56 protein-coding genes and 1 pseudogene (1 of these 57 running past the window's edge) are annotated in these 54,704 nt (G+C 66.2%); 30 read left to right on the top strand and 27 right to left on the bottom strand.

What is annotated here, in order from left to right:
* The 7 genes from BMW87_RS17520 to bfr form a co-directional block, all read right to left on the bottom strand.
* Window positions 1–799, bottom strand: the beginning of a protein-coding gene (locus BMW87_RS17520; protein ID WP_093051136.1) for a catecholate siderophore receptor Fiu. 1,598 nt of this gene lie to the left of the window's left edge; 799 of the gene's 2,397 nt are visible here — the first part of the coding sequence; the start codon lies at window positions 797–799; its stop codon lies off the left edge, out of view.
* 231 nt (window positions 800–1,030) lie between these two features.
* Entirely contained in the window at window positions 1,031–2,392 is a 1,362-nt protein-coding gene (locus BMW87_RS17515; RefSeq protein ID WP_093077687.1) for a sulfite reductase subunit alpha, read from the bottom strand.
* Window positions 2,389–3,393 (bottom strand): FAD:protein FMN transferase, encoded by a 1,005-nt coding sequence (locus tag BMW87_RS17510; protein ID WP_093077686.1) that lies wholly within the window; start codon window positions 3,391–3,393, stop codon window positions 2,389–2,391. Before BMW87_RS17510 ends, BMW87_RS17515 begins: the two co-directional genes overlap by 4 nt.
* Before the next feature lie 14 nt (window positions 3,394–3,407).
* Window positions 3,408–4,217: a DUF4198 domain-containing protein gene (locus BMW87_RS17505; RefSeq protein ID WP_093077684.1), complete on the bottom strand. Its 810-nt coding sequence runs from the start codon at window positions 4,215–4,217 to the stop codon at window positions 3,408–3,410.
* Window positions 4,218–4,269: 52 nt separating this feature from the next.
* On the bottom strand, window positions 4,270–4,770 hold the full coding sequence (locus tag BMW87_RS17500) for a DUF2271 domain-containing protein (protein ID WP_371127353.1): 501 nt from the start codon (window positions 4,768–4,770) through the stop codon (window positions 4,270–4,272).
* A 72-nt stretch (window positions 4,771–4,842) separates the two neighbouring features.
* Window positions 4,843–5,487 (bottom strand): PepSY-associated TM helix domain-containing protein, encoded by a 645-nt coding sequence (locus BMW87_RS17495; RefSeq protein ID WP_093051127.1) that lies wholly within the window; start codon window positions 5,485–5,487, stop codon window positions 4,843–4,845.
* Between the two features lie 121 nt (window positions 5,488–5,608).
* Complete coding sequence (gene bfr, locus BMW87_RS17490) at window positions 5,609–6,085, bottom strand: bacterioferritin (RefSeq protein WP_007830763.1); 477 nt, start codon at window positions 6,083–6,085, stop codon at window positions 5,609–5,611.
* Window positions 6,086–6,346: 261 nt separating this feature from the next.
* Here bfr and ahpC point away from each other — a divergent pair, with 261 nt between their 5' ends.
* The 7 genes and pseudogenes from ahpC to BMW87_RS17455 all read left to right on the top strand — a co-directional run bounded on the left by ahpC (window position 6,347) and on the right by BMW87_RS17455 (window position 14,783).
* Window positions 6,347–6,910, top strand: a complete 564-nt coding sequence (gene ahpC / locus BMW87_RS17485) for an alkyl hydroperoxide reductase subunit C (RefSeq protein ID WP_007830764.1) — start codon at window positions 6,347–6,349, stop codon at window positions 6,908–6,910.
* A 91-nt stretch (window positions 6,911–7,001) separates the two neighbouring features.
* Window positions 7,002–8,558, top strand: a complete 1,557-nt coding sequence (ahpF, locus tag BMW87_RS17480) for an alkyl hydroperoxide reductase subunit F (RefSeq protein WP_093051121.1) — start codon at window positions 7,002–7,004, stop codon at window positions 8,556–8,558.
* 148 nt (window positions 8,559–8,706) lie between these two features.
* Complete coding sequence (locus BMW87_RS17475; protein ID WP_256216810.1) at window positions 8,707–10,833, top strand: TonB-dependent hemoglobin/transferrin/lactoferrin family receptor; 2,127 nt, start codon at window positions 8,707–8,709, stop codon at window positions 10,831–10,833.
* Window positions 10,834–10,947: 114 nt separating this feature from the next.
* Window positions 10,948–12,051 (top strand): hemin-degrading factor, encoded by a 1,104-nt coding sequence (locus BMW87_RS17470; protein WP_093077682.1) that lies wholly within the window; start codon window positions 10,948–10,950, stop codon window positions 12,049–12,051.
* Between the two features lie 14 nt (window positions 12,052–12,065).
* Window positions 12,066–12,949: pseudogene (locus tag BMW87_RS17465) on the top strand (hemin ABC transporter substrate-binding protein).
* The gene (locus BMW87_RS17460; RefSeq protein ID WP_093077681.1) at window positions 12,946–13,980 is read left to right on the top strand and encodes a FecCD family ABC transporter permease; all 1,035 of its coding nucleotides are present in this window, start codon (window positions 12,946–12,948) and stop codon (window positions 13,978–13,980) included. The pseudogene BMW87_RS17465 and the gene BMW87_RS17460 overlap by 4 nt, the downstream one beginning before the upstream one ends.
* A complete protein-coding gene (locus tag BMW87_RS17455) occupies window positions 13,977–14,783 on the top strand; it encodes a heme ABC transporter ATP-binding protein (protein WP_256216809.1) in 807 nt (268 codons plus the stop codon). Before BMW87_RS17460 ends, BMW87_RS17455 begins: the two co-directional genes overlap by 4 nt.
* Before the next feature lie 46 nt (window positions 14,784–14,829).
* Here the strand turns inward: BMW87_RS17455 and BMW87_RS17450 are convergent, their stop codons facing one another.
* Window positions 14,830–15,657: a posphoenolpyruvate synthetase regulatory kinase/phosphorylase PpsR gene (locus BMW87_RS17450; RefSeq protein WP_093051109.1), complete on the bottom strand. Its 828-nt coding sequence runs from the start codon at window positions 15,655–15,657 to the stop codon at window positions 14,830–14,832.
* A 177-nt stretch (window positions 15,658–15,834) separates the two neighbouring features.
* On the opposite strand from BMW87_RS17450, the gene ppsA reads away from it, so the two are divergent.
* From ppsA to dnaB, 7 genes are all read left to right on the top strand, one after another.
* Window positions 15,835–18,228 (top strand): phosphoenolpyruvate synthase, encoded by a 2,394-nt coding sequence (gene ppsA / locus BMW87_RS17445; protein ID WP_093077679.1) that lies wholly within the window; start codon window positions 15,835–15,837, stop codon window positions 18,226–18,228.
* Window positions 18,229–18,351: 123 nt separating this feature from the next.
* Entirely contained in the window at window positions 18,352–18,849 is a 498-nt protein-coding gene (locus BMW87_RS17440) for a hypothetical protein (protein WP_093077678.1), read from the top strand.
* Window positions 18,850–18,965: 116 nt separating this feature from the next.
* On the top strand, window positions 18,966–19,340 hold the full coding sequence (gene rpsF / locus BMW87_RS17435; RefSeq protein ID WP_093051100.1) for a 30S ribosomal protein S6: 375 nt from the start codon (window positions 18,966–18,968) through the stop codon (window positions 19,338–19,340).
* Between the two features lie 4 nt (window positions 19,341–19,344).
* Entirely contained in the window at window positions 19,345–19,659 is a 315-nt protein-coding gene (gene priB / locus BMW87_RS17430) for a primosomal replication protein N (protein ID WP_093051097.1), read from the top strand.
* Window positions 19,660–19,680: 21 nt separating this feature from the next.
* The gene (gene rpsR, locus BMW87_RS17425) at window positions 19,681–19,962 is read left to right on the top strand and encodes a 30S ribosomal protein S18 (protein WP_007830781.1); all 282 of its coding nucleotides are present in this window, start codon (window positions 19,681–19,683) and stop codon (window positions 19,960–19,962) included.
* 12 nt (window positions 19,963–19,974) lie between these two features.
* Window positions 19,975–20,427 (top strand): 50S ribosomal protein L9, encoded by a 453-nt coding sequence (gene rplI, locus BMW87_RS17420; RefSeq protein ID WP_093051094.1) that lies wholly within the window; start codon window positions 19,975–19,977, stop codon window positions 20,425–20,427.
* Between the two features lie 169 nt (window positions 20,428–20,596).
* Entirely contained in the window at window positions 20,597–22,003 is a 1,407-nt protein-coding gene (gene dnaB / locus BMW87_RS17415) for a replicative DNA helicase (RefSeq protein ID WP_093051090.1), read from the top strand.
* Between the two features lie 17 nt (window positions 22,004–22,020).
* Here the strand turns inward: dnaB and BMW87_RS17410 are convergent, their stop codons facing one another.
* The 8 genes from BMW87_RS17410 to BMW87_RS17375 all read right to left on the bottom strand — a co-directional run bounded on the left by BMW87_RS17410 (window position 22,021) and on the right by BMW87_RS17375 (window position 27,687).
* A complete protein-coding gene (locus BMW87_RS17410) occupies window positions 22,021–22,770 on the bottom strand; it encodes a helix-turn-helix transcriptional regulator (protein WP_093077676.1) in 750 nt (249 codons plus the stop codon).
* The gene (locus BMW87_RS17405) at window positions 22,770–23,237 is read right to left on the bottom strand and encodes an MGMT family protein (protein WP_093077675.1); all 468 of its coding nucleotides are present in this window, start codon (window positions 23,235–23,237) and stop codon (window positions 22,770–22,772) included. Before BMW87_RS17405 ends, BMW87_RS17410 begins: the two co-directional genes overlap by 1 nt.
* Window positions 23,234–23,683: a GyrI-like domain-containing protein gene (locus BMW87_RS17400; RefSeq protein WP_093077673.1), complete on the bottom strand. Its 450-nt coding sequence runs from the start codon at window positions 23,681–23,683 to the stop codon at window positions 23,234–23,236. Before BMW87_RS17400 ends, BMW87_RS17405 begins: the two co-directional genes overlap by 4 nt.
* Before the next feature lie 13 nt (window positions 23,684–23,696).
* Window positions 23,697–24,146: an EVE domain-containing protein gene (locus tag BMW87_RS17395; protein ID WP_093077671.1), complete on the bottom strand. Its 450-nt coding sequence runs from the start codon at window positions 24,144–24,146 to the stop codon at window positions 23,697–23,699.
* A gap of 7 nt (window positions 24,147–24,153) precedes the next feature.
* Window positions 24,154–24,531, bottom strand: a complete 378-nt coding sequence (locus BMW87_RS17390) for a VOC family protein (protein ID WP_093077669.1) — start codon at window positions 24,529–24,531, stop codon at window positions 24,154–24,156.
* Between the two features lie 153 nt (window positions 24,532–24,684).
* Complete coding sequence (locus tag BMW87_RS17385) at window positions 24,685–26,466, bottom strand: PhoH family protein (RefSeq protein ID WP_093077668.1); 1,782 nt, start codon at window positions 26,464–26,466, stop codon at window positions 24,685–24,687.
* A gap of 211 nt (window positions 26,467–26,677) precedes the next feature.
* Window positions 26,678–27,154, bottom strand: a complete 477-nt coding sequence (locus tag BMW87_RS17380; protein ID WP_007830801.1) for a peroxiredoxin — start codon at window positions 27,152–27,154, stop codon at window positions 26,678–26,680.
* Window positions 27,155–27,303: 149 nt separating this feature from the next.
* The gene (locus BMW87_RS17375) at window positions 27,304–27,687 is read right to left on the bottom strand and encodes an Mth938-like domain-containing protein (protein ID WP_093077666.1); all 384 of its coding nucleotides are present in this window, start codon (window positions 27,685–27,687) and stop codon (window positions 27,304–27,306) included.
* A 133-nt stretch (window positions 27,688–27,820) separates the two neighbouring features.
* Here BMW87_RS17375 and BMW87_RS17370 point away from each other — a divergent pair, with 133 nt between their 5' ends.
* The 7 genes from BMW87_RS17370 to moaD are packed head-to-tail and all read left to right on the top strand — an operon-like array spanning window position 27,821 to window position 34,936.
* Window positions 27,821–29,053, top strand: a complete 1,233-nt coding sequence (locus BMW87_RS17370; protein ID WP_093077663.1) for a pyridoxal phosphate-dependent aminotransferase — start codon at window positions 27,821–27,823, stop codon at window positions 29,051–29,053.
* Complete coding sequence (locus tag BMW87_RS17365) at window positions 29,050–30,084, top strand: DUF1176 domain-containing protein (RefSeq protein WP_093077662.1); 1,035 nt, start codon at window positions 29,050–29,052, stop codon at window positions 30,082–30,084. The genes BMW87_RS17370 and BMW87_RS17365 overlap by 4 nt, the downstream gene beginning before the upstream one ends.
* Before the next feature lie 14 nt (window positions 30,085–30,098).
* Window positions 30,099–31,421: a homoserine dehydrogenase gene (locus BMW87_RS17360; protein ID WP_093077660.1), complete on the top strand. Its 1,323-nt coding sequence runs from the start codon at window positions 30,099–30,101 to the stop codon at window positions 31,419–31,421.
* Window positions 31,418–32,833, top strand: coding sequence for a threonine synthase (thrC, locus tag BMW87_RS17355; protein WP_093077659.1), 1,416 nt, complete (start codon window positions 31,418–31,420; stop codon window positions 32,831–32,833). The genes BMW87_RS17360 and thrC overlap by 4 nt, the downstream gene beginning before the upstream one ends.
* 18 nt (window positions 32,834–32,851) lie before the next feature.
* Window positions 32,852–33,397, top strand: coding sequence for a molybdopterin-guanine dinucleotide biosynthesis protein B (mobB, locus tag BMW87_RS17350; RefSeq protein WP_093051054.1), 546 nt, complete (start codon window positions 32,852–32,854; stop codon window positions 33,395–33,397).
* Window positions 33,390–34,676, top strand: a complete 1,287-nt coding sequence (gene glp / locus BMW87_RS17345) for a molybdopterin molybdotransferase MoeA (RefSeq protein WP_093077657.1) — start codon at window positions 33,390–33,392, stop codon at window positions 34,674–34,676. Before mobB ends, glp begins: the two co-directional genes overlap by 8 nt.
* Window positions 34,677–34,684: 8 nt before the next feature.
* Window positions 34,685–34,936: a molybdopterin converting factor subunit 1 gene (moaD, locus tag BMW87_RS17340; RefSeq protein WP_093077656.1), complete on the top strand. Its 252-nt coding sequence runs from the start codon at window positions 34,685–34,687 to the stop codon at window positions 34,934–34,936.
* On the opposite strand, the gene dapA is transcribed toward moaD, so the two are convergent.
* On the bottom strand, window positions 34,923–35,819 hold the full coding sequence (gene dapA / locus BMW87_RS17335; protein ID WP_093077654.1) for a 4-hydroxy-tetrahydrodipicolinate synthase: 897 nt from the start codon (window positions 35,817–35,819) through the stop codon (window positions 34,923–34,925). The two genes, moaD and dapA, sit on opposite strands and share 14 nt — an antisense overlap.
* A gap of 258 nt (window positions 35,820–36,077) precedes the next feature.
* On the opposite strand from dapA, the gene BMW87_RS17330 reads away from it, so the two are divergent.
* Window positions 36,078–36,554 (top strand): molybdenum cofactor biosynthesis protein MoaE, encoded by a 477-nt coding sequence (locus BMW87_RS17330; protein ID WP_093077652.1) that lies wholly within the window; start codon window positions 36,078–36,080, stop codon window positions 36,552–36,554.
* Window positions 36,555–36,560: 6 nt separating this feature from the next.
* Here BMW87_RS17330 and BMW87_RS17325 read toward each other — a convergent pair whose 3' ends face one another.
* The gene (locus BMW87_RS17325) at window positions 36,561–37,556 is read right to left on the bottom strand and encodes a Bug family tripartite tricarboxylate transporter substrate binding protein (RefSeq protein ID WP_093077650.1); all 996 of its coding nucleotides are present in this window, start codon (window positions 37,554–37,556) and stop codon (window positions 36,561–36,563) included.
* 140 nt (window positions 37,557–37,696) lie between these two features.
* On the opposite strand from BMW87_RS17325, the gene clpB reads away from it, so the two are divergent.
* The 4 genes from clpB (at window position 37,697) to arfB (ending at window position 42,363) form a co-directional block, all read left to right on the top strand.
* Complete coding sequence (clpB, locus tag BMW87_RS17320) at window positions 37,697–40,318, top strand: ATP-dependent chaperone ClpB (RefSeq protein ID WP_093077649.1); 2,622 nt, start codon at window positions 37,697–37,699, stop codon at window positions 40,316–40,318.
* A 9-nt stretch (window positions 40,319–40,327) separates the two neighbouring features.
* On the top strand, window positions 40,328–40,657 hold the full coding sequence (locus BMW87_RS17315) for a hypothetical protein (protein WP_256216808.1): 330 nt from the start codon (window positions 40,328–40,330) through the stop codon (window positions 40,655–40,657).
* A gap of 108 nt (window positions 40,658–40,765) precedes the next feature.
* Window positions 40,766–41,950 (top strand): acetyl-CoA C-acyltransferase family protein, encoded by a 1,185-nt coding sequence (locus BMW87_RS17310; RefSeq protein ID WP_093077647.1) that lies wholly within the window; start codon window positions 40,766–40,768, stop codon window positions 41,948–41,950.
* A gap of 5 nt (window positions 41,951–41,955) precedes the next feature.
* A complete protein-coding gene (gene arfB, locus BMW87_RS17305) occupies window positions 41,956–42,363 on the top strand; it encodes an alternative ribosome rescue aminoacyl-tRNA hydrolase ArfB (protein WP_093077646.1) in 408 nt (135 codons plus the stop codon).
* On the opposite strand, the gene BMW87_RS17300 is transcribed toward arfB, so the two are convergent.
* Window positions 42,332–42,865 (bottom strand): DUF2306 domain-containing protein, encoded by a 534-nt coding sequence (locus tag BMW87_RS17300; RefSeq protein WP_093051025.1) that lies wholly within the window; start codon window positions 42,863–42,865, stop codon window positions 42,332–42,334. The two genes, arfB and BMW87_RS17300, sit on opposite strands and share 32 nt — an antisense overlap.
* Window positions 42,866–42,994: 129 nt before the next feature.
* Here BMW87_RS17300 and BMW87_RS17295 point away from each other — a divergent pair, with 129 nt between their 5' ends.
* Window positions 42,995–43,576, top strand: coding sequence for a DUF3299 domain-containing protein (locus BMW87_RS17295; protein ID WP_177192797.1), 582 nt, complete (start codon window positions 42,995–42,997; stop codon window positions 43,574–43,576).
* 19 nt (window positions 43,577–43,595) lie between these two features.
* Here the strand turns inward: BMW87_RS17295 and BMW87_RS17290 are convergent, their stop codons facing one another.
* The 4 genes from BMW87_RS17290 to BMW87_RS17275 form a co-directional block, all read right to left on the bottom strand.
* Window positions 43,596–44,480 carry a LysR substrate-binding domain-containing protein gene (locus tag BMW87_RS17290; protein WP_093051019.1) on the bottom strand — a complete coding sequence of 295 codons (885 nt, stop codon included), beginning with the start codon at window positions 44,478–44,480 and terminating at the stop codon, window positions 43,596–43,598.
* A gap of 13 nt (window positions 44,481–44,493) precedes the next feature.
* A complete protein-coding gene (locus tag BMW87_RS17285) occupies window positions 44,494–46,215 on the bottom strand; it encodes a SulP family inorganic anion transporter (RefSeq protein ID WP_093077643.1) in 1,722 nt (573 codons plus the stop codon).
* A gap of 82 nt (window positions 46,216–46,297) precedes the next feature.
* Window positions 46,298–46,750 carry a DUF2501 domain-containing protein gene (locus BMW87_RS17280; protein WP_256216807.1) on the bottom strand — a complete coding sequence of 151 codons (453 nt, stop codon included), beginning with the start codon at window positions 46,748–46,750 and terminating at the stop codon, window positions 46,298–46,300.
* Window positions 46,751–46,845: 95 nt separating this feature from the next.
* Entirely contained in the window at window positions 46,846–48,201 is a 1,356-nt protein-coding gene (locus BMW87_RS17275; RefSeq protein WP_093077641.1) for a M20/M25/M40 family metallo-hydrolase, read from the bottom strand.
* A 124-nt stretch (window positions 48,202–48,325) separates the two neighbouring features.
* Between BMW87_RS17275 and BMW87_RS17270 the strand changes: the two genes are divergently transcribed.
* The gene (locus tag BMW87_RS17270; protein ID WP_093077940.1) at window positions 48,326–49,234 is read left to right on the top strand and encodes a LysR substrate-binding domain-containing protein; all 909 of its coding nucleotides are present in this window, start codon (window positions 48,326–48,328) and stop codon (window positions 49,232–49,234) included.
* On the opposite strand, the gene BMW87_RS17265 is transcribed toward BMW87_RS17270, so the two are convergent.
* From BMW87_RS17265 to BMW87_RS17250, 4 genes are all read right to left on the bottom strand, one after another.
* Complete coding sequence (locus BMW87_RS17265; protein WP_093077640.1) at window positions 49,231–50,439, bottom strand: beta-ketoacyl-[acyl-carrier-protein] synthase family protein; 1,209 nt, start codon at window positions 50,437–50,439, stop codon at window positions 49,231–49,233. The genes BMW87_RS17270 and BMW87_RS17265 overlap by 4 nt on opposite strands.
* On the bottom strand, window positions 50,436–50,678 hold the full coding sequence (locus tag BMW87_RS17260; protein ID WP_093050999.1) for an acyl carrier protein: 243 nt from the start codon (window positions 50,676–50,678) through the stop codon (window positions 50,436–50,438). The genes BMW87_RS17265 and BMW87_RS17260 overlap by 4 nt, the downstream gene beginning before the upstream one ends.
* A gap of 145 nt (window positions 50,679–50,823) precedes the next feature.
* Complete coding sequence (locus tag BMW87_RS17255; RefSeq protein ID WP_371258816.1) at window positions 50,824–51,510, bottom strand: phosphatase PAP2 family protein; 687 nt, start codon at window positions 51,508–51,510, stop codon at window positions 50,824–50,826.
* A 63-nt stretch (window positions 51,511–51,573) separates the two neighbouring features.
* Window positions 51,574–52,455, bottom strand: a complete 882-nt coding sequence (locus tag BMW87_RS17250; RefSeq protein WP_093077636.1) for an AraC family transcriptional regulator — start codon at window positions 52,453–52,455, stop codon at window positions 51,574–51,576.
* A gap of 89 nt (window positions 52,456–52,544) precedes the next feature.
* Between BMW87_RS17250 and BMW87_RS17245 the strand changes: the two genes are divergently transcribed.
* Window positions 52,545–53,807 (top strand): MFS transporter, encoded by a 1,263-nt coding sequence (locus BMW87_RS17245; protein WP_093077635.1) that lies wholly within the window; start codon window positions 52,545–52,547, stop codon window positions 53,805–53,807.
* A gap of 43 nt (window positions 53,808–53,850) precedes the next feature.
* Window positions 53,851–54,600, top strand: coding sequence for a sulfite exporter TauE/SafE family protein (locus BMW87_RS17240; protein WP_093077633.1), 750 nt, complete (start codon window positions 53,851–53,853; stop codon window positions 54,598–54,600).
* Window positions 54,601–54,704 lie beyond the last annotated feature (104 nt).

Genomic DNA, 54,704 nt, shown 5'->3' with positions numbered 1-54,704 from the left:
GAATGTTGTTCTGCTTGACGTGCAGGTAGTCGAGGAAGATACGCGTCGGGCTGTTCAGGCCGAGGGCCAGCGACGGGGCGATCGCCGTGCGCTTGTTCTTGACGAAATCGCGGCCGGCCACGCCGCCGTCTTCGGTTACTGCATTGAGGCGGAACGCCGCGCCGATGCCGTTGGCGCTGCTGAGCGACTTGTTCCAGTCGACGCTGCCGCGCTTGAAGTCGGCGCTGCCGAAGCTGAGCGAACCAAGGAAGCTGTCTTCGAGCTTCGGCTTCTTGGTGACGAGGTTGATGTAGCCGGTGGGCGAGGTGCGGCCCACGTCGGTGCCCGACGGGCCCTTCACGACCTCGATCTGTTCGATGTTGAACACGTCGCGCGACACCGAGCCCAGGTCGCGGATGCCGTCGACGAAGATCGCGCTCGAGCTGTCGAAGCCGCGCATGAAGACGGCGTCGCCTGTGTTGGTGTTGCCGTTTTCCCCGAGGAAGAAGGTGCCCACGCCGGGTGTGTTGCGCAGCGCCTCGGTCAGGGTGGTCGCGCCCTGGTCGCGAATGATCTGTTCCTTGATGACCTGGATGGTTTGGGGCGTGTTCACCAGAGGAGCCGTGAACTTGGGGTTCGACGAGTTGTCGGTCTTGTAGTCGGCGGCGGTGGAGTCCTGCACGCGGACTTCAGGCAGCGCGCCACCCGATTGGGCGAGAGCGGCTGGGGCCGCAATGGCCATCAGCGTGGCGGCGGCAGCGCCTGAGAGGTGTGGAACGGCGCGCGAAACGGTGTGTTTGCGGCTCTTGATGTAGGCCATGAAGTTCTTCTCCGAAAAGGGCGGCAGCAGGACTCGACTGGCGATGTCCTGGCGGCCTGCGTTTTCTGGAGAAGCGAGGGCGGACTGGCTGGGTGAGTCGACTTACAAAGCGTTTGTAAATCGCTGAGAATGATATTGCTTCTCAATACGACGAAACGCAGATGGAGCACTTTCTAATCCGAAAGTTTTGCTTTCTGTTGCTATCGCGCAACTGAAGCAGGCGTGCGGGCCTCAATAGACGTCGCGGCGATAGCGCCCGCTGGCTGTCAGCTCATTCACCAGCGCCTCACCCGCAACCTGCCGCAACGCGGCGTCCACGCCCGACGCCATGCCTTGCAAGCTTCCGCAGACATAGACGGCCGCGCCGTCGTGCAGCCACCGCAGCAAGGCGTCGGCCGACTGCAGCAGCCGGTGCTGGACATAGAAGCGCTCCGCCTGATCGCGCGAGAACACCATGTCGAGCCGCTGCAGCACGCCGTTGGCCTGCCAGGTTTCGATTTCTTCGCGATAAAGGAAGTCGTGGGCCGCCTGGCGTTCGCCGAACACCAGCCAGTTGTCGTGCCTGCCCGCGGCGGCACGGGCCCGCAGGTGCGCGCGCAGACCAGCCAGGCCGGTGCCATTGCCGATGAGGATCAGCGGCCGCGTTTCGTTGCCATCCAGGCGGAATCCCCGATGAGGCCGCAGCCGCAAGGCCACCGTGTCGCCGATGCTGAGGGTGGACGTGAGCAGCCCTGACGCAGCACCAAGCGTCCCGTCGGGATGTTGCTCCTGCCGGACGAGCAATTGCAGTTCGCCGTCGGCATGCACGGATGAGATCGAATAGTCGCGCGGGCGCGCCGGATCGCTCGCCACCGCCACCTGCGCCAGGTCGCCCGAAACCCAATGCGGCATCGCACCGGCCTGCGGCACAAGTCCGAGGTGGAAGACAGGTGCGCCCGCACTGCCTTGATTGAGCCGCTCGCGTGCAACGAGCCGCCACTGCGTGAAGCTGGTAGTCGCGCTGTCGTCGGCCGCTGGCATATCGCCCCATTGCGCCTGCCATGCGGCCAGTGCCGCAGGGTCGCTGGTGTCGACCTCGATGCGATCGAACTCGCGCTTGGCGCCCGTCGCAAGCAGCCACTCGTCGAGCGCGCGGCCGAAGCCGCAGAAGTTGGCGTACTGGCGGTCGCCCAGCGCCAGAACGGCATAGCGCAGCGAAGGCAGCTTGGGTGGCGAATTCATCATCACGCGTTCGGCGAACACGCTGGCGCCATCAGGTGCGTCGCCTTCGCCGTAGGTGCTTGCGATGAAGAGTGCACGCCGCGCGGCGGCAAGCGTCGGGGCATCGAGCGTGTTCAGCTCCATCACGCGAGCCGGCATGCCTGCGGCGCTCAGCTGCCGCGCGGTCTGCCAGGCGATGGCTTCGGCCTGGCCGGTCTGGCTGGCGAACAGCACGAGAATGGGGGGCTCGTCGCCGCTCCCCGAGAGCGCCACGGCGTCGCGTGCGGCAGCGGCTTGACGCCTGCGCTCGCGCATGTAGATCGACGCACAAAGCGCCGCATACGCCACCACGGTGGAACCCGCACCCAGCGCGCGCAAGGTGAGGTCGTTCATGCCCCGGCCAGTGCGGGCCACGCGCGCGTGGCCTTTGCCGCAGGCGATGCGTCGCCATGGCTCACGAACAGCGCGGCAACGTCGTGCTGCTGCGCAAAGTCGAATCCTTCGTCCGGGCCCAGCACCGTCAGCACGGTGGCCAGCGCGTCGGCCTGCATGCATTCCACGTGCAGCACGGTGACGCTGGCCAGCGCATGAGCGACAGGCTCGCCCGTGCGCGGATCGATGGTGTGCGACCAGTGGCGCCCTTCGTGCGAGCGCCGATGCCAGCGGTCGCCCGAAGTGGCGATGGTCATGTCGGCGAGCGCAACGCGCCGCGCCTTGGTCGGGTCGCCGTCGACGAGCACTTGCCAGGGCTGCCCACCGGGACGTTGCCCGGTGCCTCGCAACTCTCCGCCGACTTCAAAGAGAAGGTCGACAAGGCCAAGTGCGCGCAGCGCCTCGACGCCGTGGTCGACCGCGAAGCCCTTGGCAATGCCCGAAAGGTCGAGCGCGACGCCGCCCGGTTGCAGCAGCGAGCCATCGACCGAATCGAAGGCCAGCCGCGACCAGCCGACGCGCGCACGCGCATCGGCCAGGGCCTTTGCAGCAGGTAGGCCGCCTTCACGCGCTTCGGGGCCGAAGCCCCAGCAAGCGACGAGCGGACCGACCGTCGGATCGATCGCACCACCGCTGGCTGCTGCCCATCGCGCAGCACAGCGCATCACCTCGGCGAACTCCGCGGGCAGCACGTGCAGCGACCCGGCTGGCGCCCGGTTGAACCGGCTGATGTCCGAGTCCGGCTCCCAGTGGCTCATCTGCGCGATCACACGGCCAAGCGCCGATTCGACGGCCGCGCGCACCTGCGCCAGCGGCAGCATCCGCGGATTGTCGAAGCGCAGCGACCAGGTCGTGCCCATGGTCTGCCCGCCAAGCTGCTGCAGGGTCGCGGGATCGGCGGGACGCGGTACGGCCGCGTTGGCGTAGCCGCCAGCGCGCCATGTGCTGAACGAAATGCCCAAGGTGGCTTGCTGCGTCAGGGCATCACTTCAAGGGTGGCCGCGTAGTTCAGGCGGCGTTCCTTGGCTTGCGGCACCGTGGTCTTGTTGTCCTTGGTGCTGGCGTCGAGCCAGTACATGCCGGCGGCCGGCCAGGTCACGCTGAACTGGCCCTTGTCGTCGGTCTTGAGCTTGATTTCTTCGAGCTTGTCGCGGTACTGGGTGTTGCCTGCCGTCACCGTCACTTCGAGGCCTTTGGCGGGTTGGCCGTCGAGGTTCAGCGTGAAGGTGGCCTTCTCGCCCTTGACCAGGTCGGTCGGGCTGCCGGTGGCGATCAGCTCCAGCCCCTGGCCGGTCGGCTTGAGCGCCGAAGGCTTGCCGACCGTCACGAAGGTCTCGATGCGGCCGGACGACTGGGTGACCGTCACGTCCTGCGCATCGGCCGGGATTTCCTTGCCGATGGTCTCAGCCGTGCCGCGCGCGCGCTTGGTCTGGCCCGTGGCCTTGTCCTTCCAGCTCGCGAAGGCGCCGGCATTGATCACGGCGATGCGATAGGTGCCCGATTGCGCCACGTTCACGTCGAACACGTTGCGCAGCTTGAGCTTGGCTTCGGTCTCGGGCTTGATGGTGCTGCCATCAGGCGCGGTGATCTGCAGGCCGTCGAGTCGCAGCGGTGCGTGGTTGGCAACGAACAAGTCGTTCGACACCGCGGCATCGACGGTGACGGTGTCGGCCTTGGAGAACACGGTGGAAGAGGGCAGCAGCCAGGCGTTGTGCGCCTGGGCGAGCGAAGCGGCGGCTGACAGGGCAATGGCGATGGAGGCAGCGCGCAGGTTGAAATGGGTCATGGCAGTTCCTTGATGTGACGGGCTGGCGGTGAAAGGGGCTGTGCGGCGCAAGTCAGGGCTTGAGTTCGAGCTTGATCTCGCCGAGCTCTTCCTTGCCCGTGGCAGTTGGCTGCGCGGCTGCCGTCGGCGGCCACTGGAAGGGAATGCTCACGACCTCGCGGCCACCGACTTCGCGCGCGGCTTCCACCACGAGCTTGTAGGCGCCCGGTGCGAGCTTGGGCATGGGCGCCGTGCCTTCGGTGAAGCTCAGCTGGTGCTTGCCGGCGGGCTTGGTGGCGCCCGTCACGCCGTCGACCGGCACCGCGAGTTCGCGGCCGCCGCGGCGCCACCACTGGCGCATGTCCTTCAACCATTTCGTGCCTTCGCCTTCGGGGTTGTTGGTCTTGGTGCGCACGTCGTACCAGACGGCCAGCGTGCCGGCGACGGTGTTGTCGGCGCGCTCGATCCAGGTTGCCACGTAGGGGCGGTGGTACTCGGAGACGTTCAGCCGGGGTATCTCGATGTTGACGGCCAGTCCCGACGCAAAGGCCGGGGCTGCGAACAGCGCCGACATGGCCAGCGGCGCGAGTGAATAGCGAACGTGCACGGGAAACCTCTTTTCCTGGATCGACGATTGATGAATGAATCAGTGAATGAACATAAGCGCGAGCAGCACCGGCACGACGAGCCCCATGCCTACCATCGGCCAGGTGAACGGCCGGTTGCCTGCATGCATCTTGAGAATGAACAGGCCGGTGATCGAGAAGACCAGGGCGGCGCCCGCGAAGATGTCTATGAACCAGCTCCACGCGGCGCCGGTGTTGCGGCCCTTGTGGAGGTCGTTGAAGTAGGAGAGCCAGCCGCGGTCGGTGCGCTCGTATTCGATTTCGCCGTCGGCCAGGCTCAGGCGCAGCCAGGCGTCGCCACCGGGGCGGGGGAGCGAGAGATAGATTTCGTCGTCCGACCACTCGGCCTCGCGGCCGGCGGTGCCGACGTCCCAGTGCGTCTGCACCCAGGTCTGGAGTTCGGTGGGCAAGGGCGCTTTCCCCTTGCTGGCCTTGGCGGCGGGCAACTGCTTTTCGAGTTGCGCGCGAAGGGCTTCGTCGATCGAACCGCTCAATTTCGTGACGGCCGGCTTGGCCTCGATCTGTCCCGCGTGGTTGAGCGTGAAGCCCGTGACGCTGAACAGGATCATGCCGATGAGGCAGATGGCCGAACTCACCCAATGCCATTCGTGCAGGGTCTTGAGCCAGTAGGCACGGCGGCGGTTGTCGGGGCGGGTGGCAGTCATCGAAGGCGCGGATTTTATCCGTGCAAATGAGAATGACTGTTATTCGTGCAGAGTTAAGTTACGTAAAGCAATAAAAAACGGGACCGAAGTCCCGTTGATTGGCTGGTGCGAGAGCTTTGCCTTACTCAAGTTCGCCCATCTGCGATTGCAGATAGTTCTGCACCCCGACCTTGTCGATCAGGTCGATCTGGGTTTCGAGAAAGTCGATGTGCTCTTCGGTGTCGTCCAGGATCTCTTGCAGCAGATCGCGCGAGACATAGTCGCGCACCGATTCGCAATGCGCGATGCCGTCCTTGATGGTGGCCTGCGCGCCGGTTTCTGCGCCGAGGTCGCAGCGCAGCAGTTCGGGCACGTCTTCGCCGATGTTCAGCTTGCCCAGGTCCTGCAGGTTCGGCAGGCCGTCGAGCATGAAGATGCGGTCCATCAGCTTGTCGGCGTGCTTCATTTCGCCGATCGATTCCTCGTATTCCTTCTTCGCCAGCTTGTCCAGACCCCAGTGCTTGAGCATGCGGTAGTGGAGGAAGTACTGGTTGATCGCGGTGAGCTCGTTCTTGAGCTGCGCCTGCAGATGTTCGATGACCTTGGGGTCGCCCTTCATGGTTTTTTCCTTGTTCTGAAAGCAGCGATTGTCAGAGGGGCGCAGTGGCACTTGCAAGCAATCCCATGCTGCGCCGGTCTGCATGCGTGTGATGGTGATACACGTTCGTATTGATGTATCGCCAAACGCGTTTCGCGGTCATCGTAAACATAGCAAGTCCTAATACTTTTAATAGATACTGACTATCAAATGTATTGAATTGGTAGTTATACTCATGGCTCGCACTTATCTTTGTCCAACCGCAGCATCTAAGGAATTTCAATGTCCCTGATCAACACCCAAGTCCAGCCCTTCAAGACCCAGGCCTACCTCAACGGCAAGTTCATCGATGTGTCCGACGAGACGCTCAAGGGCAAGTGGTCCGTGCTGATCTTCATGCCGGCGGCGTTCACCTTCAACTGCCCGACCGAAGTCGAAGACGCGGCCGACAATTACCCCGAGTTCCAGAAGCTGGGTGCCGAGGTCTACATCGTGACCACCGACACGCACTTCTCGCACAAGGTCTGGCACGACACCTCGCCGGCCGTCGGCAAGGCCAAGTTCCCCCTGGTGGGCGACCCGACCCACACGCTGACCAACGCTTTCGGCGTGCACATCCCCGAAGAAGGCCTGGCACTGCGCGGCACCTTCGTGATCAACCCTGAAGGCATCATCAAGACCGCCGAAGTGCACTCCAACGAAATCGCCCGCGACGTCAAGGAAACCCTGCGCAAGCTCAAGGCCGCGGTCTACACCGCTGCTCACCCGAACGAAGTCTGCCCGGCCAAGTGGAATGAAGGCGACAAGACGATCGCGCCGTCGTTCGACCTCGTCGGCAAGATCTAAGCGTCTCCCGCGCGAAAGCCCGGGCGCTCACGAGGCCCCGGGCTTTTTTGCCCCCAGTTGATAGTTTTCAGTTATCGAAAGAGAGTCCCTCATGCTCGACGCAAGCACCAAAGCCCAATTGAAGAGTTACCTCGAACGCGCCACGCAGCCGATCGAGATCGTCGCCTCGCTCGACGACAGCAAGGCCTCGGGCGAAATGCTGTCGCTGCTGAAGGACGTTGCCGAATCGTCCCCGCTGGTCAAGCTGACCGAAAGCCGCGACGACAACCATCGCAAGCCCTCGTTCTCGGTCAACCGCCCGAGCGAAAACCACGGCCCGCGCTTTGCCGGCCTGCCGATGGGCCATGAGTTCACGTCGCTGATCCTTGCGTTGCTGCAGATCGGCGGCTATCCCCCCAAGGTCGAGCAGGCAGTGCTCGACCAGATCAAGGCGCTCGACGGCGACTTCGAGTTCGAGATCTACGTCTCGCTCACCTGCCACAACTGCCCCGACGTGGTCCAGGCGCTGAACCTGATGGCGGTGCAGAACCCGCGCATCCGCACCACGATGATCGAAGGCGGCACCTTCCAGGAAGAAGTGAAGGAACGCCAGATCATGGCCGTGCCCACCGTGTTCCTGAACGGCACCGAGTTCGGCCAGGGCCGCATGAGCTTGGAAGAGATTCTCGCCAAGATCGACACCAGCGGCGTCGAGCGCGAAGCGAAGAAGATCGCCGCCAAAGACCCGTTCGACGTGCTGATCGTCGGCGGCGGCCCTGCCGGCGCGGCAGCAGCGGTGTACGCAGCGCGCAAGGGCATCCGCACCGGCGTTGCCTCCGAGCGTTTCGGCGGCCAGGTGCTCGACACCATGGGCATCGAGAACTTCATCTCGATCAAGGAAACCGAAGGACCGAAGTTCGCGCACGCGCTCGAAGAGCATGTGCGCGACTACGAGGTCGACATCATGAATCTGCAGCGCGCAAAAGCGCTGGTGCCCGGCAGCGACCTCATCGAGGTGAAGCTGGAAAGCGGCGCGTCGCTCAAGAGCAAGTCGGTCATCATTTCGACCGGCGCACGCTGGCGCAACATCAACGTGCCCGGCGAGCACGAGTTCAAGAACAAGGGCGTGGCCTACTGCCCGCACTGCGACGGCCCACTGTTCAAGGGCAAGCGCGTCGCGGTGATCGGTGGCGGCAACTCGGGCGTCGAAGCGGCGATCGACCTGGCCGGCATCGTGGGCCACGTCACGCTGATCGAGTTCGACACGCAATTGCGCGCCGACGCCGTGCTGCAGCGCAAGCTCAGGAGCCTGAAGAACGTCGACGTGTTCACCAACGCGCAGACCACCGAGATCACCGGCGACCAGAAGGTCAACGGCCTGGTCTACAAGGACCGCGCCACGGGCGAGCTGAAGAAGGTCGAGCTCGAAGGCGTGTTCATCCAGATCGGCCTCGTGCCCAACACCGACTGGCTCAAGGGCACGGTCGAGCTGTCGAAGCACGGCGAAATCATCGTCGACGCACGCGGCCAGACCTCCGTGCCCGGTGTGTTCGCAGCCGGTGATGCCACCACGGTGCCGTTCAAGCAGATCATCATCGCGGCCGGCGACGGCGCGAAGGCGGCGCTCGGTGCGTTCGACCATCTGATCCGCACATCGGCCCCTGCTTGAGTAAGCCTTAAGTTGTTTCAATGAGAATTGTTCTCATACAATAAAAGGCTTGGGCGACAGCCCTTCATTGCCAGCCAGGTCGTTCGCGCAGTCTTCTGCGCCTGAAGGTCCAGCAAGCAGTTCTTTAACTGTTTCTGGACCTTTTTTCGTGGCCTCCAAACTCAACCGACGTCCCTCCCATCGCCTTGCCCTCCTGCCCTGCCTGATCGCCTCCGGGCTCGGTCTTTCGGCACCCTCGTGGGCCCAGCGCGTCGCGGCGCTCAATGAAGTGGTGGTGAGCGGTTCGCGCTCGGAGCAGGCGAGGGACGATCTTCCGGTGAGCACCGAGGTCATCAACCGCGACGACATCGAATCGAAGCAGATCACCGACATCCGCGACGCGGTGCGCGACCTGCCCAACGTGTCCGTCAAGCGCGCCCCCGCGCGCTTCGGCCTCGCGCAGGGCAACACCGGCCGCGACAGCAATGCGGGCTTCAACATCCGTGGCCTCGACGGCAACCGCGTGCTGCTGCTGACGGACGGCATCCGCACGCCGCGCAGCTATGTCTTCAGCGCCAACGCGTTCGGGCGCGACTACTTCGACATCAGCCTTGTCGAGCGCATCGAGATCATCAAGGGCCCAGCCTCTGCGCTCTATGGCTCCGACGGCCTCGCGGGCCTGGTGAACTTCATCACGCGCGATCCGTCGTCCTACCTGCGCGACGGCAAGAGCTTCGGCGGCAGCGCCAGCATCGGCTACAGCGGCGACGACAACGGCACGCATGGTGGCGTCACGCTAGCGGGCAAGGCCAACGAAACGCTGCAGTGGCTCATCTCGGCCAACATGGGCCGCTCCGGCGCGCTGGAGAACATGGGCACCAACAACGCCGCCAACGTCGACCGCACCACGCCCAACCCCGAGCGCGACCGCAACAAGGCGCTGCTCGCCAAGGTCATCCTCACGCCCAATGCCGACCAGCGCCACGGCTTCACCTTCGAGCACATCGAGAAGACCAGCCGCTACGATCTGCTCTCGGGCGTCGCCAAGCCGCCCTATGCGTCCACCTCGGTCGTCGGCCTCAACGCGAAGAACGACCTGCAGCGCGACCGCTTCACCTACGACGGCCGCCTGCGCCTGGACTCCGTCATGGCCGACAGCCTGCTCGCCGTGGTGAGCTACCAGAAGGCGAAGTCGCGCGAGTTCATCTACGAAGACCGCTTCACCGCCGCCGACCGCACGCGCGACGTCACCTACGACGAAAGCACCTGGCAGTTCGGCCTGCAGGCCGACAAGACCGTGCGCACGGGCGATTGGGCACAGAAGATCACCTACGGCTTCGACTACACGCGCACCAACGTCGAGAACCTGCAGACCGGCCTGGTACCCCCGGCCGGCGAGACCTTCCCGCTCAAGCGCTTTCCCGACACGCGCGAGACCTCGTCCGCGTTCTACGTGCAGGACGAATTCATCCACGACCGCTGGAGCATCACGCCGGGCATCCGCTTCGACCGCTTCTCGCTCGACGCGAAGCAGGCCGGCTTCGGCGCGCAGGCCGTGTCGCTCTCGGGCTCGGCCGTATCGCCCAAGCTCGGCGTGCTGTTCCGCGCAACGCCGCAATGGAGCGTGTACGGCAACTACGCCTCTGGCTTCAAGGCGCCCAACGCGTTCCAGGTCAACAACTTCTTCGAGAACGTGATCTCGGGCTACAGGACGATTCCCAACCCGAACCTCAAGCCCGAGAAGAGCCAGAACATCGAGCTCGGCGTGCGCGGGCGCACCGGCGTGCTGAGCTTCGACGTGGCCGCGTTCACCGGTGACTACAAGGACCTGATCGAGAACGACCGCCAGGTCGGCGGCGTGTTCGGCTCGCGCACCAATCCGGCGACCTTCCAGTCGGTCAACATCGGGCGCGCGCGCATCAGCGGCTTCGAGATCAAGGGCGAACTCGACTTCACCGACAACGGCAACGGCTTCTCCGTGCCCTTCGCCTATGGCCAGACGCGCGGGCGCGACCGCACCAACAACCGGCCGCTCAACTCGATCGACCCGAGCAAGGCCAGCGTCGGCGTCAAGTACCAGGCGCCGGTGTGGAGCGTGCGCCTCGACGCCGTGAACCACGCACGCAAGAAGTGGTCGGACATCGACGGCACCGAGGTCACGACCGGCACCCAGTTCCGGACGCCCGCTGCCACCACCTTCGACCTGAGCGCACAGTGGCGCATCCGCAAGGACTTGCGGCAATCGTCAATCTCACCAACAAGCGCTACTGGATGTGGAGCGACGTGCGCGGCCTGACCTCGACCTCGACGATCCGCGACGCCTACACCCAGCCGGGCCGCAGCTTCAACGTGTCGCTCGTGGCGGACTTCTGATCGCCGCACCCCGCTCTCGCCACAACAAGGAAACCCGATGATCAACGCCCAAGACATCCGAGACCGATTCGCCGCATTGCGCGCCAAGGGCATGCGCCACAAGGACGCCGCTGCGGCCATGGGCCTGTCCGAAGGCGCAGCGGTGGCCGCGCACATGGACACGCACGACAAGGCCCTGCGCGCCACGCGACTGCACGGCCCGTGGGTCGAGCTGCTGCAGGCGCTGGAGCTGTGCGGCCCCGTGCTGGCGCTCACGCGCAACGAGACCACGGTGCACGAGAAGACCGGTGTCTATGAAAAGGTGTCGGGCAGCGACGCGATGGGGCTCGCGCTGGGCGAGGCCATCGACCTGCGGCTGTTCTTCAGCCGCTGGCATGCGGGCTTCGCGGTGAGCGAGGCAGCGGCCAACCCGGGCGTGCTGCCGTCTCTGAGCCTGCAGTTCTTCAATGCGCAGGGCGTGGCCGTGCACAAGATCTTCGTGCGCGACGCCACCGACCGCGATGCCTTCCAGTCGGTCATCGACAGCTTCACCGCGCCGGACGAACCCGTGGTGTTTGCCGCGCCCGAAGACAAGGCAGCGCCGCGCGAAGACGGCGCCATCGATACGGCAGGCCTCGCCGAAGCCTGGCGCGGCATGCAGGACACGCACGAGTTCTTCGGCCTGCTGAACAAGTTCGGCGTGGAGCGCCAACAGAGCTTTCGCCTGACCGAAGGCGAGTTCACTCAGCGCGCCGAACTGAGTGCCATCAGCAGCCTGCTGAACGAAGCCGCGTTCGACGGCACGCCGATCATGGTTTTCGTCGGCAGCCCAGGTTGCATCCAGATCCACTCCGGCCCGGTGGTGCGCATCGAACCGATGGAAATGAAGGGCCACGGCGAGAACGCGACGCCGATGCGTTGGCTCAACGTGCTCGACCCCGGCTTCAACCTGCACATGCGTGAAGACCGCATTGCCAGCGTCTGGATCGTCGAGAAGCCGACCAGCGACGGCGTTGTCACTTCGGTCGAAGCCTTCGACCAGCAGGGCGAGCTGATGGCGATGTTCTTCGGCGCGCGCAAGCCCGGCATGCCGGAGCGCGAGGAATGGCGTCGCATCGTGCGCGAGCTGCCGCGTCTTCAACCTGCGACCGAGGCCCCATGACCTCCTTTCACGAAATGAACGATCGGTTTTCGCTGCAGCGCCGCGACGTGCTGCGCCTGCTCGGCGCCTCGTCGCTGGGCGCCACCGCGCTGCCCCTGTTCGCGCAGAACGCGAAGCTGCCCAAGCTCGTGACCGTCAGCGGCGCGATCACTGAAGTCGTCTACCTGCTAGGGGCGGAAGCGCAGCTTGCCGGCACCGACACCACCAGTCTGTATCCCGCTGCCGCGCGTGCCACGCCGAAGGTCGGCTACATGCGCCAGCTGTCGGCTGAGGGCCTGCTGTCGCTGAAGCCCGACGCGATCATCGCCACCAACGAGTCAGGCCCGGCTGTCGTGCTCGACCAGGTTCGCAGCGCGGGCGTCAAGGTCGAGATCATCGAGGCCGACCACAGCTGGGGCGAAGTGCAGCGCAAGGTACAGGCCGTCGGCCGCGCCGCTGCGCGCGAGGCGCAGGCGCGTGAGCTGCAGGCGAAGCTCGATGCCGATTGGAGCCAAGTGCAACAGCGCGTGGCCGCAGCGTCGAAGGGGCGCAAGCCGCGCGTGCTGTTCGTGCTGTCGCACAGCGCCAGCCCGCAGGTTTCGGGCGAGAAGACCGCTGCGCACTCGGTGATCGGCTTTGCGGGCGGCGTCAACGCACTCGCGGTTTCCAGGGCTACAGGCCGATGACCGCCGAAGCCATGGCCAGCGCCGCGCCCGACATCATCCTCACCAGCACGCAGAGCATCGAAGCCCACGGCGGCGTCGACAAGTTCTGGCAGCGGCCCGAGCTTGCGCTCACGCCGGCGTTCAAGAAGCGCAGCCTGATCACACAGGACGCCTTGCTGCTGCTGGGCTTCGGCCCGCGCATGCCTGCGGCCATCGCCGAACTGCACGAAAAGTTCCTGGCTGCCACCGCATGAGCCAGCGCTTCTCGGCACAGGCCGTGCTGGGCGGCAGTGCGTTGCTGCTCGTCGCCGCCTTCGTGGTGGGGGCTGTTTCGGGGGCGTATGCCATCAGCCTGCCGCAACTCTGGGGCGTGCTGACCTCGCTGGGGCAGGGCGCCGACAAATCGCCCGAGCACCTGGTGTTTCTCAACATCCGCCTGCCGCGCCTCGTGCTGGGCGTGGCGGCGGGTGCGGGACTCGGGATGGCGGGCACGCTGATGCAGGGGCTGTTCCGCAACCCGCTGGCCGACCCGGGGCTTGTTGGCATCAGCAGTGGCGCGGCGCTGGCGGCGGGCGTGACGATCATCCTCGGCGCATGGCTGTGGCCCGTGCTGCCGCGCACGCTGGGCAGCTGGACGCTGGTGCTCATGGCATTCGGCGGCGGGCTGTCGGTGACCTTGCTGATCTACGGCCTGTCGCGCAGCGAAGGTGGCACGCGCATGGCGCTGATGCTGCTGGCGGGCATCGCGGTCAATGCGCTGGCGAGCGCGGGGCTTGGTTTTCTCAGCGTGATGGCGACCGACGAGCAATTGCGCAGCCTGCAGTTCTGGCTGCTGGGCAGCCTGGGCGGTGCGCGCTGGAGCGCCGTGCTGCTGGTCGGCGCGGCGGTGCTGCTGTCGTGCGTGGCGGCGCGGTCTCTGGCGGCGCCGCTGAACGCCATTGCGCTGGGCGAGGCGCAGGCGGCGCTGCTCGGCGTGGATGTCGAACGCATCAAGCGGCGCGCCATCGTCGTCACGGCCGTGGCTGTAGGGGCAGTGACGGCGACGACCGGGATCATCGGCTTCATCGGCCTGATCGCGCCGCACTGGGTGCGCATGGTGGCCGGGCCCGATCACCGCGTGGTGTTGCCGGCGTCAGCTCTGCTTGGGGCGGCGCTGGTGCTGGCGGCCGACACTGTGGCCCGCACGGTGATGGCGCCGGCCGAACTGCCGCTGGGCGTGCTCACGGCGTTCATCGGCGCGCCGATGTTCCTGTGGATGCTGCGGCACTTCAAGGGGCGCATATGACTGCGATGCCGCGCGATCCGATGGCGCTGTGCTGCGCCGGTGTGGAGGTCCGCGTCGGGGCGAAGACGCTGCTCGCCGATGCTTCCGTTCACCTGGCGCCGGGCCGGGTAACGGCCATCCTCGGGCCCAACGGCGCGGGCAAGTCGACGCTGTTATCGGTGCTGGCCGGCCAGCGCGCGCCGACGCGGGGGAGGGTGACGCTCGACGGCCGTCCGCTCGAAGACCACGGCATGCCGGCACTGGCGCTGCGCCGGGCCCTGATGCCGCAGGAGAGCGCGGTCGCCTTCGACTTCACAGCGCAGGAGATCGTGGCGCTGGGCCGCTACCCGCACCGCCGATCGCCGGGCCGCGACGAGGACGCGATCATCGAAGAGGCGATGGGGCTGACCGACGTGTCGGCGCTGGCGCCGCGCGTCCTCAACACCCTGTCGGGTGGCGAGAAGGCGCGGGCCCACATGGCTCGGGCGCTGGCCCAACTCTGGCATCCGCGGCCCGACGGCGCGACCCGCTGGCTGCTGCTCGACGAGCCCACTGCGGCGCTCGACCTCGCGCACCAGCATTCGGCGATGCGCCCGCTGCGCGCCTGGGCCGCGCGCGGCGTGGGCGTGGTGGCCGTGCTGCACGACCTGAACCTCGCGCGGCGCTACGCCGACGAGGTGGTGGTTCTGGGCGGCGCTTCGGGCGGGCTGATGCAGGGGGCGACGGCTGAGGTGCTCCAGCCGGGGCTGATCGAGGCGGTCTGGGGCACGCCGTGTCAGCCGGTGACGAGCGTGGACGGCACGGTCCAGTATCTTTTCGGGTAGCTCTTGTTCTTGTTGCTGATTGCTATCCAAAAGATAGCAATCAACCTCAGTAGACCAGCCGCTCGGGCCGCAGCTCCTGCAGGATCGTGGTCGCGATTTCCTCGATCGACTTGGTGGTCGTCGACAGCCAGCGGATGCCGGCGCGCCGCATCATCGCCTCGGCCTCGCTCACCTCGTGGCGGCAGTTCTCGAGGCTGGCGTAGCGCGAATTCGGCCGGCGCTCGTTGCGGATCTCGCTGAGCCGCTCGGGCTGGATGGTCAGGCCGAAGATCTTCTTGCGATGCGGAATCAGGGCCGGCGGCAGTTGCCGCCGGTCGAAATCCTCCGGAATCAGCGGGTAGTTGGCTGCCTTCAGGCCGTGCTGCATCGCCAGGTAGAGCGAGGTTGGCGTCTTGCCGCTGCGGCTCACGCCCACCAGGATCACGTCGGCGCCTTCCAGGTCACGGTTGCTCTGGCCGTCGTCGTGCTGCAGGCTAAAGTCGATCGCGGCGATGCGGTCGTTGTATTCCTTGCTCTTGCTGACGTCGCTGAAACGGCCGATCCGGTGGTTCGACTTCACGGCCAGCTCGATTTCGAGCGGCCGCACGAAGGTGCCGAACATGTCCAGCAGCATGCCCTTGCAGCCGGTTTCGATCACTTCCAGCACGTCCATGTTGGCCAGCGTGGTGAAGACGATGGGGCGCACGCCCTCGAGTTCGGCCGTGTGGTTGATCTGCCGCACCGCCTGGTGGGCCTTGTCGACCGTGTCGGTAAAAGGTAGTCGGACATGGCGCGGTTTCATCTCGAACTGGGCCAGAACGGCGTTACCGAAGGTCTCGGCGGTGATGCCGGTGCCGTCGGAAATGAAGAAAACAGTGCGTGAATGCGTGGTCATGCGGCCTTGTCCTGCGGCGCGGGCAACCTTGCCACGCCTACAATCCGGGCCATTATCGGGAATCCGCTTCCCAGCCCCAATTCTTTCCATGCACACCGCGCCCGCACCCAAAGCAACGACAACGATCGTGCCGCGCCGTCTGCATGCGGCACCGGTTTCAACTTCTGGAGCTTCCCCATGTCTGCACTTTTCGACGCGACCGCCTTGGTCGTACCGTTTGAAAACCTGAGAATGACCGACGTCGAGGCGGTTGGCGGCAAGAACGCCAGCCTCGGCGAAATGATCTCGCAGCTGCCGCAGGGCGTGCGGGTGCCCACCGGTTTCGCGACCACGGCGCACGCATTCCGCCAGTTCCTGGCCCACGACGGCCTGGCCGACAAGATCAGCAAGCGGCTCGCCGCGCTGGACACCGAGGATGTGCGCGCGCTGGCCACCGCCGGTGCCGAGATCCGCGCCATGGTCGAGGCCCAGCCGTTCCCGGCCGACCTGCAGAAAGCCATCGGCGAAGCCTTTGCCACGCTGAGCGCCGGCAACCCGGCCGCGTCGTTCGCCGTGCGTTCCTCGGCCACTGCGGAAGACCTGCCCGACGCCTCCTTCGCGGGCCAGCAGGAAACCTTCCTGAACGTGGTCGGCATCGATGACGTGCTGCACAAGATGAAGGAGGTGTTCGCCTCCCTCTACAACGACCGCGCCATCAGCTACCGCGTGCACAAGGGCTTCGAGCACGACGTGGTCGCGCTGTCGGCCGGCGTGCAGCGCATGGTGCGCTCCGACCTCGGCGCCGCCGGCGTGATGTTCACCATCGACACCGAGTCCGGCTTCGAAGACGTGGTGTTCATCACCTCCAGCTACGGCCTGGGCGAAACGGTGGTGCAGGGCGCCGTGAACCCTGACGAGTTCTACGTGCACAAGCCGACGCTGCGCGCCGGCAAGAAGGCCGTCATCCGCCGCAACCTCGGCTCCAAGCTGATCCAGATGGAGTTCGCCACGCCCGAAGAGAAAAAGGCGACCGGCAAGCTGGTGAAGACCACCGACGTCAAGGCCGAGCAGCGCAACCGCTACTCGCTGAGCGACGCCGATGTCGAGCAGCTCGCCAGGTACGCGCTGGTCATCGAAGAGCACTATGGCCGCCCGATGGACATCGAGTGGGGCAAGGACGGCACCGACGGTCATCTCTACATCCTGCAGGCGCGCCCGGAAACGGTGAAGAGCCAGCAGCAGGGCAAGGCCGAGCAGCGCTACAAGCTGCTGGGCAAAGGTGCCGTGCTGGCCGAGGGCCGTGCCATCGGTCAGAAAATCGGCACCGGCCCCGTGCGGCTGGTGCACAACATCAGCGAGATGGACAAGGTCCAGGCCGGCGACGTGCTCGTCACCGACATGACCGACCCCAACTGGGAACCGGTGATGAAGCGCGCCGCCGCCATCGTCACCAACCGCGGCGGGCGCACCTGCCACGCGGCCATCATCGCGCGCGAACTGGGCATTCCGGCCGTGGTCGGCTGCGGCGACGCCACCGATCTGCTGAAGGACGGCACGCTGGTCACGGTGAGCTGCGCCGAGGGCGACACCGGCTTCATCTACGACGGCCTGCTCGAAACCGAAGTGACCGAAGTGCAGCGCGGGGTGATGCCCGAGATCGACATCCAGCTGATGATGAACGTGGGCAACCCCCAGCTCGCCTTCGACTTCGCGCAGCTGCCGAACCACGGCGTGGGCCTCGCGCGGCTCGAGTTCATCATCAACAACAACATCGGCGTGCACCCGAAGGCGATCCTCGACTACCCGAACGTCGACAACGACCTGAAGAAGGCGGTCGAGTCGGTGGCACGCGGCCACGCCTCGCCGCGCGCCTTCTACGTTGACAAGGTTGCCGAAGGCATCGCGACCATCGCGGCGGCCTTCTGGCCCAAGAAGGTCATCGTGCGCCTCTCGGACTTCAAGTCGAACGAGTACCGCAAGCTGATCGGCGGCAGCCGCTACGAACCGGAAGAAGAAAACCCGATGCTGGGCTTCCGTGGCGCCGCACGCTACCTGAGCGCCGATTTCGGCGAGGCCTTCGCCATGGAGTGCGAAGCGCTGAAGCGCGTGCGCAACGACATGGGCCTGACCAACGTGCAGATCATGGTGCCCTTCGTGCGCACCCTGGGCCAGGCCGAGCGCGTGACCACGTTGCTGGGCGAGCATGGCCTGAAGCGCGGTGAGAACGACCTCAAGCTGATCATGATGTGCGAGGTGCCGAGCAACGCCATCCTGCCCGAGGAGTTCCTGAAGTTCTTCGACGGCTTCTCGATCGGCTCGAACGACCTGACCCAGCTCACGCTGGGCCTGGACCGCGACTCGGGCCTCGAGCTGCTGGCAGCCGACTTCGACGAGCGCGACCCGGCCATCAAGGCGCTGCTGAGCCGCGTCATCAAGGCGTGCAAGGCCGAGGGCAAGTATGTTGGCATCTGCGGCCAGGGCCCCAGCGACCACCCGGACTTCGCGCTGTGGCTGGCGGAGGAGGGGATCGAATCGATCTCCCTGAACCCCGACAGCGTGATCGATACTTGGCAGCAACTCGCCAAGCGCTGAAGCCCGGACTGCGGAAATCCCCATGGGGGGATTCCCGCGACGGTGGGGTGTTATTGAAACGAATTGCGTAATTGATGCCAGACTTGTGAGATTCACGGGCGCATCCCGGAAGGGAAGACCACCATGATTCTTGTCAAGACGCAAACGGGCCATCAGGTTCTCAAGGACCGCTCGGTCCCTCTGTCGCCGCGCCAGCGCTCGGCCTTCATCCTTTTCGATGGCAAGCGCTCGGTCGATGAGGTGCTGGCCAACGGCATGGGCATTGCCCGCGAAGACATCGACCAGATGGTGGCGCTGGGCCTGCTCGAGCCGGCGGAGGGCAGCGCAGCATCGCCGGCCGCCGGAGGCGCATCCGCTGAGGTAGTGGCGAAACCGGTCGCGCCGGCCGCACCCGCTGCTCCCGCTGTGAGCTCCTCCGGGCGCAGCAAGCAGCAGCGCTACAAGGACGCCTATCCCATCGCCACGCAACTCACCGGCGGCCTGGGCCTGATGGGCTTCCGGCTCAACCTGCAGGTCGAGGGCACGACGAGCTACGAAGACCTCCTGGCGCTGGCGCCCAAGATCCGGGCCGCGGTGGGCCCGGAAAAGGCAGCCGCCCTGGACAAGGCCCTCAACGACTGAGGTGGCTTGCCGAAGTGCGCGCTACAGGGCTATAATCGCCGGCTTTGCCTTGCCACACTGCGCCCGACGCTGCAGGTGGCTTTTCCTCTTCTTCGGAAGAATCCACAAGGAGTGCCATGCGTCACTACGAAATCATTTTGCTGATCCACCCGGATCAGAGCGAACAAGTTCCGGCCATGCTGGAGCGCTACAAGGGCCTGATCACGGCCGGCGGCGGCAAGATCCACCGCGTTGAAGACTGGGGCCGTCGTCAGCTGGCTTACCAGATCAACAAGCTCAACAAGGCCCACTACCTGTGCGTCAACATCGAAGCTGAGCAAACCGTGATGGGCGAACTCGAACACGCGTTCAAGTTCAACGACGCCGTGCTGCGCCACCTGACCGTTCAGAAGAAGAAGGCCGAAACCGGTCCTTCGTCGATGATGAAGACGGTCGAGCGCGAAGAGGCTCGCAAGGCCCAGCAGGCCGAATACGCCGCCAACAACAACTGATGGCGTGACTGCTGCCGCTGCGGCAACCGGGGTCAACCAGCTTCTGCTGACCGCCTCCGTTGCCGAACTCGGAGCATTGCGATTCACACCAGCCGGCTTGCCCGCCATAGACCTGAAGCTCGAACACGAGTCGACGCTCCAGGAGGCAGGTAAACCCAGGCAGGTGAAGACGGCCCTCAAGGCCGTTGCCTTCGGCGCCATCGCCGAACGGCTCGCAAAGCAGTCGATGGGAAGTCTCTGGCGTTTTCAGGGCTTTCTCGCGACACCGGGCAACGGCAAGCATCCGGTCCTGCACATCCAGGATTTTCAGCAAGATTAATTTTCGACAAGAGGTCCCCAAATGGCCACGTTCAAGAAATTCAACAAAGACAAGCGCCCGAAGCGCAACACCCAGTCGCTGCTGTTCAAGCGCAAGCGCTTCTGCCGCTTCACCGTCGCTGGCGTCGAGGAAATCGACTACAAGGACATCGACACGCTGCGTGACTTCATCAGCGAAAACGGCAAGATCATCCCCGCCCGCCTGACCGGCACGCGCGCGATCTACCAACGCCAGCTGAACACCGCCATCAAGCGCGCGCGCTTCCTGGCCATGGTGCCGTACAGCGACCAGCACCGCGTCTAAGGAGTCGATACCATGCAAATCATTCTTCTGGACAAGGTTGTCAACGTCGGCGGCCTGGGCGACATCGTCAAGGTCAAGGACGGCTACGCACGCAACTTCCTGATCCCGACGGGCCGCGCCCGCCGCGCCACCGCCGCCAACAAGGCCGAATTCGAAGCCAAGCGCGCCGAACTCGAAAAGGCTGCGGCCGCCAAGCTGGCCGAATCGCAAGCTCAAGGCGAAAAGCTCGGTGGCACGACCATCAAGCTGACGCAAAAGGCTGGCGTCGACGGCCGTCTGTTCGGCTCGGTCACCAACGGCGACATCGCCGAAGAACTGGGCAAGCAAGGCTACAAGGTTGCCAAGTCGCAAGTGCGCCTGCCCAACGGCCCGATCAAGGTCGTCGGCGACAGCACCGTGAGCGTGGCCCTGCACACCGACGTGGTGGTCGACATCACCGTGACGGTCTACGGCGAAACCGCCTGATCGTCCACAGCGCCTGTGCGCTGCAGCAAAAGCCGCCTTCGGGCGGCTTTTCTTTTTCTGCGCCTGAGTTTTCCAGTCGATTGCACTGGAAGATCACTGTTTATTCACAACCTTGTCCACACACGCATCGGCGCGCGCGGCTTAGCATGCAGGGTTGCAAGGGAAGTCCATGTCCGCCGTTTTCTCCTATGCCGACAATGACCCGTCGGCCGATCGCCAGGTTGCCCAACTGCGCATTCCGCCTCATTCCATCGAGGCCGAATCCAGCGTGCTCGGCGGCCTGCTGCTCGACAACGGCGCCTGGGACCGCATGGGCGACCTGCTGGTCGACGGCGACTTCTACCGCCATGAACACAAGCTGATCTATGCCGCCATCGGCGGGCTGATCAACGCCAGCAAGCCGGCCGACGTGATCACCGTCTATGAGCAGCTGCAGAACCTCGGTAAGGCCGACGACATCGGCGGGCTGGTGTACCTGAATTCGCTCGCGCAGTACGTGCCCAGCGCGAGCAACATCCGCCGCTACGCCGAGATCGTGCGTGAGCGCTCGATCCTGCGCAAACTGGTTTCCGCCAGCGACGAGATCGCGACCAACGCCTTCAACCCGCAGGGCAAGGCGGTCGACAAGATCCTCGACGAAGCCGAACAGAAGATCTTCAACATCGGCGAAGAAGGCACGCGGATGAAGCAGGGCTTCCAGAGCATGGATGCCCTGGTGGTCGAACTGCTCGACCGCGTGACGGAAATGGCCGAGAACCCGAACGACATCACGGGCGTGCGTACCGGCTTCAACGACTTCGACAAGATGACCTCGGGCCTGCAGCCGGGCGACATGATCGTGCTGGCTGCTCGTCCCTCGATGGGGAAGACCTCGCTCGCGATCAACATCGCCGAGCACGTGGCGCTTGAAGAAGGTCTGCCGGTGGCGGTGTTCTCGATGGAAATGGGCGCCGCGCAGTTGGCGGTGCGTATCGTGGGCTCCATCGGCCGCATCGACCAGGGTCACCTGCGCACCGGCAAGCTCAGCGACGAAGAGTGGCCGCGCCTGACCGAGGCCATCGAGAAGCTGCGCACCGTGTCGCTGCACATCGACGAAACGCCGGGCCTCTCGACCAGCGAACTGCGCGCCAACGCGCGCCGCCTCGCGCGCCAGTACGGGCGTCTGGGCCTGATCGTGGTCGACTACCTGCAGCTGATGTCGACCAGCACTTCGGGCGACGAAAACCGCGCCACCGCCGTGGGCGAAATATCGCGCGGCCTGAAGATGCTGGCCAAGGAACTGAAGTGCCCGGTGATCGCGCTGTCACAGCTCAGCCGCGGCGTTGAAAGCCGCACCGACAAGCGCCCCATGATGAGCGACTTGCGCGAATCCGGCGCCATCGAGCAGGACGCGGACATCATCATGTTCATCTACCGCGACGACTACTACAACAAGGAGTCGAAGGAGCCGGGCGTGGCCGAGGTGATCATCAGCAAGCACCGGAACGGCCCGACAGGCACCATCAAGCTGGCCTTCCTGAAGCCGATCACCAAGTTCGAGAACCTGGTGGGCTACAGCCACAACGACGAGTACTGAGCCGGCGCGGAAGGCCGTCAGCTGGCGCCGTTGCCGGACCAGGGCGGCAAGGCCGGCGGCTCCTGGGGCACCACCTTGCCCTGCTCCGTCTTGGCCTTCAACTGCCGCAGCATGTCGGCCAGCGTCTTGCCCGGCTCGTCACGAAAGCGCTCGGACAGCACCGTGATCGCATCCATGCGATCCAGGCGAAAACCCCGGAAGTCATTGCGCAGCTCGCACCAGGTCGAGAGCGTCCAGACCTTGCCCCAATAGAAGCAGCCGAGCGGCCGCACCGTGCGCTCGCTGGCATCGCCCGATACGTCGTGGTATTGCAGCAGCAGCTTGTTGTGCGACTGCACCGCCTCGCGCAGCGTCTGCAGCCGCGCGCGCAAGGTGTCGTCCAGGCCCATTGCGGGTGCGTAGAGCGCCAGTGCCTCGGCCGAGACCCGCGCCGCCGGTGGCAGCACCGACAGGATCTTGCCCAGCCCGGTCTCGATGTCGCGTGCCAGTGCCGGATCGACCCAGCTCTGCGCAAGCCGCGCTGCGGCCACCAGGGCCGAGGCCTCGTCCTGCGTGAACATCAGCGGCGGCAGCTCGAAGCCGGCGCCCAGCCGGTAGCCCACGCCTGCCTCGCCCTCGATGGGCACGCCTTGATGCTGCAGATCGGCCACGTCGCGATACACGGTGCGCTCCGACACTTCGAGGCGCTGCGCCAGGAACGCGGCCGTGGTCAGACGACGCCCGCGGATGAGCTGCACGAGTTGGAACAGGCGGTCTGCACGGCGCATCAGCGTGTTCCGGTGAGCTTCTTCGCGAAGTCTTCGACGAAGTAGCGCTTGCCGCGCTGCACGACCGTGTGGCCTTCGGCTTCGAGCTTCGACATCTGCGCCTCGATGCCGCCGGGGTACTTGGCATTGAGTTCGCCACCGATCTTGAGGGTGCGCCAGTAGGGCGTTCGTTCTTCCGTCCTCTCTGCCTCCTCGGCCGCATGCGCGACCATGTGCGCAAAGATCGCCGTGGTCACGGTGCAGCCGATGGTCGCCTGGTGGCGCAGTGCGATGTCCTCGCCGATGCCCATCACCGTTGCGAGCCGGCCTTCCGGAATGCTGCGCATCGCGGCTTGCACCTCCTGCGGCGACGGCGTGGCGATGGTCCCTTCGCCGCGCCGGGAGCGCATGGCGGCGGGAATCTCCTTGACGTTCGGCAGGTGAGGGTAGCTGGCCAGCCGGTCGCGCCAGCTCTTCTTGGGGCTCATGAAACTCCGATGTGGATCGCCACCTTGTCCGGCCCTTCGTAGGCTTCGAAATCGCTGCGGTAGCGGCGCGCGACTTCCGGGTGCGCCTCGAAATACTGCCAGATGCGCTGCCATGTGGCGATGACCATCTGCGGCATCTCTCCCTGGCCGGTGAACACGAGGTAGTCGCCGGCCTCGACGGCGCGGCTGCCCTCGCTGCCCGTGACGGCGACACCCGCTGTCACGTCGAAGGCGCCGTGGGCGTCGGATTCGTAGGCGGAGTAAACGCTGAAGATGCGAGCGTCGCCGGTGCGGTCCGGCGTCGATGCGTAAGTCTCTTCGCCGAAGAAGCGGCCCCACAGCTTGCCGATGCGGGCGGTTGCGGGCTCGTTCTCCTCGCGGTTGGTGGTGCGGATGGTGAGGCCCGCGACGTGAAAGGCGTCCTGGTGTTGGCGGGTGGGTTCCATAGGGGGTTTCTCCTCAAAGCGACAGTGTTTTCAGGTCGGCCTTCATCGCCTGCGCGATCAGCTTCATGTCGGCGTCGGTGACGTCGAACATGCCAAAGCGAAACTTGTAGCCCCATTGCTTGGGGTTTTCGATGAAGGCCAGGCGCTCGATCAGTGGTGCGATTGGCGCCTCGTGCCCGGCTGCATAGCTCACGTCGCGCCGCCACGGCACGAAGCCGTTGCCCATGTCGAACTCATACGGCTCGCCGGGTTGCACGACGCCGATCGACACGAAGCTCTGCAGCCTGTCCGTGCCACCGAACACCGTGGACGGCGAATAGTAGGCGACGCGGTCGCCCGCCGAGAGCCGCTTGAGCGGCGAATGCTTGCCGTGGCCGACCTGCATGAAGCCGAGCGGCCGGTGGTCGCGGCCGAGCCGCGCGTGCTCGGCGCTGGCCACGGCAATCCAGTTGCGTTGCGTCATGACGGGATCAATCCAGCGCGTGCAGGCCGACTTCGTTGCCTTCGGTGTCGCGCATGTGGGCGATGAAGCCCATGCCGGGCGGCAACGCAGACTTTGGCGCCACGATCTGCCCGCCGGCGGCTTCGACCCGCGCAAGCACGGCGTCGATGCCGGGGTTGCAGTCGAGGTAGATGCGAATGCCCGTGCCGGCGCGCGCGCTGGCGTTGGCACCGGCCTGCAGGGCACCGCCCGTGGCGGGATCGTCGTAGGGGAGCACGGCCAGCGTCTCGCCGCCGAAGTTCTCGCGGCGCAGCTTGCGGGCCAGCACGGTTTCGTAGAAGGCCTGGGCGCGGTCCATGTTGGCGACCGGGATCTCGAACCAGCTGATGGCGTTCTGTTTTTGCATTCTGGGGCTCTCTTTCGTGTCGGTTGAAGGAGCCCTGATGGTGCGAGCCGCCTACTGACAACGTCTTGTCAGTAGCCTGTCATGGCAGGCGAAAAAAAGCCCGCGATGCTCCGGGGAGCATGCGCGGGCTTGTGTCGGCCGGTGCCGCTGGTTCTAGAGCACGTCGCTTGCGAAATCCGCCAACCGCGATCGTTCGCCGCGCGCCAGCGTGATGTGCCCGCCGTGCGGCCAGCCCTTGAACTTGTCGACCGCGAAGGTCAGGCCCGAGGAGCCTTCCGTCAGGTACGGCGTGTCGATCTGCGCGAGGTTGCCCATGCAGATGATCTTCGTGCCGGGGCCGGCACGGGTGATCAGCGTCTTCATCTGCTTGGGCGTGAGGTTCTGCGCCTCGTCGATGATCACGTACTTGTTGAGGAAGGTGCGTCCGCGCATGAAGTTCATGCTCTTGACCTTGATGCGGCTGCGGATCAGCTCGTTGGTGGCCGCGCGGCCCCACTCGCCGGCGCCGCCGCCGTCGCCCTTGGCCAGGAACTCGAGGTTGTCGTCGAGCGCGCCCATCCAGGGGCCCATCTTTTCCTCTTCCGTGCCGGGCAGGAAGCCGATGTCTTCGCCGACGCTCACGGTGGCGCGGGTCATGATGATCTCGGTGTAGCGGCGGTCGTCGAGCACCTGCGTGAGGCCGGAAGCCAGTGCCATCAGGGTCTTGCCGGTGCCGGCGGTGCCGGTCAGCGTGACGAAGTCGATCTCCGGATCCATCAGCAGGTTCATCGCGAAGTTCTGCTCGCGGTTGCGCGTGTTGACGCCCCAGACCGCGTTCTTGCCCGAGCTGTAGTCCTTGAGCGTCTTGAGCACCGCGGTCTTGTCGCGGATTTCGGTGACGCGGGCGTACATGCTCGGCTCGCCGGGCGCCTCGAAGTACACGAACTGGTTGATGTACAGGTTGGGCACCAGCGGACCGCTGATCCGGTAGAAGGTGTTGCTGCCGCTCTGCCAGCTTTCGACCGTCTTGCTCTGGCGGGTCCAGAAGTCGGGCGGCAGTGCGAGCGAACCGGCGTAGAGCAGGTCGCCGTCTTCCAGTGTCTTGTCGTTCTGGTAGTCGTCGGCGGCCAGGCCCAGCGCGCGCGCCTTGACGCGCATGTTGATGTCTTTCGACACCAGCACCACTTCCTGCTTCGGCTTGCCCGGACGGTCCTTGGCGTACTCGTCGCGCAGCGCGTGCACCACGCCGAGGATCTGGTTGTCGGCCTTGCCCTGGGGCAGGCTGATCGGCAGCGAGTAGTCGAGCGGGGCGGTCTGGAAGAACAGCCGGCCACCGGCCTCGCGGTGGCCCGTGGTGTCGAGCTTCAGGCCCTTGTCGATGTCGGCGTCCTGGGCGCCGGCCAGCGCATCGAGCGTGCGGCTGGTCTGGCGGCCGTTGCGCGCGACTTCGGTGGTGCCTTTCTTGTGGCCGTCGAGTTCTTCCAGCACGATCATCGGCAGGAAGATGTCGTGCTCCTCGAAGCGGAACAGGCACATGGGGTCGTGCAGCAGCACGTTCGTGTCGAGCACGAACAGCTTGGCCGGACCGGTGGACTTGTTGCGTTTGGGGCGTGTCGGCGCTTGCGGTGCCGGGGCGGGAGCTGGTGCGACTTCGACGACCGGCGCCTTCCTCGTCTCGACCTGCACCATGGCCTCCGGCTGCGGTGCGCTCACGGGCGCGGGTGCCGGCGCAGGTTTGGATCTGGCCCGGCGCGTCGGGCGCGTGGTGGCGCCGCCGGCGCCTTCAGTGCCGAGGCTGTCGAACAATTCCAGCGGCTGCGGGCTGTGCACCGTGGCTTCGTCAGCGCGCGAATCGCCGGAACGGCGCGAGCCCCTGTGCGAGGACCGGGCAGGCGCATCGAGTGCGTCCGGCGAGAGCAATGCAGCGCGTTTCGTGGGGGCGGGGGGCAGTGGCATGTGTCAGATCGCTCGCAGAAAATGGGAACCAGAAAACGAAAAAGCCGCCTGAAGACCAAGGCGGCTTTGTTCGGGGGATGCGGTCGTGGAGCTCAACGGCATGAAACCATTATGCACACCGCAGATGACGAGTCGGAGGCTCTTTACGCGCTGCGTTGGGCATTCCCCACGCCAGAGCGGAAAAGTGCACGGCCGGCTCGCCGGGCAGCAGTCAGGCTGCCTTCTTGAGCGCCTTGACGGCCTTGAGCACGTCGTCGACATGGCCGGGAACCTTGAGCCCGCGCCATTCGGCCTTCAGGATGCCGTCGGCGCCGATCAGGAAGGTGCTGCGCTCGATGCCCTTGACCTTCTTGCCGTACATGATCTTGTTCTTGACCACGCCGAACATGTGGCACATCTTTTCTTCCGTGTCGGCGATGAGCTCGAAGGGCAGCTCGAGCTTGGCCTTGAATTCGTCGTGCGACTTCATGTTGTCGCGGGACACGCCGAACACCGTGGCACCGGCCTTTTCGAAGTCCTTGTAGCGGTCGCGAAACTGCATGGCTTCGGTGGTGCAACCCGGAGTGTTATCTTTCGGGTAAAAATACATGACCAGCACGTGGCCGAGATGCGAGGTATTCGAGACCTTGAGGCCGCCCGTGGCGTTGGCGTCGAATTCAGGAATGGGTTTGTTGACAACGATCGCCATGAAACTTGTTTTCTCCGTTAGATTCCGTTCCCGAGCCCTCTCGTCCCGTTTCGGACGGGACTTGCTCAAGGAATGGAGGATTGGTCGTTGCTAACTTTGGGGTAGCGGGCCTGTTCGCAACCCGGTATTTTACCCCGAAAATACCTCTCTCAGCCACCCGCCGGGCTCTCGACCAGCAGGGCGGCAATCACGTGCCGGCCTTCTCCGGCCAGGATGTTGTAGGTTCTGCAGGCCGCCGCGGTGTCCATGGTCTCGACGCCGGTGCGCTGTGCCATCAGGGGCTTCAGCCATGCGGGCTGGGGGAAGCGGATACGGTTTCCGCTGCCGAAAATGATCAATTCCGCACCCAGGGTCGCCAATTGCGCGAAATGTTCGGCGCCGAGCTGATCGAAGCTTGAACAATTCCATTCGAAGCGCTCGCCGCGCGAGCCAACCACTACGCTGCCTTCGACTTTTTCGTTGTTGATTGCCACCCAGCCGGGGCCGTGTGCGGTGAGGGACTGAGCGTCGGATTTGTCGGGCTGGAGCTTCATCTGGGCACTGGGAACTGTGGTCAAATTATAGGTTTTCCCTAGTGCCACGGGGCTCGCAAGGGCCTTTGACTCCGCGGTGACCCCGCATCAAGCGCATCCAAGCAACTCCGTAACCCGCGCCCGGGAGGGCCTTTTGAAGCAGCTCAAGAAATCGGCCAAGCTGGCCAACGTTCTTTATGACATCCGCGGTCCCATCATGGACGCCGCCAAGCAGATGGAAGAGGACGGCCAGAAGATCATCAAGCTCAACATCGGCAATCTGGCCGTGTTCGGCTTCGATGCCCCCGAGGAAATCCAGCAGGACATGATCCGCAACCTGCCCACCTCGGCTGGTTACTCTGACAGCAAGGGTGTCTTCGCCGCGCGCAAGGCGGTGATGCACGAGACGCAGAAGCAGGGTATTGCGGGCGTCACCCTCGACGACATCTACCTCGGCAATGGCGCCAGCGAGCTGATCGCCATGTCCACCAACGCGCTTCTCAACGACGGCGACGAGTTGCTGCTGCCGGCCCCTGATTACCCGCTGTGGACTGCCTCCACGAGCCTGTCGGGCGGCACGCCGGTGCACTACCTGTGCGACGAAGCCAACGGCTGGATGCCCAATCTCGACGACATCCGCGCCAAGATCACGCCGCGCACCAAGGGCATCGTGGTCATCAACCCGAACAACCCGACCGGCGCGCTGTACTCGAACGATCTGCTCAAGAGCATCGTGGCCATCGCGCGCGAGCACGGCCTCGTGATCTTCGCCGACGAGGTCTACGACAAGGTGCTGTACGACGGCGTCAAGCACACCGCCATTGCCAGCCTGTCGACCGACGTGCTCACGCTCACCTTCAATTCGCTGTCCAAGAGCTACCGTTCGTGCGGCTATCGCGCCGGCTGGCTCGTGGTGTCGGGCGACAAGCGCAGCGCGCAGGACTACATCGAGGGCCTGAACATGCTCTCGAACATGCGCCTGTGCGCCAACGTGCCGGGCCAGTGGGCCATCCAGACCGCGCTTGGCGGCTACCAGAGCATCAACGACCTCGTGTGCGAGGGCGGTCGCCTGCGCCGCCAGCGCGACCTGGCCTACGAGCTGATCACCGCCATCCCGGGCGTGAGCTGCGTCAAGCCGAGCGCAGCGCTCTACATGTTCCCCAAGCTCGACCCCGAGGTCTATCCGATCGAGGACGACCGCCAGTTCTTCCTCGAGCTGCTGAAGGAAACCCGCGTGATGCTGGTGCAGGGCACCGGCTTCAACTGGGCCACGCCGGACCACTTCCGCATCGTGTTCCTGCCCCACGAAGACGACCTGCGCGAGGCCATCAACCGCATCGCGAAGTTCCTGGAGCAGTACCGTTTGCGCCGCAAGTCGCGCACATGAAATCTGCCTGCATCGCTGCTGCGGCGCTGTCGCTCGCCGCGTTGTCCGCCGGAGCCGCCGACAAGGAGCTTGTCTCGTTCTCGCACAACGACTGGGAGCTGGCCTGCGACAACACGCGCACCTGCCGCGCCGCCGGCTACCAGCCGGAAAGCGGGGCGAGCGAGCCGGTGTCGATGCTCATCACCCGCAAGGCCGGGCCCGGCACGGCAATTGACATCCAGCTGCAGATCGGCGATGACGACGGCGTCAAGGGCCCGCTGCGCTTCAAGGTCGGCAAGGCCACCGTCTCGGGCCTGGCTGCGGGCACCGCCAGCTTCGACGACAGCCAGGTCCGCACCGTCCTGCCCGAGCTGCTCAAGGGCGACGACGCCACGGTGACCGCCAACGGCGGCAAGAAGTGGACTCTTTCGCTCGCCGGCCTCAACGCCGTGCTGCTGAAGATGGACGAGGCCCAGGGCCGCGTCGGCACGCCGGGTGCGCTGGTGCGCCGCGGCAGCAGGCCCGAGTCTTCGGTGCTGCCGCCGGTGACGGCCCCCGTCGTGAACGTGGTCGTGCCGCCGAAGGCGCACCCCGGCGACGACGCGCTCGCCGCGCGCATCTTCCCGTTCCTGAAGCTGGACAGCGCCAAGGAAGACTGCAACAACCGCGAAGACATCAACGCCAAGTCGCTGAACGTCTCGCGCCTGACCGACCGGAAGGTGCTGCTGTCGCTGGGCTGCGGCATGGGCGCCTACAACTATTCCAGCCTGCTCTGGATCGCCAGCGACAAACCGCCCTATGCGCCGGTGTCCATCGAGGCGAATGGCGACTTCGACGAGAAGGAAGGCAGCGTCACCTCTGCCATGAAAGGCCGAGGCATCGGCGACTGCTGGTCGAGCGAGACCTGGCATTTCAACGGCAAGGACTTCGTGCGCACCGGCTCCACAGGCGACGGCATGTGCCGGGGCTTTGCCGGCGGCGCCTGGACCTTGCCCCGCTACGTCAGCCGCGTCGTGACTTCCACGCCGTCAGCCACCCCATCCAAACCATGAACGCGACTCTCCCAATGAAACCCATCCAAGTAGGCCTGCTCGGCGCAGGCACGGTCGGCAGCGGCACCTTCAAGGTGCTCCAGCGCAACCAGGAAGAAATCAAGCGCCGCGCCGGTCGTGGCATCGAGATCACCATGGTGGCCGACCTCGACACCGCCCGCGCCCGCGAAGTGGTCGGCGAAGGCGTCAAGGTGGTCAGCGACGCGCGCGAAGTCATCGCCAACCCCGACATCGACATCGTCATCGAGCTCATCGGCGGCTATGGCATTGCCAAGCAACTGGTGCTCGAGGCCATCGCGGCCGGCAAGCACGTGGTTACGGCCAACAAGGCGCTGCTCGCGGTGCACGGCACCGAGATCTTCGCGGCCGCGCACGCCAAGGGCGTGATGGTGGCCTTCGAGGCTGCGGTGGCCGGCGGCATCCCGATCATCAAGGCGCTGCGCGAAGGCCTCACTGCCAACAGCATCCAGTGGCTGGCCGGCATCATCAACGGCACCACCAACTTCATCCTGTCCGAGATGCGCGACAAGGGCCTGGACTTCGCGACCGTGCTCAAGGAGGCGCAACGCCTGGGCTATGCCGAAGCCGACCCGACCTTCGACATCGAAGGCGTTGACGCCGGCCACAAGGTCACGCTGATGAGCGCCATTGCCTTCGGCATTCCGGTGCAGTTCGACAAGGCCCACATCGAAGGCATCACCAAGCTCGCCGCGCAGGACATCAAGTACGCCGAACAGCTGGGCTACCGCATCAAGCTGCTTGGCGTTACCAAGCGAACCGCCAAGGGCATCGAGCTGCGCGTGCATCCGTCGCTCGTGCCGTCGAAGCGCCTGCTGGCCAACGTCGAAGGCGCGATGAACGCGGTGGTGGTGCACGGCGATGCCGTCGGCACCACGCTCTACTACGGCAAGGGCGCCGGCAGCGAGCCGACCGCAAGCGCCGTGATCGCCGACCTGGTCGACATCACCCGCCTGCACACTGCCGACGCAGCGCACCGCGTGCCGCACCTGGCCTTCCACCCCGACGCAATGAGCGACCTGAAGGTGCTGCCGATGTCGGAAGTCGTCACCAGCTACTACCTGCGCCTGCGCGTGGCCGACCAGGCCGGCGTGCTCGCCAAGGTGACGGGCCTGCTGGCCACCGCCGGTATCAGCATCGACGCCGTGCTGCAGCGCGAAGCCGACGAAGTGGGCGGCGAGGGCTCCACGCAGACCGACCTCATCATCCTCACGCACGATGCGCGTGAAGGCACCGTCAATGACGTCATTGCCGAGCTGCAGGCGCTGCCGACCGTGCTCGAACCCATCGTGCGCATCCGCAAGGAAGAGTTGAAGTGAACTACCTGAGCACCCGCGGCCACCCCGACCGCAAGCGCTTCTGCGAAATCCTTCTTGAAGGCCTTGCGCCCGACGGCGGCCTCTATCTGCCCGAAACGTACCCGCAGGTCGACACCGCCACGCTCGCCAAGTGGCGCGCACTGCCGTACGCCGAGCTGGCCTTCGAGATCCTCTCGCTCTACATCGACGACATTCCGCCGTCCGACCTGAAGGCGATCTGCGCGAAGACCTACACAGCCGAAGTGTTCGGCACCGACGAGATCGTGCCGCTGCGCGAGCTCGAAGACGGCGTGTACCTCGAAGCCCTGTCCAACGGCCCCACGCTGGCCTTCAAGGACATGGCAATGCAGCTGCTGGGCAACCTGTTCGAGTACGAACTGGCCCGCCGCGGCTCCGAGCTCAACATCCTCGGCGCCACCAGCGGCGATACCGGCAGCGCGGCCGAGTACGCCATGCGTGGCAAGAAGGGCGTGCGCGTCTTCATGACCTCGCCCGACGGCCGCATGAGCCCGTTCCAGCAGGCGCAGATGTTCAGCCTGCAGGACGAGAACATCCACAACATCGCCATCACCGGAGTGTTCGACGACTGCCAGGACATCGTCAAGGCGGTGTCGAACGACCTGGGCTTCAAGCGCAAGTACCGCATCGGCACGGTCAACTCGATCAACTGGGCGCGCCTTCTGGCGCAGGTCGTCTATTACTTCGCGGGCTACTTCCAGGCCACGGCGAGCAACGACAAGCCGGTGAGCTTCACCGTGCCCTCGGGCAACTTCGGCAATGTCTGTGCGGGCCACGTGGCGCGCATGATGGGCCTGCCGATCCAGACGCTGGTGGTCGCCACCAACGAGAACGACGTGCTCGACGAGTTCTTCCGCACCGGCGTGTACCGCGTGCGCGCGGCCGTCGATACGCACGAAACCTCCAGCCCGTCGATGGACATCAGCAAGGCCAGCAACTTCGAGCGCTTCGTGTTCGACCTGGTGGGCCGCGACCCCGCCAGGCTGCGCCAGCTGTTCGTGGACGACCTGGGCCTGCAGGGCAGCTTCGACCTGAGCGCCGACCCGGCGTTCAAGCAGGCCGCGGGGCGCTTCGGCTTCCGCAGCGGCCGCAGCACGCACGCCGATCGCCTAGCCACCATCCGCGACACCGAGAAGCGCTTTGCCACGCTGATCGATCCGCATACGGCCGACGGCCTCAAGGCCGCGCGCGAGCAGATCACGCCCGGCGTGCCGATGGTGGTGCTCGAAACCGCGCTGCCGATCAAGTTCGCCGCGACGCTGGTCGAGGCGTTGGGCGAAGAGCCCGCGCGGCCGAAGAAGTTCGAAGGCATCGAGGCGCTGCCCAAGCGCGTCGTCAAGCTGCCGGCCGACGCGGAAGCCGTCAAGGCCTACATCGCAGAGAACTGTGACTGATCACGGCCGGGCTCCCGCATGAAGGTCGTCGGTTTCGCCGGCTATTCGGGCGCGGGCAAGACCACGCTGCTCGAGCGCCTGATTCCGGCGCTCAAGCGGCTCGGCCAGCGCGTGTCGGTGGTCAAGCATGCGCACCACAAGTTCGACATCGACCATCCGGGCAAGGACACCTACCGCCATCGCGAGGCCGGCGCCTTCGAGGTGGTCGTGGCGTCAGACAAGCGGCTGGCCGTGATGCGCGAATTCGAAGTTCCCGTTGAACTCAGCGTACACCAGTTGCTGGCCGAGGTGCACCCGGCGGCCGACTGGGTGCTGGTCGAAGGTTTCCGGCACAGCGACGTGCTCAAGATCGAGGTCTGGCGCGAGCCGGAAGCGGGCGAGCCTTCGCGGCCCGTGCTGTACACCAACGATCCCTTCGTCACCGCCGTGGCCACCGACGCACCGGCCAGCCTGCCGTCGCCCACCGAACGGCCGCTGTTCGACCTCAACGACGCCGAGGCCATTGCGAAGTGGTTGATCGACAGCGGCGACCGCTTCGAATACAACCCCGATCACCATGGCTGATTCACCCGTTCCCTTTTCCGCTTCCTCGTCGCGTCCGCCACTGATGCCGCTGGACGAGGCCATCGCGGTCCTGCTCGCGAAGGCGCAGCCGAAGCTGCCCACCGAAAGCGTCGGCACCTTCGACGCCGACGGCCGCGTGCTGGCGCAAGACCTCGTCTCCGGCCTCACGGTGCCGCCGCGCGACAACAGTGCGATGGACGGCTACGCGGTGCGCGTGGCCGACTGCGTTGTGCCAGGCGCAGAGCTGACAGTGGCGCAGCGCATTCCCGCAGGCACGGTCGGCACGCCGCTCGCGACCGGCATCGCGGCGCGCATCTTCACGGGTGCACAGATCCCGGAGGGGGCCGACGCGGTCGTGATGCAGGAAGACACCTCGGCCACGCCGCAGGAAGGCAGCCTGGGCTCGGTGCGCATCGCCATCGTTCCGGTGGCCGGGCAGTGGATTCGCCGTGCCGGCGAAGACGTGGCCTCCGGTGACGTCGTACTGAAGCAGGGCGAGCGCCTCACGCCAGCCGCACTCGGCCTCGCGGCCAGCGTCGGCTTTCACAAGCTGCAGGTGGCCCGCAAGCCGCGCGTGGCCATGCTCTCCACCGGCGACGAGCTGGTGATGCCCGGCGAGGTTGCGCCCGACGCGATGAAGCCCGGCGCCATCTACAACTCGAACCGTTTCTTCATGCGGGCCCTGCTGCACCGCCTGGGCTGCGAGGTGAACGACCTGGGCATCGTGCCCGACGACCGCGAAGCCACCATCGCCGCGTTGCGCAACGCGGCTGAGGCCAGCGATCTGATCATCACGACCGGCGGCGTCTCCGTCGGCGAAGAAGACCATATCCGCGCGGCGCTGCAGTCGCTTGGCGAGCTGCAGCTCTGGTCGCTGTCGATGAAGCCCGGCAAGCCTTTTGCCTATGGCTCCATTGCGCGCAGCTACGGGCAGGGCGCATGCCATGTGACGGGGCTGCCAGGCAATCCGGTGTCGAGCTTCCTCACCTTCCTGATGCTGGTGCGGCCCTTCCTGCTGACGCTGCAGGGTGCCACGCGCGTCGCGCCGGAGGCGGTGAAGATGCGCGCCGATTTCGACTGGCTGCGTGCCGACAAGCGCCGCGAGTTCCTGCGCGCGCGGCGCAATGCGGCCGGCGGCCTCGACCTGTTCGGCAACCAGAGTTCGGGCGTGCTCACGTCGATGGTCTGGGGCGACGGCGTGGTCGACAACCCGTCGGGCCAGACGATCAAGTCGGGCGACACCGTCAACTTCATTCCGTTCGCATCGCTGCTGGGCTGAATCCCGTCATGAAGATCCAGGTCCGTTATTTCGCCTCGGTGCGCGAGGCACTTTCCAGCAGCGGTGAAACCGTCGACACACAAGCCGAAACGCTGTCGGCCCTGCGCGACGAACTCATCGCCAGGGGCAGCGCCTACGCCACCGCGCTTGCGCGCGGCAAGGCGGTGCGGATGGCGCTCGATCAGGCCATGAGCGACGAGGCCGCCGCCTTGAGCGAAGGCTGCGAAGTCGCTTTCTTCCCGCCTGTCACGGGCGGTTGAGCCGGGCATCCAGCGCCACGAGGCGCTCGCGCAGGCCGTCGGACGCGCGGGTCATCGGCGAGCGCAACTCGTCGCGCATTTCGCCCATGTGCGCCAGCAATGCCTTCAGCGGGCCCGGGTTCGGTTCGGCAAACAGCATTTCCACCAGCGGCTGCAACGCCTGCCATTCGGCGCGCGCCTCGGGCAGCCGGTTTTCCGCAAGCAGGCGCACCAGCCGGACGAAGCGGCGCGTCTGCACGTTTCCGCTGGCCGCGATGGCGCCCACGCCGCCTTCGGCCATGGTGCCGAAGATCTGGTGGTCTTCGCCCGTGAGCACCTGCAGCCGCCCGTCGGCGATCACAGCGCGCGTCTTGGCCATGTCGCCGCCGCAGTCCTTGATGCCGCGAATGCGCGGATGCTCGGCCAGCGTCAGCAGCGTGTCGCGGGCGATGGTGACGCCCGTGCGATAGGGAATGTCGTAGACCAGCACCGGCACCGTGCTCGCATCGGCGATGGCGCGGAACCATTCGAGCAGGCCGGCCTGCGACGGGCGGATGTAGTTCGGCGCGGACACCAGAAGGCCCGCCAGCGGGCGTTCCGAGAGCTTGCGCGCCCAGGCCGTGGCCTTGCCCAGGTGGTAGCCGGAGATGCCCATGACGACCGGCAGCCCGCCGGCCGCTGCCATCACGGTGTCGAGCACGGCCAGTTGCTCTGCCTCGTCGAGCGCGGCGGCCTCGCCAGTGGAGCCGCAGGGCACGAAGCCCGTCACTCCGTCGTCGGCGAGCCGCCGGGTCAGCGCGGCGAGGGCGGCATGGTCCACAGCGCCGTCGTGGAACGGTGTGACGAGGGCCACCCAGAAGCCGGAGAAGTCAGGGGTAGCGGAGCTTGGTTGTTGATGAGGCACGCGGGTTTCCTTTCAGGAATCGACCGATGGAAAGAACCACCGTCCGATGCGCGCGAAACCCATGAGGGGGCCAAAAAAACCTTGGCAGGTTCCGTCGCTCATCCGACGACGGAACCTCGGCTCCGGTCAGACGAGCTTTGGTTTTTTGGCTTTGTTGCTGCCTTGGCGCGCGCGGCGGCCTTCGGGGTGCGAAGGCACCGGGAAGAGCGTGGCGGGACAAGGCATTGCGGCAGTCTATCGCGATGCCACAATTCGGACATGAGCGTTGCGCGTGTTTCGATCCAGACGGCCGATTTCGACCTTTCGCAGGAGGTTGCCGCGTTGCGCGACGGCGACAAACGCGTGGGCGCCGTCTGCAGCTTCGTGGGCACCGTGCGCGACCGCAACGACGGCAGCACCGTCGCCTCGATGGAGCTGGAGCACTACCCCGGCATGACCGAAAAGGCCATCGAAGCCATGATCGACGAGGCGCACAAGCGCTTCGACATCCTCGGCGCGCGCGTGATCCATCGCGTCGGGCTGCTGCAGCCGCTGGACCAGATCATGATGGTGGCGGTGGTGTCGGCGCACCGCGGCCAGAGCTTCGAGGCCTGCGAGTTCCTGATGGACTATCTCAAGACCCAGGCGCCGTTCTGGAAGAAAGAGCAGACGCCCGAAGGCGCCCGCTGGGTCGATGCGCGCGTGGCCGACGACGCGGCGCTGGCGCGCTGGGGCATCAGCGCCCCGAATGCCTGAAGACGCTCAGAGGGGCTTGAAGCCGCTCGCCTGGATGATCCGCTCCCAGGTCTGCGTGTACGTGCGCACGCGGCCCGCGAACTGGCCCTGCGGCTCGTAGCCGACCGTCAGCCCCATCGTCGTGAGCTTCTGCTTCACGTCAGGCATCGCCAGCACCTTCTGCAGCGCATCGCCGTACTTGTCGATGATCGGCTGCGGCGTGCCCACCGGCGCGAAGATGCCGTAGTAGGGCAGGTCTTCCAGGTTCGAGAAGCCCAGCTCGGTGAAGGTCGGCACGTTCGGAATCACGGCCTGGCGCTTGGCGCCGATGGAGGCCACGATGCGCACCTTGCCCGCCTTGTGGTTCTCGATGAAGTCAGGCACCGAGGCGATGCCTGCGGTGATCTGGTTGCCCAGCATGTCGGCCGTCATCGGCGCGCTGCCGCGGTAGGGCGCGGGTTGCACGTCGATCTTGTACTTGTCCGAGATCATCTTCACCAGGAACTCGGGGATCGAGGCCGGCGCCGGGATGCCGATGGTTTCCTTGCCGCCCTTCTGCGTGCGGACCCACTTCACGTACTCGTCGATGCTCTTGGCCGGCGTGCCGCCCGACACCGCCAGCACGTTGGCGAAGGTGGCGAAGCCGGCCACGGGCACGAAGTCGGTGGCGGGGTTGAAGCCCGGGTTCTTCACCACCTGCGGCAGGATCGAGATGGTGTGGTCGTGCGACAGGAACAGCGTGTGGCCATCGGCCGGGGAAGACTTCAGCACCGTTGCAGCAATCTGCCCACCCGCGCCGGCGCGGTTCTCGACCACCACGGGCACGCCCAGCACATCCTTGAGCTTTTCGCCCAGCGTGCGTGCAATGGCGTCGGTGCCGGCGCCGGCGGGGAAGCCCACGAGCAGGCGGATGGGGGTGCCGCTTTGCGCTTGCGCAAGGCCGGACAGGCCCATGGCGGCTAGAAAGAGGCCCACGCTGATCGCCCGGCGCACCGGTTGAACGCGCTGCATTGAAAAAACCATGATCGACTCCATTCGAGAGAGGGAAATGCCTACGGGCAGGGGAAACGGATCTTGTGCAATAGCCGTGCCCACGGCACCGGCATAGCCGGCAGCCTTGAATCGTGCCCGAACAGCCCTATTTTGGATGCAGGAATACCACCATGCGACAAGACAAACTCACCACCAAATTTCAGGAAGCTCTGGGCGATGCCCAGACGCTCGCGCTGGGCAGCGACAACGCCTACATCGAACCGGCCCACCTGCTGGTCGCGATGCTGCGCCAGGACGACGGCCCGCGCGCCCTGCTGGAGCGTGCCGGCGTCAACGTACCTGGCCTGACGCAGGCGGCCGAGGCCGCCATCAAGAAGCTGCCGCAGGTGCAGGGCCACGACATCGTCCAGGTCGGCCCTGAACTGGGCAAGCTGCTGCAGGCCACCGAAAAGGAAGCCCTCAAGCGCAATGACCAGTTCATTGCCGGCGAACTCTTCCTGCTCGCGCTGGCCGACAGCAAGGCCGACATCGGCAAGACCGCCCGCGAAAACGGCCTGAGCCGCAAGTCGCTCGAAGCCGCCATCGACGCCGTGCGCGGCGGGCAGGGCGTGAACAGCGCCGATGCCGAAGGCCAGCGCGAAGCGCTCAAGAAATACACCATGGACCTGACCGAGCGCGCCCGCCTGGGCAAGCTCGACCCGGTCATCGGCCGCGACGAGGAAATCCGCCGCGCCATCCAGGTGCTGCAACGCCGCACCAAGAACAACCCCGTGCTCATCGGCGAGCCCGGCGTGGGCAAGACCGCCATCGTCGAAGGCCTCGCACAGCGCATCGTTGCGGGTGAGGTGCCCGATTCGCTCAAGGGCAAGCGGGTGCTGTCGCTCGACATGGCCGCGCTGCTGGCGGGGGCCAAGTTCCGCGGCGAGTTCGAAGAGCGCCTGAAGACCGTCTTGAACGAACTCGCGAAGGACGAAGGCCAGACCATCGTCTTCATCGACGAGCTGCACACCATGGTCGGCGCCGGCAAGGCCGAAGGCGCGATGGATGCGGGCAACATGCTCAAGCCCGCACTCGCTCGAGGCGAGCTGCACTGCGTGGGCGCCACCACGCTCGACGAATACCGCAAGTACATCGAGAAAGATGCCGCGCTGGAGCGCCGCTTCCAGAAGATCATCGTGGGTGAGCCCAGCGTCGAGGCCACCATCGCCATCCTGCGCGGCCTGCAGGAAAAATACGAAGTGCACCACGGCGTGCAGATCACCGACCCGGCCATCGTGGCCGCGGCCGAGCTGTCTGACCGCTACATCACAGACCGCTTCCTGCCCGACAAGGCCATCGACCTGATCGACGAGGCCGCGGCCAAGATCAAGATCGAGATGGACTCCAAGCCCGAGGTCATGGACCGCCTCGATCGCCGCCTCATCCAGCTGCAGATCGAGCGCGAAGCCGTGCGCCGCGAAAAGGACGAGGCCTCGCAGAAGCGCTTCGGCCTGATCGAGGACGAGATCGAGAAGCTGCAGAAGGAAATTGCCGACTACGACGAGATCTGGCAGGCCGAGAAGGCCCAGGCCCAGGGCAGCGCACAAGTGCGCGAAGACGTCGACAAGATCAAGTTCCAGATCGAAGAGTGGAAGCGCAAGGGCGACTTCAACAAGGTCGCCGAGCTCCAGTACGGCCAGCTGCCCGCGCTCGAAAAGCGCTTGAAGGAGGCCGAGGCCAACGAAGCGAACAAGGGCAAGTCCAGCGCGCCCACGCTGCTGCGCACCCAGGTCGGCGCGGAAGAAATCGCCGAGGTCGTGGCGCGTGCCACCGGCATCCCGGTCGCCAAGCTGATGCAGGGCGAGCGCGACAAGCTGCTCGTGATGGAAGACAAGCTGCACGAGCGCGTGGTCGGCCAGGACGAGGCCATCGGTGCGGTCGCCAACGCGATCCGCCGCTCGCGCTCGGGCCTGTCGGACCCGAACCGTCCGACCGGCTCGTTCCTGTTCCTCGGCCCCACGGGCGTGGGCAAGACCGAGCTGTGCAAGGCGCTCGCGGGCTTCCTGTTCGACAGCGAAGACCACCTGATCCGCATCGACATGAGCGAGTTCATGGAGAAGCATTCGGTCGCGCGCCTGATCGGCGCGCCGCCGGGCTACGTGGGCTACGAGGAGGGCGGCTACCTCACGGAGGCCGTGCGCCGCAAGCCCTACAGCGTGGTGCTGCTCGACGAGGTCGAGAAGGCCCACCCCGACGTGTTCAACGTGCTGCTGCAGGTGCTCGACGATGGCCGCCTTACCGACGGCCAGGGCCGCACCGTGGACTTCAAGAACACCGTGATCGTGATGACGAGCAACATCGGCTCGCCCATCATCCAGGCCATGGTGGGCAAGCCTTCCGAAGAGATCAAGGAAGCGGTGTGGGACGAGCTGAAGAACTACTTCCGCCCCGAGTTCCTGAACCGCATCGACGAGACGGTTGTGTTCCACGCGCTCGACGCGAAGAACATCGAATCGATTGCCGCGATCCAGCTCAAGGTGCTGAAGGCGCGGCTTGCGAAGATGGATCTGGGTCTGGAGGTGTCGCCGGCGGCGCTGGCAGAAATTGCCAAGGTCGGCTTCGACCCGGTGTTCGGCGCGCGTCCGCTGAAGCGTGCCATTCAGCAGCGCATCGAGAACCCGCTCTCGAAGCTGCTGCTCGACGGCAGCTTCGGGCCGAAGGACACGATCGAGGTCACGACCGATCCGATCCAGTCGCCGGGCAAGTTCTCGTTCGCCAAGGCCGGGGAACCAACGGCGGCGGCTTCGGCCTAAAGTTGGATGATGAACTTCATTTTTCGCGTCATTCTTCTGCTCCTGGGGCTGGTCTTTGCGGCCAGCCTGGCCGTGGCGGTCATGCTGCTGGCGGCTGTGTGGGGTGTGCGCTACGCCTGGGGGCGTCTCACGGGCAAGCCCGTGACGCCTTGGGTCATGCGTTTCAACCCGCGCTCGGGCTTCGATAAATTTCGTAATGCGGCACAGCCGGCCGAACCGACCGCCGCCGACGTGGCCAATGCGCGGGCACGCGGCGAATCGGTGGAGCGCCCGGTGCGCATTCGCGGCAGCGCCAGCGACGTGACCGACGTGTCGCCGAAATCGGTCTCGCGCGGCTGAGCCACTGCTATTTCAGGCGCGACAACCCGTCGCGCCTTTCGCCGTCAGAATCGTCCTCCTGCAGCCGCCGCTGAGTGCGGCTTTCGCTTTCATCAGGAGAGACATTCCATGACATCGCGCGACATCTTCGTGGTCGGCACTGCCCGCACCGCCATCGGCACCTTCGGCGGCGCGCTGAAGGACGTGCCCAATACCCAGCTTGCCACCACCGCCGTCAAGGCTGCCATCGAGCGCAGCGGCGTGGCCGCCGATGCCATTGGCCACGTGGTCATGGGCAACGTGATTCCCACCGACGTGAAGGATGCGTACCTCAGCCGCGTGGCCGCTATCGACGCCGGCTGCCCGATCGAGACGCCGGCCTTCAACGTCAACCGCCTCTGCGGCTCGGGCCTGCAAGCCATCGTGTCGGCGGCGCAGGCCATTGCGCTGGGCGACTGCGACATCGCCATTGGCGGTGGCTCGGAATCGATGAGCCGGGGCCCGTACTTCGACACCTCGGCCCGCTACGGCGCACGCATGGGCGACGCGGTGCTGGTCGACTACATGCTGGGCATCCTGCACGACCCGTGGGAGAAGATCCACATGGGCATCACTGCAGAGAACGTGGCTGCCCGCTACGGCATCACGCGCGAGCAGATGGACGAACTGGCCGTAAGCAGCCAGCAGCGCGCGGCAGCCGCCATCGAGGCAGGACGCTTCAAAGAGCAGATCGTTCCGGTCGAAGTGAAGACGCGCAAGGGCATCGTCTTGTTCGACACCGACGAGCATGTGCGCGCCGACACCACCGTCGACGCGCTCTCGAAGATGAAGCCCGCTTTCAAGAAGGACGGCCTCGTCACCGCCGGCAACGCCTCGGGCATCAACGACGGCGCCGCCGCCGTGGTGCTGGCGAGCGGCGAGAGCGTCAAGGCGCGGGGCCTGAAGCCGCTGGCGCGCCTGGTCGGCTACGCACACGCCGGTGTCGAGCCCGCATACATGGGCATCGGCCCGGTGCCGGCCACGCGCAAGGTGCTGGAGCGCACCGGCCTGAAGGTGAGCGACTTCGACGTGATCGAGTCGAACGAAGCCTTTGCGGCGCAGGCCTGCGCGGTCATCAAGGAGCTGGGCTTCGATCCGGCCAAGGTGAACCCGAACGGCTCGGGCATTTCATTGGGCCACCCGGTGGGCGCGACCGGCGCGATCATCACGACGAAGGCGATTGCCGAGCTGCATCGCACGGGCGGCCGTTACGCTCTCGTCACGATGTGCATCGGCGGCGGCCAGGGCATTGCCGCCGTCTTCGAAAGAGTCTGACCCACATGTTCCGCCCACCCATCCTGATCGACCCCGACGAGGTCGACTTCAGCGCCATCCGGGCGCAGGGTGCGGGCGGGCAGAACGTCAACAAGGTGTCGAGCGCGGTGCACCTGCGCTACGACATCCACGCCAGCTCGCTGCCGGCCGATGTGAAGGAGCGGCTGCTCGCGCTGCGCGACAGCCGCATCACGCAGGAAGGCGTGTTCGTGTTGAAGGCGCAGCAGCACCGCACGCAGGAGATGAACCGCGCCGACGCGCTCGCGCGCCTGCAGGCGGTGATTGACAGCGTGGCTACGCCACCGCGCGTGCGGCGCGCCACCAAGCCGACCTACGGTTCGAAGCAGCGCCGGCTCGAAGGCAAGAGCCAGCGCTCGCAGATCAAGAACCTGCGCGGGCCGGTGCGGGACTGAGCGCGCCAGCGCCGCCGCGCAGCCGGCGGATCTGCAGGCCGACGCCGATCAGGTACAGCACGAGCAGCACGCCGGTGATCGCCTTGAGCTCCGGCGCGTCGGCGTTCGGCAGCAGCGGGGCGCCGAGCGGCAGGCGCGTCAGCGTTTCGGTGAAGGCCGGAATCCAGTGGAACAGGAAGCTGGCCGAGAACGCGATGGCCTCGACATAGCGCGCCGACTTGCCGAAGAGCACGCCCCGGCCCGCGAGCGTGCCCACGGCCAGCGCCAGCAGCGTAATGATGCCCAGCGCATGCGGCTTGCCGAAGCCGCCGTGCTGGAAGATGCCGAAGCCCGTGAGGCAGGTGAGCACGGTGGTCCATACGAAGACCTGGCCGAGCCCGGTGCGCATCGTGATCTCTTTGTAGCGGAACAGGGCCAGCAGCCCTGCGGCGACGGCGATCAGGCTGATCGCGGTATGAACTGTGCCCAGGGACGTGAGTCCCAGCCATCCTGTCGGTGCCATGCGGATCCCCTCGTTGTTCGTGGTGCGGCATTCTGGCGCGTTACATCAAATTTGTGGAATCTGGGATGAAATGAGTGCAAAAGGCCCTGCTTTACGGGCCTGAAACATCTCCCAAGCAGAATCGTGGTCATGAGAAGGTTTCTTTCGCGCGCCGTGCTGGCTGCGCTCCTGCTTGTGCCGGCCGCGGCGCTCCTGACCGGCTGCGGTCCGGGAGTGGCGGCGCAGCAGACCGCGAGCGCCGCGCCGGCCCCCGAGCTCAAGTGGGAAGAGCTGATTCCCAAGAGTTGGGACCCGACCAAGCGCTACCGCAACATCAGCCTCGAGGCGCTGCGCGACAACGACCCGCGCGCGATCCAGATGCTCGACGAGATGCGCGCCGTCTGGGACAACGCACCGGTCAACGTGGCGCTGGACGACAAGCCGGCCAAGCTGGCGGGCTTCGTCGTGCCACTCGACAGCACGCAGGACGGCATCCGCGAATTCCTGCTGGTGCCGTATTTCGGCGCCTGCATCCACACCCCGCCGCCGCCCGCCAACCAGATCGTTCACGTGATCGCGGCCACCACCGTGAAGGGCCTGCACGCGATGGACACGGTGTACGTCAGCGGCACGCTGAAGGCGGCGCGCTATTCGTCGGTGGATATGGGCGTGAGCGGCTACGAGATCAAGTCGGCCGCGGTCGAGCGCTTCGTGGCCAGGCAGCCGCAGTAAGCCGCACCGGCCGCGCAGCTCAGGCCATGCGCTGCGACAGAAAGTCCAGGAACGACGTGATCCGCGCTGTCAACTGCGTGTTGCGGTAGTACACCGCGTTGACCGGCTGGCGCACGTCCGCCGTTTCTTTTGCCAGCACCTGCACCAGCGCGCCGCTGGCGCGGTCGGCACCCGTCATGAAATCCGACAGGCAGACGATGCCTACGCCGGCCAGCGCCAGCTGGCGCAGCGTTTCGCCGCTCGACGCCATCAGCGTCGGCGCGATGTTCCATTCGTCGCCGTGCACGCCGCGCAGGGGCCAGCGGTTCAGCGACTCGGGCTGGGTGAAGCCCAGCAGCGCGTGCTCGGCCAGGTCGGCCACCTTGCGCGGCTTGCCATGCGCTTCGAGGTATGCCGGGCTCGCGAGCACGCGCAGCCGGTGCGTGCCCAGTGGCCGCGCATGCAGCGTGGAATCGCGCAGCGGCCCGATGCGGATCGCGATGTCGGTGCGGCGCTCCAGCAGGTCGATGGGCAGGTCGTCGGTGTCGAGTTCGAGGCTGATCTGCGGGTAGAGCCTTCGAAACTCCGGCACCAGAGGCACGATGGCATGCAGCATGAAGGGCGAGGCCGCGTTCACGCGCAGCCGGCCGGCCGGCTGCTGGCGGCGCGCGGCCATCTGCTCTTCGGCGTCGTCGATGGCATCGAGGATGGCGCGCGTGCGCTGCAGGAAGGCCGCGCCTTCTTCCGTCAGCTCTAGCCGCCGCGTGGTGCGGCGCAGCAGCGTGGTGTCGAGCTTCTGTTCGAGCCGGCTCAGGGCGCGGCTGATGCCCGAGACCGTTTGCGCCAGCTGCTCGGACGCAGCCGTGATCGAGCCCGTGTCCACCACCGTACGGAACGCGACCAGTTCTTCGATGGTGGTCTTCATGGGCGCTGGCAGGTCAGGCTTCGGCTTCCTGCACCACGGGCATGTCGCCGATGCGCGGCATCAGCGCCGCGAGCGCTTCGCCGTCGGTGCGGTAGCTGAACAGCATCGGCCCCGGGGCCAGCAGGCCGGCGCGTTCCAGCACCTGCATCGCGGGCAGCTTCAGGCCGCTCAGGTGCAGGCGGATACCCTTGGATTCCATCATCCGGCGGATCGAACCGAACACCTCCGCGCCGGTGATGTCGATGCGGTTGATGGGCTGCGCGAACAGGCACACGTCGGTGAGCTCGGGCCGCTCGGCCAGCGCCACGGTGAGCGCGCGTTCCAGCGTGGAGGCCGAGGCGAAGTCGAGCTCGGCATCCATGCGCAGCGCATAGAGCTGCGGCGCCAGCGGCGGCAGCTTCCAGAGGTTGCGGTCGCGCAGGCTGCCGTCGGGGTGCAGGCCCACTTCGATGATGCGCGGGTGCAGGTGCCGGTACATGTAGTGCGCCAGGGCGGCCAGCAGCCCGCCGAGCACGCCCCAGTAGATGCTGGGCGCGGTCGCGATGGTCAGCACGAAGGTACCGAAGGCAATGCCCGCCTCGATGCGCGAGATGCGCCACAGCGCGGTGAAGCTCGCGGGCTTTACTAATCCGAGGATGGCCGTGACCACCACCGCAGCCAGCACCGCCTGCGGCACGTGATACAGCAGCGGCATCAGCCACAGCAGCGCGCCGGCCACGACGACCACGCTGAACAGCGTGGCCCAGCCGGTCTGCGCGCCCGCATAGAGCGTGATGGCCGAGCGCGAGAAAGACGAGCTGGTAGGAAACGCACCCGTGAAGCCCGAGGCCAGCTTGGCCAGGCCCTGGCCGATCAGGTCCTGGTTTTCGTTCCACAGCGTGCCGGCACGCGCGTTGTCGACCTTGGCGCTCGATGCGGTTTCAAGAAAGCTCACCAGCGTGATCATCAGCGCCGGCAGCACCAGCGCGCTGAATGTGCTCACGGGCAGCAGGCCGGGCCAGTAGAACGAGGGCAGGCCCGAAGGGAGGCTGCCCACCACCGCGCCGCCGCGCAGCGCGTAGTCGATGATCCAGCTGATGGCGGCAGCGCCGGCCACCAGCGCCATCGTGGTCGGAAAGCGCGGGAGCATGCGCTTGCCCAGCCACAGCACCGCGATGCTGCCGAGCCCGAAGGCGATGGCCACGAGGTCGGGCAGCGGGCCGCCCTGCAGTACCTGCGGAATGGTGCGCCCCGTGAAGCCGAGCAGCGCGGGCAATTGCGAGATGGCGATCAGCACCGCCGCGCCCTGCGTGAAGCCGATGAGCACCGGCGAATTGACCAGCCGCAGCAGCCAGCCGAAGCGCCCCGCGCCGAGCACGATCTGGATCGTGCCCGACATCAGCGTGAGCCACACCGCCATTGCCACCCACTCGGCACTGCCCGCCACCGCCAGCGGCGCGAGCGAGGCGCCGACCAGCAGGCTGGTGAGCGCCGTGGGCCCGACCGACAGCCGCTGCGACGAGCTGAACATCACCGCGATCAGCGCCGGGAACAGCGCCGCGTACACGCCCGTGACCAGCGGCATGCCCGCCAGTGCCGCATACGCCACGCCTTGCGGAATGACCATCAGCGCCACGGTGATGCCAGCCATCGCCTCGTTGCGCAGCAGCGCGGCGGAAGGGCGCGGCCAGGCGAGACAGGGAACCCAGCGCGCGAGGCGCTGGCGCAGGGAGGGAGAGAGGGCAGCCGGGGTCATGGAGATTTGCGGGCGCACTGGGGAAAACTGCAAACGCATGCGCGGTGCGCCGCGCGGGAGCGATGTGGAATGCGGGTCGGGATCAGATCAGCGAACTCGCGTTCTTCAGAACGTAGTCGCAAGCCTTTTCCTTCACCTTCGACGACAGGCCCTTGAAGTTCAGCGACTTGCCGTCGCCGCCCTGCAGCAGGCCCTTGGCGCCGCTGGCGAAGCCGGTTTCCTGCTTCTTCTGCCCGGTGATCCTGGCGAGCAGCTTGTCTTTCACCGAGGCCGCGTCGCCGCCCAGGTAGTTGTTCTTCACGCAGTACTGCAGCACGCCGGCTGCGTTGCCCATGGTGCTGGAGCCGATGGCGGGCATCTTGAAGCCCAGGTTGCTGCCGAGGCTGCCGAGCGCAGATCCGCCTGCGCTGCCTTGCGAGTTGGAGGTAGCCGCTTCGCCGGCCTTTTCCTTCAATTGGTCGAGCAGGTCGTTGGCTTGCGCCGAGGCGCCTGCCGCAAGCAGAGCCAGGGCGATGAGGGTGGAACGGGCGTGCATGGTGTCCTCCTGTCGGTCAGCGTGATGGAAAGCGGCCACCAGCATACCGGAGACTTCCATGGGCGCACCCCCTCGGTGCACGCCCGCTTGCCTGCTTACTTCGCGCGGGGCGGGCGCTTCTCGAGCAGCGGCGCGCTGGTGCCTTGCACCCCGACCAAGCCGAGCACCGTCACCAGCGAGTTCTGCGCACCCTTCCAGCCGTCGGTCACGTCGATCCACTCGGACAGCGCATGGAAGCCGCCGGTCTTGCCGCCGCCGCCGATGATGATCGCCGGGATGCCCAGCGACATCGGTACATTGGCGTCGGTGCTCGCGCCCGTCAGCAGCGTCTTGTGGCCGAAGGCGCTGTTCGCGCGCGTGGCGGCTTCGACGATGACGGTGTCTGATTGCGTGCGGCCACCCGGACGGTCGCCGATGAGCTTGGTGCTCACGCTCAGCGTGCTCACGTTCCAGCGCTTGTTTTCTTCGACCACTGCTTCGTCGATGGCGGCCAGGATCTTCTTTTCGGTTTCGAGCAGCGGCGCCATTTCGTCGGAGCGGATGTCGACCGCCATGCGCGCATCCGGCGCGATGGTGTTGACCGAAGTGCCACCGCCCACGGTGCCGACGGTGAACGTCGTCTTCGGGAAACTCGGCGTGCGGATATCGGCGATCTTCGCGATGGCGCGGCCCATCCCGTGGATGGCGCTGGGCACCTGGCCGAAGGCGCCGTAGCTATGACCGCCCGGGCCCTTGAAAGTCACTTCGTAGCGGTGGCTGCCCGTGCCCAGCATCAGCACCGAGCCGTCTGGTGCGGGCTCCAGGCCGACCATGCCGTCGATGTCGAGGTTGTCGCGGAAGATGGCCTTGATGCCGCGCAAGTTGCCGAGTTCCTCTTCGCCCACGTTGCCCACGAACAGCAGATCGCCCACCGTCTGGATCTTGTTGTCGTTCAGCACCTTGAGCCACGACAGCAGCACCGACAGGCCGCGCGTGTCGTCGGAGATGCCGGGGGCGTAGAGCTTGCCGTCGCGCTCCTTTACCTTCACGTCGGTGCCGGCGGGGAACACAGTGTCGAGGTGAGCCGAGATCAGCAGCTTGGGGCCGTTGCCCGTGCCCTTGCGCAGGCCGACGACGTTGCCTTCGGCGTCGATCCTTGCGTCCGTCAGGCCCAGGGCCTTCATGCGGGCGAGAAAGGCTTCGGCGCGCTTCTGTTCCTTGAAGGGGGGCGCCTCGATCTCGGTCAGCATCTTCAGGTCTTCGACCGAGCGATCGTGGTCGGCCTTGACCGCGTCGAGCAGCTTCTGGATAGCGGGGGAGGCCATCAGCTGTGTGTAGGCCTTGTCCACGTCTGGCCGCACCTGCGTGGGGGTGGCCGCGACGCTGCCGCTCTGGGCGTGTACGAGGCCGGCGGCCGCGGAGGCCAGGGCAATAACGAGCGGGGCGAGACGAAGCGACACGAGGCGGGGCATGGTGCGGGGATGTCCTTGTAGGCGAGCAACGCCGACGCGGCGTCTTCAGCGATTCTTACGGCTGTGTTAGCCGAGCGCTCTGGTTTAATCTTCGGCGTCGTCAGTTTTTCTAACAATGCCCGCCATGCGCCGCCATATTCCCAGCACCCGCGCGCTGCTGATCTTCGACGCCGTGGCCCGCCACCATGGCGTGGGCAAGGCCGCGGAGGAGCTGTGCCTCACTCACAGCGCGGTGAGCCAGCAGCTGCGGCTGCTGGAAACCCAGATCGGCGTGCGACTGGTGCAGCGCACGGCGCGCGGCACCGAGCTCACCGAAGCCGGGCGGCGCTACCACGGGCAGATTTCAGGCGACCTGCTGCGGTTGCAGAACCACACGCTCGAAGCCATGGCACAGCGCACCGACGGCCTGCGCCTGCTGGTGGGTGCGGTGCCGGTGCTGGCCGAGGGCTGGCTGACGCCGCGGCTGCCGGAATTCATCGCGCGGCACCCGGGCTGCAGCCTGCATCTACAGGTGTTCCCGACGCACCTCTACATGGAAGACATGTCCTTCGACGTGGGCGTGCAGTACGACGATGCGGTGTGGCCCGGCGCGAATGCGCTGTCGTTGATGGGCGAGTCCTGCGTGGTGGTGTGCTCGCCACAGGCAAAGGGGCGAGCGGCCATGGCGCGGGGCGATTTCCGCGCAGCGTCGCTGCTGCAGCTGCGCACGCGTGTGGGTGCCTGGGAAGAGTGGTTTGAGCAGACGGCACATGCGCAGCGGCCCGAAAACCTGGTGACGGGGCACCGCTTCGACCTGTTCTCGTCGCTGGTTGCAGCGGTGCGTGCCGACCTGGGCGTGGGGCTGGTGCCCGAGTACTTCGTCGAGCGCGAGTTGCGTTCGGGCGAGCTGGTGCTGGCCTGCCCGCATCGGGCGCCGTCGAGCCGGGGCTACAGCGTGTTCGTGGCGCCGAGCCGTACGGACGATCCGTTGGTCAGCGCTTTCGTGGCATGGCTGTGCGCGGCGGCCGCACTGCCAGAAACTTTGCCTGCCTAGGCGCGGCGGAAGAGAAGCACCGAGTTCGTGCCGCCGAAGGCGAACGAGTTGCTGATGGCAGCTTCGAGCGACGGCGCCGCCGCGTCGTCCTGCGTCACCAGGTTCAGCCTGCAGTCCGCGTCGATCTCGCGGCAGTTGGCGTTGGGCGGCAGTTGCCGCTGGTGCAGCGCCAGCACGGTGATGAGCGCTTCGAGCGCGCCCGCCGCGCCCAGCAGGTGGCCATGCAGTGCCTTGGTCGAGCTCACGCGCAGCGTGTCGAGCTCGTCGCCCCACACATCGGCCAGCGCATTGCGCTCGACCACGTCGCCGATGCGCGTGGCCGTGCCGTGTGCGTTGCAATAGCCCACGTCGCGTGGCTGCAGGCCGGCCTGGCGCAGGGCGGTGCGCAGCGCGCGGGCCTGGCCCGGTGCATCGGGCTTGGTGAGGTGGGTGGCGTCGCTGCTCAGCCCCCAGCCGGCCAGCGTGGCATAGCTGCGGGCGCCGCGTGCGCGTGCCCGCTCGGCGGATTCGAGGATCAGGAAGGCCGCGCCTTCGCCGAGCGCAAAGCCGCTGCGGTCGGCGGCAAAGGGCCGTACCGCGCCGGCCGCTTCGCCGGGCTGGAAGGTGGCCAGCGTCTGCATGGCCTGCCAGGCCACGACCACGCCCGGCACGATCAGCGCTTCGCTGCCGCCGGCGATGGCGATGTCGACCTCGCCGCGCTGCACGGCCTTAGCCGCTTCGGCAATCGCGGCCGAAGAAGAAGCGCAGGCGACCGAGTAGGTGAGCACCGGGCCCTGAACACCCTGGCGCATTGCCACATGGGCGGCTGGCGCGTTGGGCATGAAGGCGGGAATGGTGAGCGGCGACACGCGGCCGTTGCCGCGGTAGGCCGCTTCGAGCGCCGCCGCGCCACCCATGCCGCAGCCGGCAAAGACGCCCACGCGCTCCGGGTCGGCGTCGGCAACGGCCAGGCCCGCGTCGCGCATCGCCATGTCGGCGGCGGCCACGGCCAGCTGGCTCACGCGGTCGACGCCCGCCAGCTGCAGCTTGGTGAACCAGCGGGTTTCATCGAAGGCCACGGTGGCTGCGGCGGCCGGCTTGGGCAGATCCGCAAAGATGGGCTGGATGGCCGATCGGCCCTGCAGCAGGGCCTGGAACAGCGCGTCGGGCTCGCCGCCGTGCGGCGCCATGACGCCCAGTCCGGTGACTGCGACCTCGTGGTTCACGCGACTTTCGCGGCTCGTACCTTGTCGACCAGCAGCGCGAGTTCGGCCAGGGTGTCGATGCTCGCGTCCTCGTCGGGCATGGTGATGCCGAAGTGGTCTTCGATGGCGAACAGAAACTCGGCGAGGGCCAGCGAATCGAGTCCGCCGGTTTCCCGCATCGAGGCGTGGGGGTCGAGCTTCGACGGTTCGATGCCGTACTTCTCGTGGATCAGGTCCTGCAATTCCTTCAGCGAACTCATCGTGCAATGCCTGTCGTCATGTGCCGTTGATCGATTGCCACCGTGTGGTGGTTGCCATTGAATCGATCCCTTCCTCGTCGGCCAGTGGTGAGTGTGGTCAGTGATTGCAGATGATATCCGCTCCGACCCGAGGGGCATCCCCTCGCTAACGCGCCCCCGGGCGCCAGCGCAACGAGGGTAGTGCGAAGGCCATACCCAGCAGCGCGCCGGCCGCCACGTCCAGCACCACGTGCTGCTTGACCGCCAGCGTCGAATAGGCGATAGCGGCGAACCAGGCCCAGTTCAGCACGCGCCACAGGGCCGGCGTGCGCGCCTCGCGCAGCACGTGTTCGACGCGGATGGCGGTAAAGATGGCCACGGCCACGTGCATCGAGGGGCAGGCGTTGCCCGCCGCGTCCACACCCTGCAGCATCGCGAAACCGGGGTAGCCGGTGCCGTCGATGGCCATAGGGGGTATCTGGGTCGGCCAGAAGTAGAAGAGGCTCAGGCCGGTGATGCACAGCGCGCCGATCCACAGCCCGTAGACCACCAGTTCGCGGAACGTGAGCTGCAGCCCCGGCGCGATGCCCACGTACACCCAGAGCGAGAGGTACGCGCCCAGCGTGTAGGGCTGGAACGGAATCAGGTGGTCCAGCGGCGTCAGCGGCATCACCGCCACCGGAAAGGCCGGGTTGCGCAGCAGATGGAAGTAGCCGATGAAGAACAGCCAAGTGAAGACGGTGGTGCCGACCGCTTTCAGCAGGAAATGGCGGCGCACGCGCAACCAGATCTCGGCGGTCCACGTCGGGGGCCGGGCGTCGGGCGCCATGTGCAGGGGGATCGGTGAGTGCATGGTGTTGTCGGTCGCCGATCTTGCCAGAGCACCATGAAGCATCCCCTGCGATGCCCCGCTGCATCAGGGGGAGGTGGGCCGCTTGCGGTGCTGGAACGAAGTGGGCGAGCGGCCTGTGGCGGCCTTGAACATCGCGCAGAACGCGCTGTCGGTGGCATAGCCGCTGGCGGCCGCCACCTGGCTCACGGCCATGCCGCGCGCCAGCAGCGGCAGCGCATGTGCCATCACGGCTTGCTGGCGCCACTGCTGCCAGCTCATGCCGAGCTGGTCGCGGAACAGGCGCGCCACAGTGCGCTCGCTGGCACCGATGGTGGCGGCGCGCTCGGCCAGCGTGGCGCGGTCGGCCGGGTTTCGCAGCAGCGCCTCGCACAGCTGGCGCAGGCGCTTGTCGGTGGGCAGTGGTACGTCGATGCGGATCTGCGTGGCGCGCTCCACCTCGTCGACCAGCAGCGGCGCGATCATGCGTTCGCGCTGCGGCGCGTGCGGATCGGTCGGCGGCAGGCCATCGGGCGTGGTGTCGAGAGCCAGCATCAGCGCGCGCAGCAGCGGGCTGATTTCCAGCACTTCGCACTTTTCCCAGGTAGGCGCGATCCAGGCGTGCAGGTAGACGGTGCGCAGTTCGGCGTCTTCGATCAGCGTGATGCTGTGCGGCATGTTGGCCGGCACCCAGAGCGCGCGCGAGGGCGGCACGATGTAGCTGCCGTCCTGCGTGCTCAGGCGGATCACGCCGCGTGTGGAAAAAGTGAGCTGCGGCCACGGGTGCTCGTGCAGTTCGACCAGCGTGTCCGCGCTCAGGAAGTGCTCCTTGGCGCGCAGCGGACGCACCGCGTCGGGGGCGTAGAGGTGCGGCGTGAGAGAGGCAACGCTGGTGATCGGGGCGGGGAGCGCGCCGCGCGGCCTGGCGGGCGCGGCGCTCCTGGAGGTGGGTGAGGCGGCGCTTGGCATGGTTTCGACAAATGTTGTCGCTGTATCGCCATTCTGCCGCGTCCCCGGCGCATAGCATCGATGCCTGCCCCGTTTTTTTGTAGCAATCCATGTCTTCCACTTCGTCCGCAAGCGCTGTTTCCCATCCCCCCACCAACACCTTGCGCACCGACGCCAAGCTGATCGGGCTGGTCGGCCTGGCCCATGCGGTCAGCCATTTCAGCCAGCTCATCCTGGCGCCGCTGTTCCCGTGGCTGAAGGACGCGTTCAACGTGAGCTATGTGGAGCTGGGCGCGGTGCTCACGGTGTTCTTCGTGGTCTCGTGCATCGTGCAGGCGGCCTCGGGCTTCATCGTCGACAAGCTGGGCCCGCGGCCGGTGCTGTTCGTCGGGCTCGGGGCACTGGGGCTGGCGGCTTTCGGCTACGCCGCGGCGCAGAGCTACTGGATGCTGCTGTTGTGCGCGGTGGTCGGCGGCATCGGCAACGGCGTGTTCCATCCGGTGGACTACACGCTGTTCAACCGCAAGGTCGCGCCGACGCGGCTGGGCCATGCCTACAGCGTGCACGGCATCACCGGCAGCCTGGGCTGGGCGCTGGCGCCGGCCTTCGTGGTGCCGATCGCCATCGCCTTCTCGTGGCGCGTGGCGCTGGCTTCGGCCGGCGTGGTGGCTCTCGTGGTGCTGCTGGTGCTGTGGGCGTATCGCAGCGTGCTGTCGCTCGACGCGGCCGCCGTGCACAAGGCCACGGGGCAGGGCGAGCCCGCGCCGGTTGGCGGCGAGTTCGACTTCCTGCGCATTCCGGCCGTATGGATGTGCTTCGGTTTCTTCTTCTTCTATGCCGCGGTGATCAGCGTGGTGCAGACCTTCGCCCCGGTGGCCGCGGGACACCTGCATGCGGTGCCGGTGGCGCTGGTGGCGGTGTGCCTCACGGTCTACATGGTGGCGAGCGCCGCGGGGATGGTGGTGGGTGGCTTCCTGGCCTCCGATCCGACGCGCTGCGAGCGCATCGTGGGCGCGGGCTTCGGCATTGCGGCCGCGCTGGCGCTGGTGCTGGCGTTCGCGAGCTTTCCGCCGGTCGTGGTGCCGGTGCTGTTCGGGGCCATGGGTTTCGTCTCGGGTGTCGCAGGGCCGTCGCGCGACCTGCTGGTGAAGAAGTCGACGCCGCCCAATGCGACCGGGCGCGTGTACGGCGTGGTGTATGCGGGGCTCGACATCGGACAGGCCCTGGCGCCGCTGGTGTTCGGGCGGCTGATGGACCATGGGCAGTACACGAGCGTGATCGTGGGGCTGGCGATGGTGCAGGGTGTGCTGATCGCCAGTGCGTTCAACGTGCGCCGCGTGCGGCGCACGGCGCTGGTGCCTGCCTCGGCCTGAGTCCCTTCTTTTTGATCGAAGTGCGGTCGATATCATCGGCCGCATGCAAGCCTTGTATGTCTATGTGATCGCCGGTGCTGTATTGGCGGGTTTCGTGCAGGGCCTGTCGGGCTTTGCGTTCGGGCTGGTAGCCATGTCAGTCTGGGCGTGGACACTGGAGCCGCAACTCGCGGCGGTGCTTGCTCTCTTTGGCGCGTTGACGGGGCAGGTGATCGCGGCGGTCACGGTGCGGCGGTCTTTCGACAAGAGTGTTCTCTGGCCCTTTGTGCTCGGTGGGCTGGTCGGGGTGCCGTTCGGTGTCTGGCTGCTGCCGCACCTCGATCTTGTCGTCTTCAAGCTGTGTCTTGGCGTGCTGCTGGTGCTGTGGTGTCCGGCGATGCTGATGTCGCAGCATCTGCCGAAGGTTTCGTTCGGTGGGCGTTGGGCTGATGGCGTTGTGGGTGCCATGGGTGGCGCGATGGCGGGCATCGGCGGGTTCTCGGGGACTCTTCCTACGCTCTGGTGCACCTTGCGCGGCTTTCAGCGCGATACGCAGCGGGCTGTGATTCAGAACTTCAATCTGTCGATGTTGATGGTGGCGTTTGCCATTCATGTTTTCAGCGGGAGCATCGGGCGTTCTGTGGTGCCTCTGCTGGGGCTTGTTGCTCTGGCTGTTGCTGTGCCTGTGTTGCTGGGGGCTCGGCTTTATATCGGGATCAGTGAGGTGGCGTTTCGGAAGCTGGTGTTGGGGTTGTTGACTGCTTCTGGGGTGGCTTTGTTGGCTTCTGCTTTGCCGGCTTTGTTGCGGCGCTGAGGGGTTGTTTTCCGGGGCCGGGACTCGCCCCGGCGGGCGACCTACTTTTCTTTGCTTCGCCAAAGAAAAGTAGGCAAAAGAAAGGCGACCCCACTGTCTGCGAC

This window comes from Variovorax sp. OV084 (assembly GCF_900111625.1).
Lineage (GTDB): Bacteria > Pseudomonadota > Gammaproteobacteria > Burkholderiales > Burkholderiaceae_C > Variovorax.
The sequence above is the reverse complement of the archived record's forward strand: the minus strand, read 5'-3'. Positions and strand labels throughout refer to the sequence as shown.

What these genes read in the sequence shown, in the direction of transcription:
- BMW87_RS17290 (WP_093051019.1), bottom strand. Translation starts at nt 44,480, where the DNA reads ATGAAGACCACCATCGAAGAACTGGTCGCGTTCCGTACGGTGGTGGAC.
- BMW87_RS17275 (WP_093077641.1), bottom strand. Translation starts at nt 48,201, where the DNA reads ATGCCCCGCCTCGTGTCGCTTCGTCTCGCCCCGCTCGTTATTGCCCTG.
- clpB (WP_093077649.1), top strand. Translation starts at nt 37,697, where the DNA reads ATGCGACAAGACAAACTCACCACCAAATTTCAGGAAGCTCTGGGCGAT.
- BMW87_RS17375 (WP_093077666.1), bottom strand. Translation starts at nt 27,687, where the DNA reads ATGAAGCTCCAGCCCGACAAATCCGACGCTCAGTCCCTCACCGCACAC.
- ahpC (WP_007830764.1), top strand. Translation starts at nt 6,347, where the DNA reads ATGTCCCTGATCAACACCCAAGTCCAGCCCTTCAAGACCCAGGCCTAC.
- glp (WP_093077657.1), top strand. Translation starts at nt 33,390, where the DNA reads ATGGCTGATTCACCCGTTCCCTTTTCCGCTTCCTCGTCGCGTCCGCCA.
- BMW87_RS17300 (WP_093051025.1), bottom strand. Translation starts at nt 42,865, where the DNA reads ATGGCACCGACAGGATGGCTGGGACTCACGTCCCTGGGCACAGTTCAT.
- BMW87_RS17500 (WP_371127353.1), bottom strand. Translation starts at nt 4,770, where the DNA reads ATGTCGGCGCTGTTCGCAGCCCCGGCCTTTGCGTCGGGACTGGCCGTC.
- ppsA (WP_093077679.1), top strand. Translation starts at nt 15,835, where the DNA reads ATGTCTGCACTTTTCGACGCGACCGCCTTGGTCGTACCGTTTGAAAAC.
- BMW87_RS17365 (WP_093077662.1), top strand. Translation starts at nt 29,050, where the DNA reads ATGAAATCTGCCTGCATCGCTGCTGCGGCGCTGTCGCTCGCCGCGTTG.
- BMW87_RS17395 (WP_093077671.1), bottom strand. Translation starts at nt 24,146, where the DNA reads ATGACGCAACGCAACTGGATTGCCGTGGCCAGCGCCGAGCACGCGCGG.
- ahpF (WP_093051121.1), top strand. Translation starts at nt 7,002, where the DNA reads ATGCTCGACGCAAGCACCAAAGCCCAATTGAAGAGTTACCTCGAACGC.
- BMW87_RS17410 (WP_093077676.1), bottom strand. Translation starts at nt 22,770, where the DNA reads ATGCGCCGTGCAGACCGCCTGTTCCAACTCGTGCAGCTCATCCGCGGG.
- BMW87_RS17360 (WP_093077660.1), top strand. Translation starts at nt 30,099, where the DNA reads ATGAAACCCATCCAAGTAGGCCTGCTCGGCGCAGGCACGGTCGGCAGC.
- BMW87_RS17460 (WP_093077681.1), top strand. Translation starts at nt 12,946, where the DNA reads ATGAGCCAGCGCTTCTCGGCACAGGCCGTGCTGGGCGGCAGTGCGTTG.
- BMW87_RS17470 (WP_093077682.1), top strand. Translation starts at nt 10,948, where the DNA reads ATGATCAACGCCCAAGACATCCGAGACCGATTCGCCGCATTGCGCGCC.
- BMW87_RS17400 (WP_093077673.1), bottom strand. Translation starts at nt 23,683, where the DNA reads ATGGAACCCACCCGCCAACACCAGGACGCCTTTCACGTCGCGGGCCTC.
- rpsR (WP_007830781.1), top strand. Translation starts at nt 19,681, where the DNA reads ATGGCCACGTTCAAGAAATTCAACAAAGACAAGCGCCCGAAGCGCAAC.
- rpsF (WP_093051100.1), top strand. Translation starts at nt 18,966, where the DNA reads ATGCGTCACTACGAAATCATTTTGCTGATCCACCCGGATCAGAGCGAA.
- BMW87_RS17380 (WP_007830801.1), bottom strand. Translation starts at nt 27,154, where the DNA reads ATGGCGATCGTTGTCAACAAACCCATTCCTGAATTCGACGCCAACGCC.
- BMW87_RS17450 (WP_093051109.1), bottom strand. Translation starts at nt 15,657, where the DNA reads ATGACCACGCATTCACGCACTGTTTTCTTCATTTCCGACGGCACCGGC.
- bfr (WP_007830763.1), bottom strand. Translation starts at nt 6,085, where the DNA reads ATGAAGGGCGACCCCAAGGTCATCGAACATCTGCAGGCGCAGCTCAAG.
- BMW87_RS17385 (WP_093077668.1), bottom strand. Translation starts at nt 26,466, where the DNA reads ATGCCACTGCCCCCCGCCCCCACGAAACGCGCTGCATTGCTCTCGCCG.
- BMW87_RS17405 (WP_093077675.1), bottom strand. Translation starts at nt 23,237, where the DNA reads ATGAGCCCCAAGAAGAGCTGGCGCGACCGGCTGGCCAGCTACCCTCAC.
- BMW87_RS17245 (WP_093077635.1), top strand. Translation starts at nt 52,545, where the DNA reads ATGTCTTCCACTTCGTCCGCAAGCGCTGTTTCCCATCCCCCCACCAAC.
- BMW87_RS17505 (WP_093077684.1), bottom strand. Translation starts at nt 4,217, where the DNA reads ATGACCCATTTCAACCTGCGCGCTGCCTCCATCGCCATTGCCCTGTCA.
- BMW87_RS17255 (WP_371258816.1), bottom strand. Translation starts at nt 51,510, where the DNA reads ATGCACTCACCGATCCCCCTGCACATGGCGCCCGACGCCCGGCCCCCG.
- BMW87_RS17295 (WP_177192797.1), top strand. Translation starts at nt 42,995, where the DNA reads ATGAGAAGGTTTCTTTCGCGCGCCGTGCTGGCTGCGCTCCTGCTTGTG.
- dnaB (WP_093051090.1), top strand. Translation starts at nt 20,597, where the DNA reads ATGTCCGCCGTTTTCTCCTATGCCGACAATGACCCGTCGGCCGATCGC.
- BMW87_RS17315 (WP_256216808.1), top strand. Translation starts at nt 40,328, where the DNA reads ATGAACTTCATTTTTCGCGTCATTCTTCTGCTCCTGGGGCTGGTCTTT.
- BMW87_RS17440 (WP_093077678.1), top strand. Translation starts at nt 18,352, where the DNA reads ATGATTCTTGTCAAGACGCAAACGGGCCATCAGGTTCTCAAGGACCGC.
- arfB (WP_093077646.1), top strand. Translation starts at nt 41,956, where the DNA reads ATGTTCCGCCCACCCATCCTGATCGACCCCGACGAGGTCGACTTCAGC.
- mobB (WP_093051054.1), top strand. Translation starts at nt 32,852, where the DNA reads ATGAAGGTCGTCGGTTTCGCCGGCTATTCGGGCGCGGGCAAGACCACG.
- rplI (WP_093051094.1), top strand. Translation starts at nt 19,975, where the DNA reads ATGCAAATCATTCTTCTGGACAAGGTTGTCAACGTCGGCGGCCTGGGC.
- BMW87_RS17515 (WP_093077687.1), bottom strand. Translation starts at nt 2,392, where the DNA reads ATGAACGACCTCACCTTGCGCGCGCTGGGTGCGGGTTCCACCGTGGTG.
- BMW87_RS17240 (WP_093077633.1), top strand. Translation starts at nt 53,851, where the DNA reads ATGCAAGCCTTGTATGTCTATGTGATCGCCGGTGCTGTATTGGCGGGT.
- BMW87_RS17310 (WP_093077647.1), top strand. Translation starts at nt 40,766, where the DNA reads ATGACATCGCGCGACATCTTCGTGGTCGGCACTGCCCGCACCGCCATC.
- BMW87_RS17495 (WP_093051127.1), bottom strand. Translation starts at nt 5,487, where the DNA reads ATGACTGCCACCCGCCCCGACAACCGCCGCCGTGCCTACTGGCTCAAG.
- BMW87_RS17390 (WP_093077669.1), bottom strand. Translation starts at nt 24,531, where the DNA reads ATGCAAAAACAGAACGCCATCAGCTGGTTCGAGATCCCGGTCGCCAAC.
- BMW87_RS17330 (WP_093077652.1), top strand. Translation starts at nt 36,078, where the DNA reads ATGAGCGTTGCGCGTGTTTCGATCCAGACGGCCGATTTCGACCTTTCG.
- BMW87_RS17260 (WP_093050999.1), bottom strand. Translation starts at nt 50,678, where the DNA reads ATGAGTTCGCTGAAGGAATTGCAGGACCTGATCCACGAGAAGTACGGC.
- BMW87_RS17280 (WP_256216807.1), bottom strand. Translation starts at nt 46,750, where the DNA reads ATGCACGCCCGTTCCACCCTCATCGCCCTGGCTCTGCTTGCGGCAGGC.
- BMW87_RS17455 (WP_256216809.1), top strand. Translation starts at nt 13,977, where the DNA reads ATGACTGCGATGCCGCGCGATCCGATGGCGCTGTGCTGCGCCGGTGTG.
- BMW87_RS17285 (WP_093077643.1), bottom strand. Translation starts at nt 46,215, where the DNA reads ATGACCCCGGCTGCCCTCTCTCCCTCCCTGCGCCAGCGCCTCGCGCGC.
- moaD (WP_093077656.1), top strand. Translation starts at nt 34,685, where the DNA reads ATGAAGATCCAGGTCCGTTATTTCGCCTCGGTGCGCGAGGCACTTTCC.
- BMW87_RS17325 (WP_093077650.1), bottom strand. Translation starts at nt 37,556, where the DNA reads ATGGTTTTTTCAATGCAGCGCGTTCAACCGGTGCGCCGGGCGATCAGC.
- BMW87_RS17250 (WP_093077636.1), bottom strand. Translation starts at nt 52,455, where the DNA reads ATGCCAAGCGCCGCCTCACCCACCTCCAGGAGCGCCGCGCCCGCCAGG.
- BMW87_RS17270 (WP_093077940.1), top strand. Translation starts at nt 48,326, where the DNA reads ATGCGCCGCCATATTCCCAGCACCCGCGCGCTGCTGATCTTCGACGCC.